This is a genomic window from Vitreimonas sp., from assembly GCF_035627415.1.
Lineage (GTDB): Bacteria > Pseudomonadota > Alphaproteobacteria > Caulobacterales > Aquidulcibacteraceae > Vitreimonas.
The window spans coordinates 1-43123 of sequence record NZ_DASPLU010000021.1 but is presented as its reverse complement, the minus strand read 5'-3'; the positions used below and the strand labels follow the sequence as shown (position 1 = coordinate 43123).

Annotated in this window: 46 protein-coding genes and 1 tRNA gene; 24 read left to right on the top strand and 23 right to left on the bottom strand. The window is 66.7% G+C overall.

Annotation, left to right across the window (positions count from 1 at the left end; all coding sequences use genetic code 11):
* Positions 1-166: 166 nt before the first annotated feature.
* The 5 genes from VEA80_RS12370 to VEA80_RS12350 all read right to left on the bottom strand — a co-directional run bounded on the left by VEA80_RS12370 (position 167) and on the right by VEA80_RS12350 (position 3670).
* On the bottom strand, positions 167-1765 hold the full coding sequence (locus VEA80_RS12370) for a fatty acid--CoA ligase (protein WP_325061059.1): 1599 nt from the start codon (positions 1763-1765) through the stop codon (positions 167-169).
* Positions 1766-1824: 59 nt separating this feature from the next.
* Positions 1825-2268, bottom strand: coding sequence for a DUF2214 family protein (locus VEA80_RS12365; RefSeq protein ID WP_325061058.1), 444 nt, complete (start codon positions 2266-2268; stop codon positions 1825-1827).
* A 41-nt stretch (positions 2269-2309) separates the two neighbouring features.
* The gene (locus VEA80_RS12360) at positions 2310-2594 is read right to left on the bottom strand and encodes a hypothetical protein (protein ID WP_325061057.1); all 285 of its coding nucleotides are present in this window, start codon (positions 2592-2594) and stop codon (positions 2310-2312) included.
* Between the two features lie 127 nt (positions 2595-2721).
* Positions 2722-3138 (bottom strand): RNA polymerase-binding protein DksA, encoded by a 417-nt coding sequence (dksA, locus tag VEA80_RS12355; RefSeq protein ID WP_325061056.1) that lies wholly within the window; start codon positions 3136-3138, stop codon positions 2722-2724.
* A gap of 115 nt (positions 3139-3253) precedes the next feature.
* Positions 3254-3670 (bottom strand): flagellar assembly protein FliX, encoded by a 417-nt coding sequence (locus VEA80_RS12350; RefSeq protein WP_325061055.1) that lies wholly within the window; start codon positions 3668-3670, stop codon positions 3254-3256.
* A gap of 152 nt (positions 3671-3822) precedes the next feature.
* Here VEA80_RS12350 and VEA80_RS12345 point away from each other — a divergent pair, with 152 nt between their 5' ends.
* From VEA80_RS12345 to VEA80_RS12330, 4 genes are all read left to right on the top strand, one after another.
* Positions 3823-4902, top strand: coding sequence for a flagellar basal body P-ring protein FlgI (locus VEA80_RS12345; protein WP_325061054.1), 1080 nt, complete (start codon positions 3823-3825; stop codon positions 4900-4902).
* Positions 4902-5261, top strand: coding sequence for a rod-binding protein (locus tag VEA80_RS12340; RefSeq protein WP_325061053.1), 360 nt, complete (start codon positions 4902-4904; stop codon positions 5259-5261). Before VEA80_RS12345 ends, VEA80_RS12340 begins: the two co-directional genes overlap by 1 nt.
* Positions 5245-5688: a flagellar basal-body protein FlbY gene (locus VEA80_RS12335; RefSeq protein ID WP_325061052.1), complete on the top strand. Its 444-nt coding sequence runs from the start codon at positions 5245-5247 to the stop codon at positions 5686-5688. The genes VEA80_RS12340 and VEA80_RS12335 overlap by 17 nt, the downstream gene beginning before the upstream one ends.
* A 111-nt stretch (positions 5689-5799) precedes the next feature.
* Positions 5800-7050: a hypothetical protein gene (locus VEA80_RS12330; RefSeq protein WP_325061051.1), complete on the top strand. Its 1251-nt coding sequence runs from the start codon at positions 5800-5802 to the stop codon at positions 7048-7050.
* Positions 7051-7169: 119 nt separating this feature from the next.
* On the opposite strand, the gene VEA80_RS12325 is transcribed toward VEA80_RS12330, so the two are convergent.
* From VEA80_RS12325 to flbT, 5 genes are all read right to left on the bottom strand, one after another.
* A complete protein-coding gene (locus VEA80_RS12325; RefSeq protein ID WP_325061050.1) occupies positions 7170-7889 on the bottom strand; it encodes a hypothetical protein in 720 nt (239 codons plus the stop codon).
* 131 nt (positions 7890-8020) lie between these two features.
* Positions 8021-8329 carry a hypothetical protein gene (locus tag VEA80_RS12320; RefSeq protein WP_325061049.1) on the bottom strand — a complete coding sequence of 103 codons (309 nt, stop codon included), beginning with the start codon at positions 8327-8329 and terminating at the stop codon, positions 8021-8023.
* 64 nt (positions 8330-8393) lie between these two features.
* The gene (locus VEA80_RS12315) at positions 8394-9641 is read right to left on the bottom strand and encodes a flagellin (protein WP_325061048.1); all 1248 of its coding nucleotides are present in this window, start codon (positions 9639-9641) and stop codon (positions 8394-8396) included.
* 188 nt (positions 9642-9829) lie between these two features.
* Positions 9830-10177, bottom strand: coding sequence for a flagellar biosynthesis regulator FlaF (gene flaF, locus VEA80_RS12310; RefSeq protein WP_325061047.1), 348 nt, complete (start codon positions 10175-10177; stop codon positions 9830-9832).
* The gene (gene flbT / locus VEA80_RS12305; RefSeq protein ID WP_325061046.1) at positions 10137-10568 is read right to left on the bottom strand and encodes a flagellar biosynthesis repressor FlbT; all 432 of its coding nucleotides are present in this window, start codon (positions 10566-10568) and stop codon (positions 10137-10139) included. The genes flaF and flbT overlap by 41 nt, the downstream gene beginning before the upstream one ends.
* A 120-nt stretch (positions 10569-10688) precedes the next feature.
* Between flbT and VEA80_RS12300 the strand changes: the two genes are divergently transcribed.
* The 6 genes from VEA80_RS12300 (at position 10689) to VEA80_RS12275 (ending at position 14904) form a co-directional block, all read left to right on the top strand.
* Complete coding sequence (locus VEA80_RS12300; protein WP_325061045.1) at positions 10689-11543, top strand: MoxR family ATPase; 855 nt, start codon at positions 10689-10691, stop codon at positions 11541-11543.
* Positions 11540-11746, top strand: coding sequence for a hypothetical protein (locus VEA80_RS12295; RefSeq protein ID WP_325061044.1), 207 nt, complete (start codon positions 11540-11542; stop codon positions 11744-11746). The genes VEA80_RS12300 and VEA80_RS12295 overlap by 4 nt, the downstream gene beginning before the upstream one ends.
* Positions 11746-11877, top strand: a complete 132-nt coding sequence (locus tag VEA80_RS12290; protein ID WP_325061043.1) for a hypothetical protein — start codon at positions 11746-11748, stop codon at positions 11875-11877. Before VEA80_RS12295 ends, VEA80_RS12290 begins: the two co-directional genes overlap by 1 nt.
* 63 nt (positions 11878-11940) lie before the next feature.
* Positions 11941-12453, top strand: coding sequence for a hypothetical protein (locus VEA80_RS12285; protein ID WP_325061042.1), 513 nt, complete (start codon positions 11941-11943; stop codon positions 12451-12453).
* 95 nt (positions 12454-12548) lie between these two features.
* On the top strand, positions 12549-13664 hold the full coding sequence (locus VEA80_RS12280; protein ID WP_325061041.1) for a hypothetical protein: 1116 nt from the start codon (positions 12549-12551) through the stop codon (positions 13662-13664).
* 64 nt (positions 13665-13728) lie between these two features.
* Positions 13729-14904, top strand: coding sequence for a VWA domain-containing protein (locus VEA80_RS12275; protein WP_325061040.1), 1176 nt, complete (start codon positions 13729-13731; stop codon positions 14902-14904).
* Positions 14905-15100: 196 nt separating this feature from the next.
* Here VEA80_RS12275 and VEA80_RS12270 read toward each other — a convergent pair whose 3' ends face one another.
* Positions 15101-15517, bottom strand: a complete 417-nt coding sequence (locus VEA80_RS12270) for a type II toxin-antitoxin system VapC family toxin (RefSeq protein WP_325061039.1) — start codon at positions 15515-15517, stop codon at positions 15101-15103.
* Positions 15514-15741: an AbrB/MazE/SpoVT family DNA-binding domain-containing protein gene (locus VEA80_RS12265; protein WP_325061038.1), complete on the bottom strand. Its 228-nt coding sequence runs from the start codon at positions 15739-15741 to the stop codon at positions 15514-15516. Before VEA80_RS12265 ends, VEA80_RS12270 begins: the two co-directional genes overlap by 4 nt.
* Positions 15742-16576: 835 nt before the next feature.
* Between VEA80_RS12265 and VEA80_RS12260 the strand changes: the two genes are divergently transcribed.
* Positions 16577-17665: a S1C family serine protease gene (locus VEA80_RS12260; RefSeq protein ID WP_325061037.1), complete on the top strand. Its 1089-nt coding sequence runs from the start codon at positions 16577-16579 to the stop codon at positions 17663-17665.
* Positions 17666-17735: 70 nt separating this feature from the next.
* On the top strand, positions 17736-18743 hold the full coding sequence (locus VEA80_RS12255; RefSeq protein ID WP_325061036.1) for a serine hydrolase domain-containing protein: 1008 nt from the start codon (positions 17736-17738) through the stop codon (positions 18741-18743).
* On the opposite strand, the gene VEA80_RS12250 is transcribed toward VEA80_RS12255, so the two are convergent.
* Entirely contained in the window at positions 18740-19060 is a 321-nt protein-coding gene (locus tag VEA80_RS12250) for a hypothetical protein (protein WP_325061035.1), read from the bottom strand. The genes VEA80_RS12255 and VEA80_RS12250 overlap by 4 nt on opposite strands.
* A 280-nt stretch (positions 19061-19340) precedes the next feature.
* Between VEA80_RS12250 and VEA80_RS12245 the strand changes: the two genes are divergently transcribed.
* The gene (locus VEA80_RS12245) at positions 19341-20108 is read left to right on the top strand and encodes a hypothetical protein (protein ID WP_325061034.1); all 768 of its coding nucleotides are present in this window, start codon (positions 19341-19343) and stop codon (positions 20106-20108) included.
* Here VEA80_RS12245 and VEA80_RS12240 read toward each other — a convergent pair.
* On the bottom strand, positions 20105-20563 hold the full coding sequence (locus tag VEA80_RS12240; RefSeq protein WP_325061033.1) for an NUDIX domain-containing protein: 459 nt from the start codon (positions 20561-20563) through the stop codon (positions 20105-20107). The genes VEA80_RS12245 and VEA80_RS12240 overlap by 4 nt on opposite strands.
* Before the next feature lie 76 nt (positions 20564-20639).
* Here VEA80_RS12240 and VEA80_RS12235 point away from each other — a divergent pair, with 76 nt between their 5' ends.
* The gene (locus tag VEA80_RS12235; RefSeq protein ID WP_325061032.1) at positions 20640-21401 is read left to right on the top strand and encodes an SDR family oxidoreductase; all 762 of its coding nucleotides are present in this window, start codon (positions 20640-20642) and stop codon (positions 21399-21401) included.
* Between the two features lie 34 nt (positions 21402-21435).
* On the top strand, positions 21436-21765 hold the full coding sequence (locus tag VEA80_RS12230) for a DUF4282 domain-containing protein (RefSeq protein ID WP_325061031.1): 330 nt from the start codon (positions 21436-21438) through the stop codon (positions 21763-21765).
* A gap of 24 nt (positions 21766-21789) precedes the next feature.
* On the opposite strand, the gene VEA80_RS12225 is transcribed toward VEA80_RS12230, so the two are convergent.
* The 3 genes from VEA80_RS12225 to VEA80_RS12215 are packed head-to-tail and all read right to left on the bottom strand — an operon-like array spanning position 21790 to position 23258.
* The gene (locus VEA80_RS12225) at positions 21790-22188 is read right to left on the bottom strand and encodes a thioesterase family protein (protein WP_325061030.1); all 399 of its coding nucleotides are present in this window, start codon (positions 22186-22188) and stop codon (positions 21790-21792) included.
* 23 nt (positions 22189-22211) lie between these two features.
* Positions 22212-22523 (bottom strand): Hpt domain-containing protein, encoded by a 312-nt coding sequence (locus VEA80_RS12220; RefSeq protein ID WP_325061029.1) that lies wholly within the window; start codon positions 22521-22523, stop codon positions 22212-22214.
* Between the two features lie 36 nt (positions 22524-22559).
* Entirely contained in the window at positions 22560-23258 is a 699-nt protein-coding gene (locus VEA80_RS12215; protein ID WP_325061028.1) for an NnrU family protein, read from the bottom strand.
* An 83-nt stretch (positions 23259-23341) separates the two neighbouring features.
* On the opposite strand from VEA80_RS12215, the gene VEA80_RS12210 reads away from it, so the two are divergent.
* The 5 genes from VEA80_RS12210 (at position 23342) to VEA80_RS12190 (ending at position 27732) form a co-directional block, all read left to right on the top strand.
* Positions 23342-23417 (top strand) — tRNA-Lys (locus VEA80_RS12210).
* A 264-nt stretch (positions 23418-23681) separates the two neighbouring features.
* Positions 23682-24368, top strand: a complete 687-nt coding sequence (locus VEA80_RS12205) for an alternative oxidase (protein WP_325061027.1) — start codon at positions 23682-23684, stop codon at positions 24366-24368.
* A 117-nt stretch (positions 24369-24485) separates the two neighbouring features.
* Entirely contained in the window at positions 24486-26087 is a 1602-nt protein-coding gene (locus VEA80_RS12200) for an alpha/beta fold hydrolase (RefSeq protein ID WP_325061026.1), read from the top strand.
* Between the two features lie 138 nt (positions 26088-26225).
* On the top strand, positions 26226-26795 hold the full coding sequence (locus tag VEA80_RS12195; protein WP_325061025.1) for an OsmC family protein: 570 nt from the start codon (positions 26226-26228) through the stop codon (positions 26793-26795).
* A 25-nt stretch (positions 26796-26820) separates the two neighbouring features.
* The gene (locus VEA80_RS12190; protein ID WP_325061024.1) at positions 26821-27732 is read left to right on the top strand and encodes a hypothetical protein; all 912 of its coding nucleotides are present in this window, start codon (positions 26821-26823) and stop codon (positions 27730-27732) included.
* Between the two features lie 70 nt (positions 27733-27802).
* On the opposite strand, the gene VEA80_RS12185 is transcribed toward VEA80_RS12190, so the two are convergent.
* Entirely contained in the window at positions 27803-31024 is a 3222-nt protein-coding gene (locus VEA80_RS12185) for an autotransporter outer membrane beta-barrel domain-containing protein (protein ID WP_325061023.1), read from the bottom strand.
* Between the two features lie 292 nt (positions 31025-31316).
* Positions 31317-33617, bottom strand: a complete 2301-nt coding sequence (locus tag VEA80_RS12180) for a putative bifunctional diguanylate cyclase/phosphodiesterase (RefSeq protein WP_325061022.1) — start codon at positions 33615-33617, stop codon at positions 31317-31319.
* A 299-nt stretch (positions 33618-33916) separates the two neighbouring features.
* On the opposite strand from VEA80_RS12180, the gene VEA80_RS12175 reads away from it, so the two are divergent.
* Positions 33917-34666 (top strand): hypothetical protein, encoded by a 750-nt coding sequence (locus tag VEA80_RS12175; RefSeq protein WP_325061021.1) that lies wholly within the window; start codon positions 33917-33919, stop codon positions 34664-34666.
* On the opposite strand, the gene VEA80_RS12170 is transcribed toward VEA80_RS12175, so the two are convergent.
* The 3 genes from VEA80_RS12170 to VEA80_RS12160 form a co-directional block, all read right to left on the bottom strand.
* Entirely contained in the window at positions 34648-36495 is a 1848-nt protein-coding gene (locus VEA80_RS12170; protein WP_325061020.1) for a putative bifunctional diguanylate cyclase/phosphodiesterase, read from the bottom strand. The two genes, VEA80_RS12175 and VEA80_RS12170, sit on opposite strands and share 19 nt — an antisense overlap.
* 110 nt (positions 36496-36605) lie before the next feature.
* Positions 36606-36986 (bottom strand): response regulator, encoded by a 381-nt coding sequence (locus VEA80_RS12165; RefSeq protein ID WP_325061019.1) that lies wholly within the window; start codon positions 36984-36986, stop codon positions 36606-36608.
* 9 nt (positions 36987-36995) lie between these two features.
* The gene (locus tag VEA80_RS12160; protein ID WP_325061018.1) at positions 36996-39713 is read right to left on the bottom strand and encodes a PAS domain-containing hybrid sensor histidine kinase/response regulator; all 2718 of its coding nucleotides are present in this window, start codon (positions 39711-39713) and stop codon (positions 36996-36998) included.
* A 102-nt stretch (positions 39714-39815) separates the two neighbouring features.
* Here VEA80_RS12160 and VEA80_RS12155 point away from each other — a divergent pair, with 102 nt between their 5' ends.
* The gene (locus tag VEA80_RS12155) at positions 39816-40418 is read left to right on the top strand and encodes a helix-turn-helix domain-containing protein (RefSeq protein WP_325061017.1); all 603 of its coding nucleotides are present in this window, start codon (positions 39816-39818) and stop codon (positions 40416-40418) included.
* Between the two features lies 1 nt (position 40419).
* Here VEA80_RS12155 and VEA80_RS12150 read toward each other — a convergent pair whose 3' ends face one another.
* On the bottom strand, positions 40420-40737 hold the full coding sequence (locus VEA80_RS12150; protein WP_325061016.1) for a hypothetical protein: 318 nt from the start codon (positions 40735-40737) through the stop codon (positions 40420-40422).
* Between the two features lie 192 nt (positions 40738-40929).
* Here VEA80_RS12150 and VEA80_RS12145 point away from each other — a divergent pair, with 192 nt between their 5' ends.
* Both VEA80_RS12145 and VEA80_RS12140 read left to right on the top strand, forming a co-directional pair.
* Entirely contained in the window at positions 40930-41067 is a 138-nt protein-coding gene (locus tag VEA80_RS12145; RefSeq protein WP_325061015.1) for a hypothetical protein, read from the top strand.
* A gap of 122 nt (positions 41068-41189) precedes the next feature.
* Positions 41190-42887: a hypothetical protein gene (locus VEA80_RS12140; protein WP_325061014.1), complete on the top strand. Its 1698-nt coding sequence runs from the start codon at positions 41190-41192 to the stop codon at positions 42885-42887.
* Positions 42888-43123: the final 236 nt, after the last annotated feature.

Below are 43123 nucleotides of genomic sequence, written 5' to 3'. Positions count from 1 at the left end.
GCATCCACATATTCATCCAGGCTGGCGGGCAGGAGAGAAAGCTGAGAGCGTTGTTCGCCTTCGACAAATCGGCTCATGCGGCGTCTCCGTGACGACCATTAGAGCATGAACTGATTTGCCGTTTTCACACAGCCTCGGGATGAACCAGCAGCCGCTCCCCCTCCCCCTAATTCACCCTCCGCTCCCGCCCCGCCCAATACGGCTCCCTCAATTCCCGCCGCAATATCTTCCCTGACGCATTGCGCGGCAGCGGGCGGTCGAGGAAGTCCACGCTCTTCGGCGCTTTATAATGCGCGATGCGGGAGCGGGCGAAGGCGATGATGTCGGCGGCGTCGGGCGTTGTGTCGGGGCGCGGCACGACGATCGCTTTCACCGCTTCGCCCCATTTCTCGTCCGGCACGCCGATGACGGCGACTTCGGCGACGTGCGGATGGCCGTGGATCGCGTTCTCGACCTCGGCCGGATAGATGTTCTCGGCGCCCGAGATGATCATGTCCTTGATGCGGTCCTGGATGTAGAGATAGCCGTCTTCGTCGAGATAGCCGGCGTCGCCGGTGCGCAGCCAGCCTTCGGCGTCGACGGCGGCGTTGGTGGCGTCGGGCTTTTTCCAATAGCCTTTCATGTTGGCTTGGCTGCGCGTCGCCACTTCGCCGATCTCGTTCGGGCCGAGGCGCTTGCCCTGCGCGTCGAGGATGGCGATCTCGACGCCGGGCATCGGCAGGCCGGCCGAGCGCATGCGCGCGTTGCCCTTGGGGTCATGATCCTGCGGCGGCAGATAGACGATGGTGCCGGTGGTTTCGGTCATGCCGTATTGCTGCACGAACTCGCAGCCGAACACCTCCATGCACTCGCGCAGGAGATCGAGCGGCATGGGCGAGGCGCCATAGAGGATGTGGCTGAGGCTCGAATAATCGATCTCTCTCGCGCGCGGGGTGCGGATGACGAATTGCAGCGCCGCCGGCACCATGAACATCTTGGCGATGCGCTCGCGTGGAATGTAGTCGAGGATTTCGAACGGGTTGAACTCGCGCGCGACGACGTTCTTGACGCCGTTGATGAGGCCGACGAGGCCCCAGCCGGTGCCGCCGATATGGGCGGCCGGCATGGCGACCAGATTGACCTCGCCCTCTTTCCACTCGTTCCAGCCCATCGCCGCTTCGGAGAGCTTGCGGCGCGAGCGCATCAGATTGGCGCTGGTGAGCATCACGCCTTTGGGGCGGCCGGTGGTGCCGGAGGTGTAGAGCAGGAGCGCGGTGTCTTCCGGCGCCACGGCGACGCGCGGATCGTCGGCCGCGTGCGCATCGCGCCAGGCTTCGTACGCCGGCCCCTCCCCGGGCGGCTCCATGGCGATGAGCGGCGGCTTCGTCTGCGTCGTTTCGAGCGCGGCGTGCGCGCAGTCCATGCATTCGGGGCCGACGAACAGCATCCGCGCTTGCGCGTCGTCGATGATGTAGGCGGCCTCCGCCGGCGCGAGGCGCCAGCCGATCGGGGCCATGATCGCGCCGGCCTTCATCGCGCCGAGCGCCAGTTCGAAATAGTGATCGCTGTTCTTGCCGAGATAGGCGATCGCCTCGCCGGGGCGGACGCCGGCGGCGATCAGCGCGTTGGCGACCTGGTTGGTGTGGCGGTCGAGTTCGGCGTAGCTGGTGAGGCGGCCTTCAAAGCTCAGCGCCGTTTGCGCGCCGCGCGTGCGGGCGTGATGGCGCGGGACGTCGCCCAAAGTCGGCATCAGATCGAATTCTTCCGGCTTCAGCGAGGCCGCCATGCCCATCCTCCCGTCTGGTTTTTTCGGGAGCTTAGCCCAGGATCGGCGAATGCGAAGCGTCAGCTGGCGATCGCGCGCGCCATCAGCGCCGCGAACAGCGGCACCAGCGCGAGCAGATCGAGTTCGATCATGACGAGGCGGCGCACCTTGTTGGCGTCGGCCGCGGCGATCTCCGCCGCGCCGCTTCGCACCCAGCGCGTGAACGCGCGCGTCGGCGCGATCGAGATGAGGCCGATGACGAGGATCGTCGCCATCTTCGCCCAGAAGAAAGGCTGGCCCATGTAGTAGGCCGCGCCCTTCGCGCCCCAGAGCACGCGGGCGATGCCGGCGAGGATCACGCCGACGGCGGAGAGGCCGTAGAACAGGTCGATCCGCAGCAACAGGCGCGCGACGCGCCCGTCCACCGGCAGGCGCAGCACGAACGCTTCGGCGATGAGCGTCCCGGCCAGGATCAGGGCGAAGACGAAGTGCAGATACGAAAGGGCTGCATCGTGCAAAAGCATCGATGCAGCCTAAACGTCATGGCGGTATCGGCAAGCCGGTCCTAGCCGCCGCGCGGTCGGCTGTTCACGCCGGTTCCGCGCGCGGTGCGCGCCGCGTCGCGTTCCATCTGCTCCCATTGCGCGCGCGTCATGCACAGGCGTTCGCGCCGCGAGCGCAGGCGGCTCTCGGTGCGCTGGACGACACGGCAGATTTCCTCCGCGCCGTCATTGCTCGGTTCGGCGTTCGCTTCCTCGCCGTCGCTGAGCGGCTCGGAGGTGGTTTCGGTGGCGCTCGGCGTCGGCGTGAGCGGCGGCGCCGTCTGCGCAAGCGCCGGAACGGCGGCCATCAAGGCAGCCGCAAACACAAAAGCCGCAACACGCATCCTGTACTCCCCTGAACCACTAAGAACTGTGATCTTAGCCAGCCGCGATGAACGGTAAAGACCATTACGCAACGGCTCGCCGCATTTTCAGCTAGTCGTCCCGGTGCACGCGCTCGCGGCGCTCGTGGCGCTCTTGCGCCTCCAGGGAGAGGGTCGCGATCGGGCGGGCTTCCAGACGTGACAGCGAGATCGGCTCGCCCGTCTCTTCGCAATAGCCGTAGGAGCCGTCCTCGATGCGGCGGAGCGCGGCGTCGATCTTGGCGATGAGCTTGCGCTGGCGGTCGCGGGTGCGCAGTTCGAGGGCGCGGTCGGTTTCGCTGGTGGCGCGGTCGGCGAGGTCCGGTTCGGCCACCGTGTCCTGCTGCAGCGATGCGATCGTGGAGCGCGATTCCTCCAGGATCTCTTCTTTCCAGGTCAGCAGCTTTTGGCGGAAATATTCCTGCTGCCGCGGGTTCATGAACGGCTCGTCTTCGCTGGGGCGATATTCCTTCGTCACAGTCGAGGCCATGGTCCTACTCCCTGCGCCCAGCAAGGCGCCGCCTTATAGCGTTGCTCCCATGGGCCGTCCATTGAGCAAGGACGGCGCCAATCTTTCTCTATTTTCCGAAGGTTGCGCTGCAGCATCAGGCCCGCCCAAGCAGCCGATCGAGCTTGGCCGCCTCGACCGCCACGCGGATGTCGATCTCCCGCAGGACTTCATCCAGATCCGCCTCTCCGGTCGCTTCTGCGCCGCGCTGGACCTGATCCAGTTCGGCCCGCAGCGAGCTTGGCGCGTGCCCTAGAACCAAGGCGCGTTCAAGCCTTTCCAGCACATCCAAAGCTGCGCGGCCGCGGCTGGTTTGGCGGCGGCGCCGTTGGCCCGGCGGCTCCTCGGATTGCAGCGCGAGAATGGCGTCGAGCGGGGTGACCGCCGCGACACCGGTTGCAGCCGTGCTTTTGGCCGGGCCATCGACGCTCGGCGCGAAGCCGGGCGCCGCCGCCGCGCCTGCCTTCCTCGGCCCGCCGGCCGCGCCGACTCCTCTGCTGTTTTCGATCTTCATGGCCGCGGAGACTGTGCTGCTGCTGTTTCCGAGCTGTTAACGCATCGGCCATTTGAACGGCTCGTTAACCGAACTGGCCGCCTATCGCTCACATGCGATTTGCCACCCGCGCGGCGCGTTCGGCGCTGCTAGCCGTTGCTTCGGTGGCGGCCATGACCGCCCCCTTCGCCGCGCCGTCCGCCTGGGCCGGGCCGCGGATCAAGGACGTGGCCGATTTCGAGGGCGTTCGGGAGAACCAGCTTGTCGGCTACGGCCTCGTCGTCGGCCTCGCCGGCACCGGCGACTCGCTTCGCAACTCGCCGTTCACCCGCCAGAGCTTGGCGGCGATGCTGGAGCGGCTCGGCGTCAACGCCGCCACCGGCAATCTCAACACCCGCAACGTCGCCGCGGTGATGGTAACGGCGAACCTGCCGCCGTTCGCCTCCCAGGGCTCGCGCATCGACGTCACCGTCTCCGCGCTCGGCGACGCCCGCTCGCTCGCGGGCGGGCAGCTGCTGGTGACGCCGCTGATGGGCGCGGACCAGCAGGTCTATGCCGTGGCTCAAGGGCCGCTGGCGATCGGCGGCTTTTCGGCCTCCGGCCAATCCGGCTCCTCGGTGACGCGCGGCGTGCCGACGGCGGGCCGCATCGCCTCCGGCGCGCTCGTCGAACGCGAGATCAACTTCGACATCGCCGCCCAGGACGAACTGCGCCTGGCGCTGCGCAATCCGGACTTCACCACCGCACACCGCATCGCCGCGGCGATCAACGGCGCGGTCGGCGCCGAAGCCGCGCGCGCTTCGAACCCGGGCACCGTCGTGCTGCGCCGGCCGGCCGAATACGCCGGCGACATGGTTTCGCTGGTCGGCCGGATCGAGAACCTCGAAGTGGAGGTCGACACGCCGGCGCGGATCGTCATCGACGAGAGTTCCGGGATCGTCGTCATGGGCGAGAACGTGAAGGTCTCCACCGTCGCGATCGCCCAAGGCAATCTCACCATCTCGATCCAGGAAGATCCGTTCGTCAGCCAGCCGGCGCCGTTCTCGCGCAACGGCGAAACGGTCGTCGTCCCCTCCACCGGCGTCGAGGTGGAGGAAGAAGAAGGCGGGCTCGTCGTGGTCCCGGGCGGCGTGCCGCTTCGGCAATTGGTGAACGGCCTTAACGCGCTCGGCGTCACGCCGCGCGACATGATCTCGATCCTTCAGGCGCTGAAGGCCGCCGGCGCCATCCAAGCCGAAATCGAAGTGATGTGATGCCAGATCACGCGAACATTCGTCAGATCGGACTCCCCGGCGCGCCGCTGCCGCTGTCGACTGCGCCGCGCAATCCGCCCCAGCCGACTGTTCCCGACGAAATCCGCCGCGCCGCGGAGGAGTTCGAAGCTGTGTTCCTCTCGGAGATGCTCGCGCCGATGTTCGACGGTATCGACGCTGACGGCCTGGGCGGCGGCGGCATGGGCGAACAGATTTTCCGGCCGATGCTGGTCGAGCGCTACGCCGAAGCGATCGCCCGGGCCGGCGGCGTCGGCATCGCCGACGCGGTGATGCGCGAGATGCTGCGGATGCAGGGCGAGGCTCCGGCGCTGGAGGCGGCCGATGGCGCTGGTGGCTGACGATGGGCGCGATCGCGCCGAGCAGCTCCTGCTGCTCACCGAGCGCCTGACGGCGCTCATCGCGGAAGAGACACGGCGGATCGAGGCGCGTCTGCCGCCGCTCGAGGGCGCAGAGGCCGAGGAGAAGAACCGGCTGGCCAACGCTTACCGCTTGGAACTCGCGCGGATCAAACAAGAGCCTTCATTGATCAGCTCCGCGCCGGCCGACATGCTGAACGCGCTGCGCCAGCGCACCGTTAAACTGCACGAGGCGCTCGCCCGTCACGAGACGGAGCTGGGCGCCATCAAGCTGATCACCGAAGGCTTGGTGCATGCGATGGCCGATGAAGTCGCTCGACAGCGCAGCGCAGGGGGCGCTTACGGCGCGCGCGGCGCAATCGAGGCGCCGGTGGGCCCGATCCCGACGGTTCTCGACCGCAGCGCTTAACCATCGCCGCGAAAAAACCCTGATGCGGGGACGACTTCGCCTTTCCTGTAATTCATCTTGCTCCTGTGGCCTTGGCGCCGTTCTTGTAGCGCCGCGGCCATTGGGCGAGGCATGAAGCACACGCGAGTTTCCAGCGCTTGGCGCCCGGTCCGGGCCCAGGGAAGATTAAAACGCGGCCTGTTTGGCGCGCTCACCGCGCTTGCCTTCAATGTTTGCTTGGTGCTGCTGCCGCTCGCCGGCGCCGCCGCGTTGCTCGTCATCGGCCGCGACCAGCTCTACGCGTACGAATATTCCCAGGAAGGCGCACGTGCGGTCGCGCTGCGCGTAGCGCGCCTCAACGGCGAGCTGATTCAAGTCGACTTCGACAGGCAGAACCAGTGGGACGGTCTTGTCGACATGGAATTGCGCGCGAACGACATCGACGCCGCGCGCGGCTTCCTGTTGTCCGGCGCCGGCATCCTGCCCAAGCGCGCCGCCAGCGTGCTCAGCCAGGAAGACGCCACCGACGCGGAATTGGAGGTCGCCGCGCTCGAGCTGCTGACCCCCGGCACGCGCGAGCGCTACATGGCCGCCGGCCCTCTCCTGTCGCAGCAGGAAGCCGAAGCCGCTGCGCCGGCGCCCTCCGTAAGCTCGGAGCAGGACTTCGAACTGATGGCGCGCGCGGTCTTGGCCGAGCCCGAGAACGACACGCTGCAATTCATATTGAGTGGTTTCAGCCTGGGGCTCGGCGGCGACCTCTCACCCAACATGGCCGAGGGCGCACTTGTTTTGCTGGAGGCCAGCCGCCGCGACGACTACCCGCCGACGCTGGCCGCGGAACTCAGCGCTCTCTTCAACGAAGCGGTGTCGATTCAGACCTTCAGAGCGAACGCGCGCGAACGCGCGGAAGGCGCCGCCGCGGGCAGCTTCGCCAACGCCGCGCCCGCGTTCCGGGATGCGGTCTCGCATGAACGCGCCGCCGAAGCGCGCGCCTTGCTCGATCAGCTGGGCGTGATCAGCGCCGCGACCTCGCGTGCAGGCGCCGCCGCGCTGGTGACGCACGCCATTACCTTGCGCGACATGCCGCGCCTCACCTTGCTGGCGCAGGCGGCGGGAGACCGGGCGGTGGCGGCGGCCAAGCGCCTGCCGCGCGATGGCCGCCTCGTGGAGGCGGCGCGCGGCGAACTGACGATGACGCAAGATCTGATCGCGATCCTGGTCATCGCCGCGATCGCGCTGTTCGGGCTGATCGCGATCGTGCTGATCAAAGCCGGACAGGCTGCGCTCGGCGCCTGGCGCCGGCTGCGCGACGATCAGGACGATTACGAGTACCCCGGCGGCGAACTGGTCGAGATCAGCACGAGCAATTGGCGGCCGTTGTGAGCGGAGCGAGAAATCAGAAGCCAGAAAGCAGAGATCAGAATCCGGTCGCTGAGATAAGCGGCCGCACGTCGCCTGGCTCTTCCGACTTCTGACTTCTGACTTCTGACTTCTGGCTCCGCCTAAGCCCTAAACAGCGCCAGCACCGCTTGCGGCTCGACATTGGCGATGGCGCCGCCGCCGGACGCCTCGAGGCCCTGCCGGACCTGGAGTGCGAGCAGGCGCGCGCCGTCCGCGTCGAGATCGTGACGGATCGAACCGCCCTGCACGGCGCCGAGGAAGCCTTGATGCGCTTCCAGCGCGCGGGCGCTGTCGAGCAGCCGGTTCATCGCGTCCTGCAGCTTTTCGAGCGATCGCTGCGCAGCCTCGGGGAGAGTCGGATCGGCGACGCTCGCATCGGCGCCGAGCGCAACGCCCTCGCCGGGACGCAGATCGACGCCGGCGACCTCGACCGGCGCGGCGCCGGGCTCGGCCTGCACGCTGACGCTTTCGCCCGCGGCCACGCGCGCGCCGCCGGCGATTGCAGCCTCGATCCGCTGGGCAAAGCCGCCGAGCAGCGCTGAGAGTTCGGCTTGCGCCGCCTCGCCGCCGGTGCGCCAGAGCTCTTGCGCCTTAACCAGCACCGCCTGCGCATCCTGACCGAGCGCCAGCGCCGTGTGCACCTGCGAGAGCGCCTCGCGCACACTGTCGCGCGCCGATGCGAGCGAGGCGCTGCTGAGGTCGACGCGATCGCCGCTCGGCGCGGCGTCGTCGCGTCGTTGCTGGGCGTGCGGCTTGGCGAAACGGGTGTCGGCGCCCAGCGTGCTTACGCCCGCTGCGCCCGGATGAATGCTCGTAACCATGCCAGCCGCTCCTTCGGATCGCGCGCCAAGCGAGGCGCGCGCGGTTCTTCGCCGCGGCAGCGAAATGACATCCGAATCGTTAATGAAGCGTTAACGCTAACACTTCCGAAACAAATATTTTCAGACTCTGTTTACTTTTGCGGGCCGTTCAGCGCGCGAAGATAAGCCATCACGGCGCGCGAATACGCCAGCTGTGACTCGCTTGGATACCTGCGCAGAGTCTCTTCGGTGTTGGAGTCCGTCAAGATGGCGACGAAGCGTTGCGACTCGGCATCGAGTTGAACGTGCACGTCGTCCGGCAGCACCCTGCCCTGCGACGCGGCGATGTGTTCGGCAAAACGCCGTTCGGCCGCTGTCGCGGCCGGTCCTTTTTCCGCATCGAGTTGCGGCGCTCGTATTTGCAACTCGGGCGGAGGGGCCGTTGGAGCGATACGATCCATGGCTCATTCCCTGCCCGGGAGATCGGTGGGGAGCCCCGAAGCTCCCCACCTTTCCCATTTCCGCTTAGCGGAAGAACGACAGCACGATCGACGGCGCGGAGTTCGCAATCGACAGAGCTTGCGCGCCCAGCTGCTGCTTGACTTGCAGAGCTTGCAGGCGAGCCGATTCCTTGGCGAGGTCGGCGTCGACGAGGTTGCCGATACCGGCTTCGATCGAGTCCGTCAGCTTGCCCAAGAAGGACTTCTGCACGTCCAATGCCTTCGCCTGAGCGCCGAGCGTGGCCATGTCCTTGTTCAGGTTGGTCAGCGCGGTGTCGATGGCGTCGGAAGCGGTCGCAGCGCCCGAAGCCGTCGAGATGTCGAGCGACGAGGTGAAGCCCGCAAGCGCTTGGCCGGCGGTGCCGAGACGGAAGTCGAAGCCCGAAACGGTCAACTCGTTGCTGCCCGCGCCAGGCGCGGCCACGACGTCGAACGACTTGCCGGTGGCGCCATCGGTATCGTCGAAGAAGCCGTCGTCGTCGACGCCGGCGCCGGCGCCGTCTTCATAGGTGACGGTGAAGTCTTCCGAAGAGTGATACGTGATCGCGCCCGTGGTGTCGTCGTAGGTCGCGGTCACGCGGCCGCCGGAAGCGGTGCCGACCTTGTCGACGAATTGCTGGATCGTGTCGGTGGCGTCGACGTCGACCGTGAAGGTGGTCGTTTCGTTGCCGTTGGTGATCGTGAACGCCAGTTCGTCGTTCGCGCCGACCGTCAGCGCGCCGTTGGCCGTTTCGATCGTGGCCGTCGACGAGTAGAGCGTGGCGAACGCGCTGTTCACGAGTTCGTACGAGCCCGAGGTGCCGCCGATGTCCGACGTCAGAACGCTGAACGCCGAAGAGCCGCCGGTCAGGTTGGTGCCGTTGACGAGGTTCGAGCCGTTGAACGTCGCGGCGTTGGCGATCTGGTCGACCTGGTCGCGCAGGGCGTCGAAGTCGGCTTGCAGAGCGTCGCGCTGGTCTTGGCTCAAGTCGTTCGCTTGCGCGGCGACCGCCTTGTCCTTCAGCTGCTTCAGGATGTCGCCGATCGCTTCACCGGCCGACAGGCCGACGTCGATCACCGACGTCGCACGGTCGATGCCGTCCGCAACCGCGCCGAGCGAAGCAACGCGGGCGCGCTGGCCTTCGGCGATGGCGAACACGGCGCCGTTGTCCTTCGCGCTCGACACCTTCAGGCCGGTGTTGATGCGCTGTTGAACTTCGGAGAGTTCGCTGGTCGTGCGGTTGAGGGATTGGAGCGCGACGAGCGCGCCATAGTTCGTGTTGACGCTGGTCATTTATGTCGGTCCTTCTGGACTTGAGTGGACCGGCCGTTTCTGGCCGGCTGGACATTTCTGTCCGCAGACGCCTCGGCGCTCCGCCCTTCTGGAGGAGACACTTTCCGCGTTGAGGGAATTTGTAAGGACCGGAGGTTAACAAGAGGTCGACGCCGGAACGATCCGGGGCGGCAATTACTGCCTAGCGCTTAACGCGCGGCGAGGCCTTCCATCATGGTGCGGTTGACGTCGATCAGCGGCTCGACATCGGCGCCGTCGCGCAGCACTTCGCTCGAATAGCGCGAGACCCAGAGCGCCAGCGAGATGATCTGCCCGCGCAGCGCCATCGGCAGCTGGTTCTCCGGCGCGGCGCAATCGGCCGACAGCATATTCCAGAGCCGGCGGTTGAGATCGATCGCCGCGACCTTCTCGGCGATGGTCGGCGCGCCTTCCTTCAGCCGCACCAGCCCCGCCGTCGCCTGGCCGAAGGCGCGATACTCCAGTTCGCGCGGCTGCTCAGCCTGCGTGGCCGCGCGCTGGTACGCTTTGATCGACATGCCCCAGCCCCAAGCGCTCGGCCTCATAGGAAATGAGTTTCCGGCAGCGCATCAACGCCCGGTAATATTCACCGCCCATTACTTCTTTGGAAACGCCGATGCATTCGGCCAGCACCGCCGGATCGCGCACCGCGCCCATGAACTCGGCCAGCCGCGCCGCGAACTCGGCATAGGCTTTGTCGCGGCCCTGATCGTCGAGATACATCAGCATGATCGGGAAGTAGATCCGCTTGGCCGGCGTGTCGGCCTCGTCGGGCTGCATGATGTCCTTCTCGCGCAGCACCGAGGCCTTGTTCTGCAGCACCAAGGCGGCGCGGCGGTCGCCGTTCTGCACCACGGCGCCGTTGACGACGAACTTCTCGCCCGGACGCAACGACAATTTGAGCGGCATTCGGCCCTCCTCCCGGTTCTGGGAGTCCATCGACGTTAACCTCTGCAGCGCTGCGGTTAACGAGATGTTGCGAAGGGCGCCGGGCGCGCCTTATTGCTGAACCGAAACTCAGGAGCGGAAATGCGGTTCGAAGGCACCAAGGACTATGTCGCTACGGAAGACCTGAAGGTCGCCGTCAACGCCGCGATCACGCTCGAGCGCCCGCTGCTGGTCAAAGGCGAGCCCGGCACCGGCAAGACCATGCTGGCGATCGAGGTGGCCAAGAGCTTAGGGGCGCCTTTGATCGAGTGGCACATCAAGTCGACCACCAAGGCCGTGCAAGGCCTCTACGAGTACGACGCGGTGATGCGCCTGCGCGACTCCCAACTCGGCGATGCGCGCGCCACCGACATCGGCAATTACATCAAGCACGGCAAACTCTGGGAAGCGTTCGAGAGCGAGCAGCGCCCCATCCTGCTGATCGACGAGATCGACAAGGCCGACATCGAATTCCCGAACGATCTGCTGCAAGAACTCGATCGCATGGAATTCTACGTCTACGAGCTCGACCGCACCATCAAAGCCAAGCAGCGGCCGATCATCCTGATCACCTCGAACAACGAGAAGGAACTGCCCGACGCGTTCCTGCGCCGCTGCTTCTTCCACTACATCCGCTTCCCCGACGAAGAGACCATGCGCGCCATCGTCGATGCGCACTATCCGGGCGTGAAGGCGCGCCTCGTCAACGAAGCGCTGAAGATCTTCTACGACATGCGCAAAGTGCCGGGCCTGAAGAAAAAGCCGAGCACCAGCGAACTGCTCGATTGGCTGAAGCTGCTGCTCACCGACGATGTCGACCCCGAAACGCTGAAGAGCCGCGATCCGTCGAAGCTGATCCCGCCGATGCACGGCGCGCTATTGAAGAACGAAGCCGACGTCATGCTGTTCGAACGCCTCGCCTTCCTGGCGCGGCGGGAGCAGCGGGGCGGACAATGATCACGGAGAAGGATCGCCGCCATGCCGAGCTCTCTGCAGGATTCTTTTCGCAACTCGCGGTGGCGCTGGTCGCCGGCGCGTTCCTGCAGATGTTTCTGCCGGAGCTCGGGTCGCCTGCTGGCGTCGCCGCGATGCTGATGACTGGCCTCTTTGTCTATGGCGTCTCCCACGTTATCGTGGACTTGGCCTTTAGGACGCCCTGATGAACATCGACCCCGTCATCGGCCTGTGCCTGGGCATTGCCGTTTTCGCCGTGGTGAACGCCTGGTGGGTTCTCCGCCCGTTCGAGCGCGCGCGGCGTGCGCGCAAGAACGCCGGCCACGCAGCCGAATAGCGCACCAAGCCGGAACACAGACCATCGCCTGCGGTTGAAGCTCCGACAGCCGGAGTTCATCCCATGCCCTCCACCACTCCACGCCAAGGCAAGCCCGAGCGCCGCGGCAAAAGGCCGGTCGATCTCGGCGACATGGACGACATCCCCGCCCCGTCGCAGCAAAGCCAGCACGGCGGCGCCGGCGGCGGTCGTGAAGCCGCACGACGCACCTCGCCGCGCATGCCCAAGGCCCAAGGCGCCAAAGCGCACACCAAGTCCCACACCGGCGAGATGCTCGACAAGGGCGTCGGCAAGGCGCGGGCGAAGCAGGCCAAACAGCGCGCCGCCGGCCGCATCAGCCGCGGCGAACTGGAGGAGCGCGAACTGCCGCGCAAGCAGCCGACCCGCCAAGGCGCCAAGAAACAGGCCCGCGCCGCCAAGGCCGACGGCAAGGCGAACGGCGCCGCCGCCAAGAAAGCGCCGGCCAAACGCGCCGCCGCCGCCGCGGAAGCGGCGCCGACGCAAAAGCAGGTGTTGCGCGACAAACCCGCCCGCGCCCGCAAGCTGCGCGACGAAGGCGTCACCGGCTCGGAATAAAGCGCCCGCCGCCGCTCTCAAGCTTCGGTGAGGGGCGCCCTTGCGCGTAGACAGCCCACCTCCCCCGTGCGCAGATGACGCCACGGAGGGTGGGCATGCGTGCGATCGCGAGTGCAGCGCTATTTGCTGCGGTGTTGGGCTGGTCTCTCGGCGCGCAGGCGCAAGAGGTGTCCGACGGCGGCGCCGAGGTGTGGGATTTGTCCACGCCCAATGCGCCACGGCATTGGTTTACGGGCCTCAGCTGCTGGGACAGCGCGGGCGAGGCTCGATTGCAGCGGCGTGTCGCCTTCGCCGCCTCGGGCATCGACGTCGGCTGCGCTTATGAGGGACAAGACCTGTCTGTGACGGTCTATGCCACGTTCCGTCCCGGCGACGGCCCTATCGCACCCATGATTGCTCAGACGCGCGCCCAAATGGCCGGCCGCTACGACGGCGCAGCTGTCGTCAGCGACGCGCAGCGCACCATCACCACTTCCGCCGGCGACATCGCAGTCGATGAATATGTGCTCTCGATCAACGGGCGCGACACGGCGCAGAACCGCGACATGCGCGGCGCAACCGGCGCCTGGCACGCCGACGCCGGCGGCTGGACGCTGAAGGTTCGCATCAGCGGCTACGGCCGCGCCGATCCTCAAGCGCTGCGTTTGCTCGCTCACGCCCTGCTCGGCCGAGCCTACAATGAGATGCAGACGGCGCGCGCTTGCGCGAGCGCCGGGCGCAACGCCGCGCCCAACCTCAATATCACCGACGAAGAAGGCGTTCAGGTGCAGGTCGGCGCGGGCCTGTTCGGCGTCTCGCTTGCCGAGGCGATTCCCGCCGATCCGGCAGCAGCGCGAAGGGCCGGCTTCGTTTGCCTCGGCGACGTCGTTGTCACGCGCGATAACCGCATCGCCTTGTCAGTGATGCCGCTTCAGCCGGCGCAACATGATCTAGAGGCCGCAACCGGACTGACCATACTCGCCGTCGGCGAAGTGCATGGCGGCGAAGCCGCGCCCATGGTCGCCATCGTCGATATGAGCATGAACCCGTTCCTGGTCGAAGGCATGCGCGCGGACCGCGGCCATTTCGTCTTCGGCCGCAACGGCGACGAGACGGCGTTCTACGGCGCGCTGGACCACGGCGCGCCGCGGCAAACGGCAGCCCAACTTGCCGCCTACGCCGCCGCGGGCGGCGCGGCGCTGATCACGGTTGGGCGCCGGGCGGCGGATTGAGAGACGAAACGCTGACGTCCGGGCAGTTGCCCTGGATGGGCCGAGAAGCCTAGTTTGCGCTGGAATGTTCCAACGCTTCTTCACCGAACTGCGCGCTGCGCGCGTGCCTGTCAGCCTGAAAGAATACCTCGTGCTGGTGGAGGCGCTGGAGAAAGACGCCATCCCGCCGAGCGTCGAGGACTTCTACTATCTCTCCCGCGCCGCTCTGGTGAAAGACGAGCGCCATCTCGACAAGTTCGACCGCGTGTTCGGCCACGTCTTCAAGGGTCTGGAGAACACCGGCGAAGCCGTCAACGCCGCCATCCCGGAAGATTGGCTCAAAGCGCTGACGCAGAAATTTCTCACCGACGAAGAGAAGGCGCAGATCGAAGCGCTCGGCGGCTGGGACAAATTGATGGAGACGCTGAAAGAGCGGCTCGAGGAACAGAAGAAGCGCCACGAAGGCGGCAATAAATGGATCGGCACGGGCGGCACGTCGCCGTTCGGCAATAGCGGCTACAATCCCGAAGGCGTGCGCATCGGCGGCGAAGGCGGCCAGCGGCGTGCGGTCAAAGTGTGGGACAAGCGCGAATACAAGAACCTCGACGACAGCGTCGAACTCGGCGTGCGCAACATCAAAGTCGCGCTACGCCGCCTGCGCAAATTCGCCCGCACCGGCGCGCCCGATGAACTCGATCTCGACGGCACGATCTCGAAATCAGCCAAGGAAGGCTATCTCGACATCGTGCTCCGCCCGGAGCGGCGCAACGCGGTGAAAGTGCTGTTGCTGCTCGATATCGGCGGCTCGATGGATTCACACATCAAGCTCTGCGAAGAGCTGTTCTCCGCCGCGCGCACCGAGTTCAAAAGCCTCGAATTCTTCTACTTCCACAACTGCCTCTATGAGAGCGTCTGGAAGGACAATCGCCGCCGCCACGACGAGAAGACCGCGACCTGGGACGTGCTGCACAAATTCCCGAGCGACTATCGCGTCGTCTTCGTCGGCGACGCCACCATGAGTCCCTACGAGATCACCTATCCCGGCGGCTCGGTCGAACACTGGAACGAAGAAGCCGGCGCCGTCTGGCTGCAGCGCGTCGCCGATGTGTACGAGCGCCTGGTCTGGCTCAACCCCACGCCCAAAGCGCACTGGGACCACACGCCCTCGATTCAACTCGTCCGCGAAATCGTCGGCCCCAACCGCATGTTCCCCCTCACCATCGAAGGCCTCGACGGCGCCATGCGCGAGCTGAGCCGCTAGAGCATATTGCAGTTAGTTTGAATCGAAGGCGATGCTTCTTCACCCATTCCCGGGGCGACGCGAAGCGTCGAGCCCGGGACCCATAAACACGACGGTTTCAGTGTAAACTCCTGAATTTGTGTTTATGGGCCCAGGACTGCTCGCTTCGCGAGCCTCCGGGGATGGGTGAGTTCTTGCGTCAAACAGACCGCAAAATCTAGGCGCTGCCCTTGGGTGTGATGAGTTCGAGCTTCGGAAAATAGGTGCGATAGCGCCCATCATCGCGCGTCAACAGCGGCAGCCCCGCCACCGATGCGTGCGCGCCGATGAAGAAGTCGGGCAGCACGCCGCTGCGCGCGCCGCCCGCTGCGCGGTAGCGCTGATAGGCTTTGGCCGCCAAGAACAAGGCCTCGCGCGGTGTCGCGGTGTGCGTGAAATCGCCATCCGCCACGAACGAGTTCAAGGCCTCGATCGTCGTGAAACGCACTGACAGTTCGGCGTAGACGACATCGTTGATCAGCAACGGGCCGCGCAATGCCGCGTTTTCCAATTGGTGGACCGACCAGTCCGCCCAGACCGGATCGTCCGTTGCGAGATCGAGCAAGACGTTTGTGTCTACAAGGACACCGCTCATTCGCCGCGGGTCAGCGCCAGGATCTGGTCCGTGCTCAGGCCTTTTCCCGCGCGTCCGCGCAGCGCGGCGAAACGGCTCCGCCCTGGTTTGCCACGCTGCTTGCTGATCACGACTCGTCCTTCAGGCGTCAACTCGAACTTCACTTCGTCGCCCGGCTTCACGCCGAGCCGATCTCTGACCGGCTTCGGGATCGTCACCTGGCCTTTTACAGTCACACTGCTCATCCAGAAGTAATACCTTATCTCCAAGGGTATTACAATACTGTACTTGGCTCGGCTCCTAGGTCGTGCGCGTGACGGAACCCGGCAGCGTCTCGGAGAGGAGGATAGGCGCCTACCCTATCCATGAAATTTCCGGCGCAAGCCGTTGAATTCCAACGCGCCGATCAAAATCAATCCGACCGCGCCAAAGCTGGCGTATAATGCGCTTGCTCTGGCACGGGAGGATTTCGAAGTGCACCGAACCTTTGGAATGTCAGGGCGTCGACCGGCGCGGCAGGCGTCGCTTCGATGGAAGACGGAGAAGAACGTGCGAACGATCAACTCCAACTCCATCATTGAGGAAGTACGCGGGAAACGAATGCTCGGCAGAGGTTCGTTCCTGGCGGCGAAGCGAACGGCGCCTGCATTGCCTTCGGGGCATGAAACCGAAGGGTCCAGAGTCACTTCGGAAGACTCTGACGCGTTGAACCGGCTCGTGGTCATAAGGAGCCAAGGCCCCTGCGTGCGATAACCATGCAGGTGAGCCAAAAACTCCTGGCTCGCCAATCCGGGAATAACGGCCGAATACGGGGCGCGTGTAACGCGCAAGTCCTGCAAAGCGTGCGAGCGCGGCGCAGGAAAGACTAAACCAGTAGGCGCTTTCCACGCGCCCCGCCTCCCATCTCGGTGTTCGGGAATGGGTAACGGAAATCGGGAAAACAGCGGCTCTGAGATGATGCGCGCTGTCCGCATCCGCGCATCCGGATTCCCGAGCCCCGAAAACCGAGTCCCAGTCCCGAGCATCCACCTTGAGTTCGCGCCCAGAGGCGCCAAGTTCGAAACGGTAAGGAGACGGCGAATGGTCAGGAGCGTTGTGAAAAACGGCGGAGCGCCCGTCCTCCTCGGCCTGCTGCTTGCGCTCGCCGCCTGCGATCAGGGCGTCGTGGACACGCGCGGCGCCGATCCGCGCGTTGTGCAGGCGCGCGGCACGCTGGCCGACAGCGAGCAAGCGACCATCGCCATCTTCCAATCCGCCTCGCCCTCGGTGGTGCTGGTCATCAGCCGGACGCCTGCGGGCTTCCAACAGGAGCAGATCGGCGCCGGCACCGGCTTCATCTGGGACGAGGAAGGCCACGTCGTCACCAACAACCACGTCGTCCAGGCCGACCAAATCCTCGTGCGCCTGCCCGGCGGCGAGGACGTGCCGGCGACCGTCATCGGCCGGGCGCCGCAATACGACATCGCCGTGCTGCGCCTGTCGCGCCCGCCCGAAGCGCCGCCGCTGCCGATCGGCACGTCGAGCGATCTGCAAGTCGGTCAGGCGACATTCGCGATCGGCAATCCGTTCGGCTTCGACCGCACCATCACCTCCGGCATCGTCAGCGCGCTCGGCCGCCAGCTGCCGACGCAGGAAGGCCGCGAGATCGCCGACGTGATCCAGACCGACGCCGCCATCAACCCCGGCAATTCCGGCGGCCCGCTGCTCGACAGCGCCGGCCGCGTCATCGGCGTGACGACGGCGATTTATTCGCCGTCGGGCGCCTATGCCGGGCTCGGCTTTGCCGTCCCGATCGACACCGTCGCGCGCGTCGTGCCGCAATTGATCACGAACGGCCGCGCGCCGGTCGCCGGCATCGGCATCCTCGCCGCCGACCAGTCGATCTCGGCCCGGCTTGGCGTCGAAGGCGTGCTGGTGTGGCAAGTGGGGCCCGGCACGCCGGCGGCGCGCGCCGGTCTGCGCAGCACCAACCCCCAGCGCGGCGTCATGGGCGATGTGATCGTCGCCGCCGAGGGCGCGCCGGTGCGGCGCCTGGCCGATCTCACCAGCGCGCTCGACCGGGTCGGCGTCGGCGGCACCGTCAACCTGACCATCCTGCGCGGCAGTCAGCGCGTGCAGGTGCCCGTCGCGGTCGAGGACATCGGCGCCGGCGAGTCCGGCGGCAAGTGAGCCCAGACCGCAACAGCGCTGACGCCTTGTCGGTTCAGGCCTGTTCCCCGACAATGCGTCGGGGAGTCGGATGGATCGCCGCGCCTTTCTTGCAGCCGCTGCCGCCTGCAGCGCCGTCAGCGCCTCGACGGCGCAGCTCGCGCGCGCGCAAGCGCCGCGCCGCTTCGGCGACGCCATCGGCTACAGCGCCCAGCGCAACGGCGCCTCGTTCATGGTCGTGCGTCACGGCGTCGTCCTCGCCGAGGACTATCCAGGCGGCCATGCCGACGCGCGCTACCCGATCGGCCACGGCACGCGCGCTTTCGTCACCCTGCTGGCGGCGTCTTTGGCCGAGGACCGCCTGCTCGATCTCGACGAACCGGTCGCGGCCACGCTCGGCGACTGGGGCGCTCATCCGGTCAAAAGCACGATCTCGGTGCGCATGCTGCTCAGCGGCGCGAGCGGCGTCGCCTTCGGCCGCGCGCGCGACCGTTCGCTCGCCGCCGCAATCGCGCTCGAGCCCAGCGACCAACCCGGCCGGCGCTTCCACGACGACCCGGCTTCGTATGTGCTGTTCACCGAGATCGCCCGGCGCAAGCTCGAAGCGCGCGGCCGCGAACCGGATCCGGCGCGATGGCTGACGACGCGGACATTGCTCCCGATCGGCTGCGTGCCGATCGGCTGGGCGCGCGGCAACGACGGCGCGCCGCGGTTCGACGATGGCGCCGCGGTATCGGCGCGCGGCTGGGCCGCCGCGGGCGAGCTGATCCGCCGCGAAGGCGTCTGGCGCGCCCAGCAACTGGCCGACGAGGAGGTGATCCGCGAAGCGCTGCGCGGCTCTTTTGCCGAGCCGCGCGCGGGCTTCGGCCTATGGCTCGCAGCGCCGGGCCGCGGCCGGGACGATCCGACGGAGAGCGATTTATGGCGCGGCCGCTCGCCGGCGCCGGCGACGCTGGCGATGGCGGCCGGCCAGGGCGGACAGCGGCTCTATATCTCGCCCACGGAGGGGCTGGTGATCGTGCGCTTGGCGCGCAGCATGAGCGCGTCGAACCAATGGTCCGACGCGCAATTCCTGTCGCTGGTGTACCGCGACCTTTAGTGGCTTTCGCGGATCAGCAGGCCGCCGATCAGGCCGAGCACAGCGCCGCCGATACCGCCGGTGATGGCGTTGGCGATGTGTCCCGACATCACCGCGTCGTCCGGCATCAGGTTGGCCCAGTTGCTGGTGAGATTGGTCACGGCGGCGATGTTCGCGCCGTCCGGCGATGCGACATAGCCGAGCGCGACGCCGCCGATCGCGCCAATGATGGTGCGCCCGGCGATGCCGCCGCCCCCGCGCGTGATCGCGCCCAAAATGTTGCCCGCCACAGCGCCGCCCACTGCTTGGACGATGTAGGCCAGGATAGTCGGATCCATGGTCGTTCCCCTCCCTCCGGCGCGGTGGCCGCTCTCGGGATCCGCGCAGTGGCCGCCAGAATAGGAGGTCCGCAGAAATTCACAACTAAGATTGCGCCTAGGTAATATTGCCTGCGGAATAAGCGCTCTCGGACACGCGGCCGAAGCGATCTCCACAAGGCGTTGATCGCGCGCCACGCGAGCGACTCGCGGAACACTTATCAACAATCTCTTGTTGCGCCGCCGCGTGCAGAGTTTGCGCGCTGTGTTAGACCAAGGCTCAGTTTCGCGACGGCCCCCAATGATCGGCATCCACATCGTTTGCTCGTATGACGGCGTGCCGCTGGCGGAGACGCTTATGCGTCTCCTGGAAGCGGAAGAGCACGCCGTGCGCCTGAGCTACGGACGCGGCTCCGCGAACGATCTCGACGCGGCGAAAGCGTCGAAACACGCCGTGCTGCTGATCTGGTCCGCGGACGCGCCGGGCCAGCACTACATGAAAGAATGGGCGCGGCAGATTCCTGAGCATCGCCTGGTCGAGATCGCCAGCGCCGCCGGTTGGCCGAAGAGCGAACGCAAGGCGCCGGTGATCGATTTCACGGCATGGCGCGGCACCCGCGGCGCGCGCGCATGGAATGCGCTGACGGAGCGCCTGCGCCAGATGCAGCGCGCGATCGAGCCGCAACGTTCGCCGCCGAAGCGCGCGGCGCTTGCGCTCGGACTCGCCAGCTTGGCGGCGGTGAGCGGCGCCATTATGGTGCGGGTCAATCAGGGCGCGCCGACGATCGCCGCGCCGGACGGCCTCGAGCCGCAAAGCATCGCCCTCATCGAAGATCCGAGCGTCGGCGTCGGCGGACCGCTGAGCGCGATCGAGCCGGCTTCGGCCGACGAACTCACGCTCGTGCGGCTGTCGCCCAATCCGCACGTCGCGCTGCTCGACGCCGGCCCGCCGCCCGATCTGATGGAATTGCCCGCCTACGAGCCGCCCGCAATCCGCGACCCAACGCTGGTCGAACGCATCGGCGAGTTCAATCCGCTGCGGCGCGACGGCGAAGCCGAGGAGAACTAAGCGCCGCGCCGTGCCCGCAGCCAGTGCATGATCGCCCACGCATGCGCTTCGTGGCGCACCTTCGTCAGCGCCTCCTGCGCCGACATCCACACCAGCGCGTGATCGGGCTCCGAAGGCGCGCTGTCGTCGGCGGAGAGTTCGACTTCGTAGAACGTCGACAGCGAATTGCGCGGTTCGCCCTTGTTGATCCAGTACTGGCCGGCGCGGCCGAGCACGCGCGTCGGCCACACGGTGAGACCCGTTTCTTCCAGGAACTCGCGCATCAGGGCCGCGGCTTCGTCTTCGTCCGCTTCGATGCCGCCGCCGGGCAGATCGTACTCGTACGGCGCCTTGCGGCCGATCTGGACGATGGCGAGGTTCGCCTCTCCCCGCGCGCAGACGCCATAGGCGGTCATGCGTTCGAGATAGGTGAGGCCGGACTGCGTCTGTCCGAATTGCAGCGCGAAGCGGGTCATTGCCGGCGATATAGCGCGGCGGCCGCGGCAAGGCGACGTTGAAACGGCGGGAACGCCGTGGCCTGATGCGCGCCTCATGGACGCCGACCGCCTGAACCCTGTCATCCTCATCACCGCCGCAAGCTCGGGCTTCGGTCACGGCTACGCCCGGACGCTGGCCAGCTATGCGCAAGGCGGGTTGATCCTGATCGACTACGACGAGGCGACGCTCGAAGCATCCGCGGACGAGCTTGGCGCCCGCGGGTCCGTCCCCGAGCGCGTCTCCACGCTGGCCTTCGATGTCGGCGACGAGGAGCGCTGGTCGCAAGCGGAGCGCTTCATCCGCAGCCAGTACGGCCGGCTCGATTGGGCGCTCCTGAACGCGAGCGCGGCGCCGGCGAGCGAACTCGTGGAATGGGGCCGGCCGCGGCATCTGGAGAGCGTGTTCTACTCGTTGCGCGCGACGATGCGGCTGATGCACGACAATTCCGCCGGCGGGTCGATCATCGTCTCTGCGCCGGCGTCCGAACTGAAGGCGCCGGCCGGATCGAACGCCAGTTTGATGCATCTCGTCGACGCCGCGGCCAAGGAAGGCGCGCACGACAACATCCGCGTCAACGCCCTGCTTACCGGCGGCGGCGGGGATACGCCGGGCTGGCCGGAGCTGCCCTGGTTTCGCGACCTCGTCCGCGAATGCGGCGAGCATCGCGCCGCGCTGGAGCGGATCGCACAGCTGCCGCAACCGGTCGCCCGTTACGCCAGCGCCGACGACATCCGCCGCCTCATTATGATGCTGCTGTCGGACGACACGCACGCAACCGGCGCGGCGCTGGTCGTGGACGGGGGCTACACGCTGTGATCCGATCTGGCCGACGATTCGCGAGGAGGCGCCGATGATGTCGATAGTGCAAAGCCTGCTCAGTTTCGATCGTCTGCTCGGGCCGTCGCTGGTGAAGATCGTCTATTTCGTCGGCGCCGCGATCATCGTGATGATGGGCGTCGGCACGCTGCTGACGGCGGTGTTCACGCTCGCCGGCGGCAATATCGGCGGCGGCTTCGTGCAATTGCTCGCCGCGCCGGCTGTGGCCGCCGTAGCGTTTGTCTATTGGCGCTTCATCTGCGAACTCTTCATGCTCGCCTTCCTCGCCTACGAGCGGCTCGGCGAAATCCGCACCCTGCTCGGCGGCGCCAGCGCGCCGGATCCGAACCATCCGCAATTTTAGGGAATTGAGAGTGGGGCTTGGGCTTCACACAAACCGCTCCACCAGGTCCGGCGGCACGCGTCGAATGCGCCGCGTCTGCGCATCGAGCAGGCACCAGTTCGACTTGATCTGCGCGGAGGGCTTCTCGGCGCCCGCCTTGTAGATTTCGACGAAGCGCGCCCAGGCCGGACCGCGCGCCTGATCGTCGACCCAGGTGCGCACTTCGACCTCGTCGCCCAGCTTCAGCGCGGCCCGATAGTCGACCTCGTGGCGCATCACCACCCAGACGTACGTCGCGATCATCTCCGGGCTGGCGCGTGCGCGCCAATGGGCGATCGCGATCTCCTGCGCGTAGCGGAGATAGACGATGTTGTTGACGTGGCCGAGCTCGTCGATGTCGGCGGCGTCGACGGGAAAGCGCTGGATGAAGACTTCGGCGGCCATCGCCGCCAGCCTAGCGCAAAAGCTCAGGCCGCCTCAGCGGCGAATTGCTCCAGCGCGCGGAGCGCCTCCTCGAGCGCCTCGCGCACGCGCTCCAGTGCGGCGGCGGCTTCGGCGTCCGGCGCGCGTTCGGCGATCTCGCAGGCTTCCGCGAGCGCATGCAAGCCGATGCCGCGGGCCGAGCCCTTCATGGTGTGGACGGCGTCACGCCAACCCTGCCCCATGGCGAAGGCCGCGCTCCAGGCTTCGACTTGGCCGCGGAAGAGCCCGAGCACTTCGAGCTGCAGCGCCCGGTCGCCGCCGGTCATCATGTCGAAATGGGCGCGGTCGAGGATCATACCGGCCTTTGTCGCGCAGGCGGACTTAAGGCGCGGTTAGAACGCCGCCACGCCGATGGCCGGCTCGTGACCGAGCGCCAGCAGCACTGCCGCTGCGATCCCTGCGAGGCCGCGCCAGCCGATCTCGCCCAGCGCCAGCCGGTTGCGGCCCTGGGTGATGGCCATGAACGGCACATTCGAGGTCGCCTCCTCGAACGCCGACCAGCCGGCGGCGTCGCGGGCGCGCGCCTTCCGGTCGATCGAGCGGGCGCCGAAGATGACCATCAGCCCCAGCACCCCGAACAGCATCACCGCCGAGCGCTCGCCATTGACCAGCAGATGCCCGGCCGCCCATAGCGCGACGCCCCACAGGAACGGATGCCGCGTGATCCGCAGCACTCCATGCGCCGGCTCGGCCCGCTTGAGGCTGCGCGTCTCGAAACCGGCATAGGTCGGCCCCGGCGTCAGCACGCCGGCAATGGCGAGGCTTACGCCAAGGAACGTCAGCACGTAGGCCGGCCAACGCAGCCATGACGGCGGCGCCCATAGCGCTTCGTTCAGCGGATCGAACGGATCGGCCCGCATCGCCGCATACCCCTGGATCAGCCAGACCAGCAGCGCCAGGGAGACCAGCGCAAACAGCGCCCGGTACGGCCCCTCGCCGATCCGCCGCACCAGCTGTCCCCGCAGCCCCGTCGCCGACACCCCGACATGGATCAGCACAAAAAGCGCCAGCGCCCACGCAAACCCGCTCATCCGGCCTCCCGCTCTTCCGCGCCTACCTAGCGCACTGGACGCGCGCCCCCAATGCCCTTATCTCCGGGCGTCCGTAAGGAATCGGGTGATTAGCTCAGTTGGTAGAGCAGCTGACTCTTAATCAGCGGGTCACAGGTTCGAATCCTGTATCACCCACCATCCTACGCTCGCGGAGCGCGCGTAGGATGCCCTCCGAAGCCTTGGCGTAGGAGGCCGGCGTGCGCCACTCGCGAGCTTCGGATGGCCTACGCCTCGTGAAGCTTTAGGTCCCGCATAACGAGTCAGATTGGCCTGACATGGGTCAATCCAGAAGATTCATCTCGGCGCCAGCCCGCTTGATCTGCATCAAGAACCGGGCCGCGCATTTCCTCATGATGCTCTCATCCGGCGAGAACGCCGCCGGCATCAGCGAAGGAAAGACCAATGGCTACCGCTCCCCTTGTCGATCTCGGCGTCCATCACGAAGCGCACGGCCTCTCCGACCGCTTCGCGCTCGGCTTCACCAAGCTGTTGCGCTTCTGCGCCGACACTTTCTTCGCCAAGCGCTACGGCCATCGCGCCATCGTGCTGGAAACCGTCGCCGCGGTGCCGGGCATGGTCGGCGCCACCATCACGCACCTGAAATGCCTCAGGCGCATGTGCGACGACAACGGCTGGATCCGCACGCTGATGGAGGAAGCCGAGAACGAGCGCATGCACTTGATGACGTTCATCGAAGTGGCCAACCCCACCTTGTTCGAACGCTTCGTCGTGCTCGCGGCGCAGTGGGTGTTCTATATCGGCTTCTTCGTCCTCTATCTCGTCAGCGCCAAGACGGCGCACCGCGTCGTCGGCTATTTCGAGGAAGAGGCGGTGATCAGCTACACGCACTATCTGCAGGAGATCGACGAAGGCCGCTCGCCCAACGTGCCGGCGCCCGAGATCGCCAAGCGATATTGGAATCTGCCGGACGACGCCACGCTGCGCGATGTGGTGCTGGCGGTCCGCGCCGACGAAGCGCACCACCGCGATGTGAACCACGCGTTCGCCAACGAGTTTGCGGGCGCGTCGGTCGACGCCGCCAAGATCGCGCCCTATCCGGAGCATACGGACGTCCGCGCCGCGGCGTGACTTCATCCCACGCTTTGCTTGGTGGCCGCTCGATAGCGGCCGCCAAGTTCGTTTTCGCCATCGCTTCGCGACCGTGGTCACTATCCAGCCCCACTCGCGCGCTGATAAATGGCGGCCATGGGCACTGGGCTCGAAATACGCCTCCTCGGTGAGCTGGAGGTGCGCCGCGACGGCGCGCCCGTCCCGTTGCCGCAATCGAAGAAAACGCGCGCCCTGCTCGCCTATCTCGCCGTCCAGCGCGCGCCGCAGCGGCGCGATGCTCTGTGCGAGCTGCTGTGGGAGCTGCCCGACGATCCGCGCGCGGCGCTGCGCTGGTCGCTCTCAAAGCTCCGGCCGCTGCTCAACGACGATGCGCGCGAGCGCCTGGAGGCCGACCGCGAGCGCGTCAGCTTCACCGCGCACGGCGCGGACGTCGATCTCGCCCGACTGCGCGCGGCCTGCGCCGACGGGGTCGAGCGCCTCGGCGTCGCCGAGTTGCGCGCACTGGAGGCGCTCTGCCGCGGCCCGTTCATCGCCGGCCTGGATTTGCCGGCGCAGCCGTCGTTCGAAACATGGCGCCTCGGTCAGCAGGAGCAGGCGCGGCGGCTCCATCTCTGCGTGCTCGATGCGCTAGCGGCGAAGCTTGCCGATGCGCCGGGCGAGCTGGCTCAGCTCATGCGCAAGCGGATCGAACTCGATCCTGGCGACGAAGCCTCGCATGCGCGGCTCGTCTCCGCGCTCGCGCAATCGGGCGCGCTCGCCGAAGCGGAGCAGCAGGTGGAGGCCAGCGCGCGCATGCTCGCGGCGCTCGGACCGCACGACGCGGCGGCGCTGCGGGCCGCGCTCCGCCAACCGCGCAAGAGCGAAACACCGGCGCCGAAGCCGTTCGAACTCGACGCGCCGCTCCGGCAAGAGGTGCGCTTCTGCACGGCTCGCGACGGCGTACGCATCGCCTACGCCACAGTGGGGTCGGGGCCGCCGCTGGTGAAGTGCGCGAACTGGCTGAACCATCTCGAATTCGATTGGGACAGCCCGATCTGGCGCTATCCCTTCCGCGCGCTCGCCAAGGATTACACCTTCGTGCGCTACGATGCGCGCGGCAACGGTCTCTCCGACTGGGACGTGAGCGACTGGTCGCTCGACGCGCTCGTGGCAGATCTCGAAGCGGTCGTCGACGCCGCCGGGCTCGAGCGCTTCCCGCTGCTCGGCATAAGCCAAGGCTGCGCCGTTTCCATCGAATACGCCGTGCGTCATCCGGAACGGGTCACCAAGCTCATTCTCTACGGCGGCTATGCGCGCGGCTGGAAGTTGCACGACGACAAGGAACGCGTGACGCAGAACGAAGCGCACGTGCTGCTGACGCGCACCGGCTGGGGCCGTGACAACCCGGCCTATCGCCAGCTCTTCACCTCCTTCTTCATTCCCGGCGCCACCCAGGAACAGATGGATTGGTTCAACGAACTCCAGCGCATCACCACCTCGCCTGAAAACGCAGCTACGCTGCTCGACGCGCTCGGCACGATCGATGTCCGGGACAGGCTCGCTCACGTGCGGACGCCGACGCTCGTCATTCACGCCCGCAAGGACGCGCGGGTGACGCTGCCGAACGGGCGCGAGCTCGCCACCGGCATTCCAGGCGCGCGGTTCGTCATCCTGGAGAGCCAGAACCACGTCCTGCTGGAGCAGGAGCCGGCAATGGCGCGGTTTCTGCAGGAACTCCGCGCCTTCCTGGCCGAATAGCGGCGCGTTTCAACGCGCGTTCAAACGCTGCTGCTGCGCTTTCCACGCCCGCGCCCACGTCGGCTGCGACAGGCAGGCGTCATGTCTTGTCCGCACCGTCCGTCTCCTCCTCGAGCGGCGTCAGACAGGAACAGAACCATGACCACTGCCCTCGCCGCGCCGGCGCCGACGATCGTCAACGGCGTCAACGTCAGCGCCTTGTTCGAGACGATCGAGGCGGTCAAGGCCAACGCCGAGATCGCCAAGTTCAACTTCCGCGCCAAGAACAGCTGGATGGGCGGCGACCGCAACCGCTCGACCATCAAGGAGTTCACCGGCGCCCTCGCCGAGCAGCGCACCGGCGTGCAAGCGTTCATCGCCGACAATGGCGAACCGGACGTGCTGCTCGGAGAAGACAACGCGCCCAATCCGGTCGAATGGCTGCTACACGCGCTGATCGGCTGCATGACGACGACCACCGCCTACCATGCCGCCGCGCGCAACATCGTCATCGAGGCGATCGACAGCGAACTTGATGGCGACCTCGATTTGCGCGGCTTCCTCGGCCTGAGCGAGGAGGTGCGCAAGGGCTATCAGGCGATCCGCGTGCGCATGCGGGTGAAGACCAAGGCCATGCCCGAGACGATCAAGGCGCTGACGCAGATGTCGCCCGTGCTCGATGTCGTCTCGAAATCCGTGCCGGTGACGGTTTCGGTCGAGACGTACTGACACGCTGCCCTTCAGGAGACCTCCCATGACGTACCAATATTCCTTCAAGGACTGCCTGCAGCGCGCCGAGCGCATCACCTGGCGCGTCGAAGATCTGATCGGCGGGGACAAGGCGCTCGATTTCGCCCGCCCGTTCCTGCCGGAAACGTTCGCCCGCACCGAGCCGCTGACGTTCCTGAGCGCCGAAGAAAAGCTCACGCTCAACCACATCCGCGGCCACACTTACCTGGCCATGTTCGGCCTGGTGGAAGAATTCATCCTGCCCTTCGTGCTCGATCACGCGCGTTCGGTGATCAACGGCGACGACTACCAGGCGCGCGCATTTCTCGAATTCGCCGCCGAGGAAGCCAAGCACATCCATCTCTTCCGTCGTTTCCGCGAGGATTTCCTCTCCGGCTTCGGCACGCGCTGCGACGTGATCGGCCCGCCGGAGGCGATCGGCGCTCATGTGATGGCGCAGCCACCGCTTTCGGTCGCGCTGCTCACGCTGCAGATCGAGTGGATGAGCCAGTCGCACTATCTCGGCAGCGTCAAGGACGACGCAGCGCTCGACCCCCAGTTTAAGAGCCTGCTCTTGCACCACTGGATGGAGGAGCATCAGCACGCGCAACTCGATGCGCTGATGACCCTTTCGATCGCCGAGCAGCTGTCGGCCGCCGAGATAAAGGCGGGCATCGACGGGTACGTCGGACTGGGCGGCTTCTTCGACGCAGGATTGAAGCAGCAGACGGCGTTCGACCTCGACGCGCTGCAACGCGCAACCGGGCGCACGTTCAGCGAAAGTGAGCGCGAGCTGTTCTTGACTCAGCAGCTGCAAGCCAATCGCTGGACCTATCTCGGCTCCGGCATGACGCACCCGCGCTTCTTAGAGACAGTCGGCCAGCTCGATCCGGCGAAGCGGCGGGAGATCGAGGCGCTGGCGCCGACGTTCTGCTGACGCGGGCTCCTGACAAACAAAAACGCGGCGCACCGTCCGGCGCGCCGCGTTTCGTTTGTCTTGGCCCCGCTCAGAAGCGGAAGCGCAGCGCGGCGTTGATGCTGTGGCGTTCGATCTGATCGCCGAACTCGCCTTCGTAGCCGATCGACACCGTGGAGTAGCCGTTGGTGGCGTCGATGCCGATGCCGACCAGCGGGCCGCCGTCGCCCAAGCCCTCATCCTGCAGCGTGAATGAGCTGCCGCCCGACACGAAACGGAATGTGCGCTCGGCTTCATCGTCCAGCATGTTGGCGCGATAACCGGCGTAGAGACGCGGAGCGATGTAGCCGCCGCCGCGCAGATTGCGGCGGGCGCTGAATTCGACGCCCACATCGCCCCAGAGCCGCTGCGAGGTGCTGCTGTCGGCGTCGAGATCGAACGCCGCGCCGCCGCCTTCTTCGGTGTAGCCCTGCTCGTTGAGGTAGACGTAGGTGAGCGCCGCTTGCGGCGTGATCACCATCCAGTCAGAGAGCGCCAGCGGCACCGAGGCGCGCGCGGCGCCGTGGCCTTCATACGCCCACCATTCCGCTTCCGAGAGCGCCTCGAACGCCGAGCCGATCTGGATGAAGCGACGCGAGCGCATCTGGCCGAAGCCGGCGCCGACGACGAAGTCGAGATCGACTGGCCCCATCGCCGTGCCGAGATAGGCGTTGCCTTGGCCGAACCAGGACGAGATCTCCCCTTCCGGACGCGCCGGCTCCTCCGCCTCGGACGCAAGGAAGGAGGCCGAGAGGCCGAACAGCGCGCCGTTGTCGAGGGGGCCGTCGATGCCTGCGGCGAGGCCGAAGCCGTTGCCCCGGAATTCCTGGCCGCCGAGCGTGCCGGGGTCGCGGCTGAGGCCGTAGCCGATCTCCTGCACCCACACCGACACTTCGTCGAGCCCGGCGAGGCGCGTGTGCGCCATGCGGTTGGTCGTGGCGCTCTGCGCCTGCTGGATCGCCGTTGCGGCCAGCTCGGTCGAAGCCGAAGCGTAGCTCGGCATCAGGGTGGCGTAGGCGTCGAAGAAGGACTGCTCGCTGCTGAGGGCCGCGAAAGCTGCCGCAGCATCATCGTTCAGGCGCAGCGCGACGATGATCGGATCGAACGCCGCCGTCTGGTTGGCGTCGAGACCGAGCTCGGTCGTCGTCTTCATGAGATAGCTGGCTTCGAGCGAATTCGGATCGCCGCCGACGACGCCGATCTCGAGGTCGTAGAGGAATGGCGCGCCGACGCCGTCAACCGCCCCGATCACATTGGCTGCGCCAACGAGCCCGCCATCGGCGGTCAGGAAGGTATGTGTGCCCGAAACCGGGAGCCCGGCCGGCACCAACGGAATCACCTCTGCGCCGGCCGCGAACGTCACTGTTCCGGAGGCGTGCAGGAAGCTCGATTCCCCTGGCACGTCCGACAGCATCACGCCCAGCACCGAGTCGGCGCTGAAATTGGCGCTCGTCAGATTGGTCGTACCGCCGAGATGGTTCAGGACGCCATCCTGCACGTCGATCGTGAGCAGACCGTCGCTGTCGTCCATGCGGCCAGCGAACAGCGCCTCATTGTCGATGACCATGGCGTCGGCGCCGACACCGAACGCGATGTCGCCGAGAATTTCGCCGGCAAGCAGATTCACGTCGTCGTTGCCCGACCCGAGCAGGATGTCGCCCTGGATCACCGTCGGCGGACGGAAGGTCGCGTCGTCGTCGGTCGTGTCTTCGTCGTTGAATGGCACGTCGGCGGTTTGGTTGAGCGTGACGTCGATGTTCGATGCCGACACGTCGATCGCAACCGCTGAGCCGGTGATCGGCGGCGGCGGAACGCCGTCCTCGAGGTCGGAGTCGGTGGCGAAGATCTCCGCGACGATGCGGCCGGAATTGTTGATCGTCGCCAACGTATTCGAGCTGTCGATAATGGCGACAGCGTCGCCGGTCTCGCCCAGCAAGGTCGAACGAACCGAGCCCGTATTGGTGAACTCCGGCACACTGGCGCCCGCATCGATGACGACTGCGGCGGCCGTTTGCGCAAGATCGGAGCTGACGAATGAGGTGATCGTCTTGCGCGACAGCAGCTCCGACACGCTCGCGTCGGCGCCGATGTACACGGCGGTCGAGTCCGCGTTCGTGGCGGCCGCCTGCACCGTGCCATCGATGGCGACGCCGTCGGCGATCGTGACAGTCGAACCGCCTACGCCTTCGATCCGCATCGCGTTCGCGTCGACGCCGTCAAAGACGCCGGCCGCCGATAGCGAGCCCTGCACGTGCACGCCGTAGCCGGTCGACGTCGCGCCGATATTGACGTTCGCACCGTCTGCCTCGATGTGCAGCGCCGGCGCCGAACCGTAGACCGCGATAACGGCTGTCGCATCGTCGTCGGCGTCGCTTTGCGCCTCTGTGACGCCATCGTCGTCGTCGTCGGTATCGTCCTCGACCCCGATACCTTCGATGGTGATGCCGCCGGCCACGTCCGCGTGCACGGCAATCGCCGCGCCGCTGAGCAGCAGGTCGTCCGCGTCCAAGTCGCTGACGTCTGCAGGTCGAGCGATGCTATGGAAGCCGCTAACCGTCCACGTGCCGCGCACGTTCAGTTCGCCGCCGATCACGTCGTTGACGACAAGGCCCTGGGCGTTCTCGCCGCGCGCCAGGAGGCTGCTGCGGACTGTGACGTCCCCGGTCACGCCTTCGTTGATGGCGATCGCGGTCGAGTTGTCGCCCGTGACGCTGATATTGCCCGACAGCGTGAGATCGCCGTCGAGGAGCGAATTGAGCGTTAACGCGCTCGATGAATTGCCTTCGACCGTAATGTTGCCGCTGCTGGTGATGTCGCCTGCGAACGTTCCGCCGGCGTCGAGGAAGATGCCGTGGCGGTTGGTCCCTGTGGCGTAGGCGCCGTCGAGGTCGCCGTCGTCATCGGCGTCCGCGAGCGTGTAGGTTTCGATCAGCGAGATGTTGCCGGTATTGGTGACGTTGCCGGTATTGCCCGGCGTCAGCCGGATGCCCGTGGTGTTGGAGGCGTCCGTCGAATTCAGCGCGCCCGCCACGCTGACGTCGTTGCTAGTATTGACCGTGATCGCCGTTTGCCCGGCGGCGACCGTGATCGAGCCCCCCGAGGCAACGGTGATGTCGCCGGCTTCCACAGGCGCAGCCGTCGGGTTGGGATCGGATGTCGTCAGCGGCGTGGTGGTCGCGCTCGAAATCGTGACGTCTTCCGCGTTGGCGCCGGTCGCCGCGACACCCGCGAGCACCACCGCCAAACCCGCGAGCTGAACCTTGTTGATGCGCATGCCGGCTCCGTCCCCTTCACCTTAGGCGGGATGGAGAGCGCTCTCATGCGCCAGGCCCTCCAGCATCCGGCTTCCGCCGGCGCTCGGAGCGGCCCCATACCTCACCCGCACTCGCCCCCGCTGACGGGCGGCGCTTTGGGCTGGCATGCCGACTTTGCCGAATTTTGTCCAGTGCGGGGCGCATGACCGAAAGCGGCCGCGCGCGTCATTAATACGACAGTGCGTGCGGGATCGGACGCCGCCCCTGTGAGGCGAACACCGTTGCTGCGGCGCACCGACCCTTGCGGCGGCCTCAGCCGCCGCGTTGCGTGCGCAGATCCGTCACCTCGGCCGTCCGCTGCGGCTCGGCCGCCTCCGCCAGGCTCGCGATCAGTTCGTCGACCTTGTCGGCCGGCACGGCCTGCGAGAAGAAGAAGCCCTGCAGTTCGGTCACGCCGACCAGACGCATGACCGAGGCTTCGGTCTCGCTCTCGACCCCCTCGGCGACGATGTCCATCCCGAGCCCCCGCCCGAGCGTCACCACCGACTGGATGATGGTCATCGCCCGCTTGCGCTCGTGAATGCCGGTGACGAAGGCGCGGTCGATCTTGATCTTGTCGAAGCGGAAGTCGCAGAGATAACGCAGCGACGAATAGCCGGTGCCGAAATCGTCGAGCGCGATCTTGAAGCCGAGCTTGCGCACGGTTTCGAGGATGTGGCGGTTGCGGTCAGTCGACTCCATCATGACGCCTTCGGTGACCTCGAGGATCACGCGGCTCGGATCGACTGTGTATTTCCTGAGCAAGGATTCCAGCAGCTCGACCAAGTCGACGTGGCGGAACTGGACCGGCGACAAGTTGATGGCGACGTCCAGCGTCGGCCAGCGCCGCGCCTCCTGGAAAGCGCGCTCCAACACAAACGCGCCCAGCGCGGGCATCAGCCCCGCCTCTTCCGCGATCGGCACGAACACGGCGGGCGAGATGTCGCCCTTGGTCGGGTGCTTCCAGCGCAGCAGCGCTTCTAGGCCGGTCACTCTGCCGTGAGCGCAGGAGACCACCGGTTGATAGTGCAGGTTGAGCTGCCCCGAAACGAGCGCCGCGTGCAGTTCGAGTTCGACCTCGCGGCGCTGCTCGACTTCGGCCGCCATCTCACTGCTGAACATCATGGCGCGATCACGGCCCTGATTCTTACCCTGGTAGAGCGCGATGTCGGCATGGCGCATCAATTCCTGCGGCGAGGCGCCGTGATCCGGCGCCTGGGCAAGCCCGATCGAGGCGGTCATGCGCACGTGCTGGCCGTGGACGTCGAAGCTCTCCTCGAACGCGGCGCGCAGGCAATCCGCCAGCTCCGCCGCAGCTTCGGGGTTGTTCGAGGCGCGCAGCACGGCGAACTCGTCGCCGCCGAAGCGGGCCAAGAAATCTTGCGGCGTGATGTGCGTCTGCAGCCGGCGGGCCACCGCCATGATGAGCGCGTCGCCGGCGGCGTGCCCCATGGTGTCGTTGACGTCCTTGAAGCGGTCGACATCGATGTACGCGACGACGACACGGCCGTTGTTGCGCGCCTGGATCAGGCCATCGAGCGCTTCCTGCAGGCGTTGGACAAAGTTGTGCCGGTTCGGCAGGCCCGAGAGCGCGTCATGCAGCGCTTGATGGCGCGACTCCACTTCGCGGTCCGCAAGCTCGCTGGAGGCGCGCTTCAGTCTGCCGATCATCAGCCACGTGAGCAGCCCCGCCCCGATGACCCCCAGCGCCACCATCGGCAGAACGAACATAAGCAGCGTCTGGCCTGGCTGTTTGGGCGTCCAGGTCAGATAGCCGACCGGCGCCCCGTCATCCGCCACAAACGCCTCCGACAGCACCGATCCCGACGGATTCGGCGCGGCCGAAAGCGCGAGGTCGGAGATCAGCAATGAGCTGCCGACTTGGGCCATGAAGCCCTGGTCGACACGCACGATGCTGAGCAGCAAGTGCGGTTCGCCATCGAGCAAATTCGCATCGAGGTTGGGCACGATCGAGATCGCCGCCACGACGGCAGGCTCCCCATCCACACTCATGATGTGGCCGGCCCATCGGCCGAAGCTCGCGCCTAGCAGCGCGTCGTAATTGCTCTGGCTCTCGGCGAAGGCTCGGTCGCGCGGGCGCAGATGGCCGTCAGCGCCGCGACGCGCTTCGGCGACGATCTGGTCCAGTACATCGGCGCGCGCGGCGTAGGCCGCCGTGGGATTGGCCCGTTCGCCGCCTACATTGGCGTAAACAGGCCGGTTCTGGCCGTCGACGATCACGATCTCGTCGTGGCCGTAGGTCTCGAAAAAATAGATGCCGACATTGGTTTCGAGCCATTCGGTGGCGACTGGGCGCGCCTGGGCGTTCACCACCGCGTCATCCCACCAGGCGATCGCCTTCTGCTGGTCGAGCACCGAGCTGACGCTGCGGTCGAGCGCGTTTTCCACCAACTGCCGTTCGCGTACCACTGCCGTGCGGTTCGCCGACCAGCCCGCGTACGCAACGATAACCAGCAGCAGCACGCCAAACATGAGCAGCGCAGCGCCGATCATGGCCGTGAGCCGCCTGAGATCGCTCTTGTAATGATCCGCTTTGGTAATGCCGGTGATCATAGTTAACGAGCCACGAATACTAGTTGGTTATCGCAATCTCCTGAAACCTGACACGCGCAGTACAAAAATACTGTTACGTAAATCGCGATTATATTCTAAATCGCGCGCATAAATACTCTGGAAACCGAGACGCGCCTGCGCCTCTCAAGGCCCCAAAAGCATTGTTAATATTGGTAAATAGAACTTAGCGCTTGTGTTCTGGAACTTTACCCTTTATTAGGGAACCTGCGCCTGGGGAAGCATTGCTGGGTCATCGCGGGGACGGGCGCAAATATTGATTAACCACAGCTGGGTGGACCATGTCGCGGTTCGTCGTGAAGACGCGTGCCGATAATCCGGAGCTGCGCAAAGCGGCGATGGCGATTGAACAGGCGGCGTGGAGCGCCCTGGGCTTTCTCAATTTCACCCGCGCGCACTTCGCGTTCTATCAGCAGCTTCTCGACGAGCACGCCGATTGCCAGCTTTGCCTCGTCGACGAGGCGACGGGTTACCCGGTGGCGGTCGGCAACTGCGTCCCGCTCGCTTGCGACTTCGACGATCTTCCGCCGGAAGGTTGGGATTGGATCGTCGAGAGCGCGGCGAATAACAACGGCAAGCGCCGCAACGCGCTTGGCGCGCTGGCGATCTCGGTGCCCAACATTCATCGCGGCAAGGGCGTCGCCCGCCGCATGATCGAGGAATTTCGCAACCTCGCCGAGCGCAAGGGCCTCGACGGAGTGATTGCGCCGGTGCGCCCTTCCGAAAAGCACCGCCATCCGTTCATCTCGATCGACGAATATATCGGCTGGGCGGACGACAAGGGCCGGCTGTTCGATCCCTGGCTGCGCAGCCATTCCGCGGCCGGCGGCAAGCTGATCAAACCGGCCGCGCGCTCGATGGTGGTCGAGGAGCCCGTCGGCTTCTGGGAAATGTGGACTGGGCGTTCGTTCGAGCAGAGCGGTGATTATGCGGTCGATGGCGGCCTAGTTCCCGTCTCCGTCGATCTCGAGCGCGGCGTCGGCCGCTATGTCGAGCCGAACGTCTGGTTCGCTTATCGCGCCGCAGCCTGAAGCCGCGCCGCCGCGGCCATCGCCGGCGTCATGTATTCAGGCATGATCGCAGCCGCGCCGTAGAGGAAGCCTTGGGCGAACTCGCAGCCCATGGCGCGCAGCGCCTCGGCGGTGGCTTCGTCTTCCACGCCTTCGGCCGTGACTTTAAGGCCGAGCGCCTTGCCCAGCCCCACGAGCGCGCCGACGATGGTCGCGTTTTCGCGGTCGGTAAGAATCCGCGCAACGAACGATTGGTCGATCTTCAGTTTGTCGATCGGCAGTTCGCGCAGCAGGAACAGCGATGAATAGCCGGTGCCGAAATCGTCGAGCGCGATTTGCACACCCTGGTTCTTAAGCGACAGCAGCGCCGACTTGGCGCGCGCGACATCGCCGATCATCGCGCTTTCGGTCACTTCGATTTCGAGCCTTTGCGCCGGGAAGCCGGTTTCGCGCAGCGTTCGCAGCACCTTCTCCGGGAACCATTGGTCGCGCACCTGGCTCGGCGAGATGTTCACGGCCAGCACGAATTCCCCCGGCGCGTCGAGCGCCTTGCGGCACGCTTGCGCCAGCAGCGCCCAGAACATCGCGTCGACGAGACCCGCGTCCTCGGCGACTGGAATGAACGACACCGGCGAGATCATGCCGCGGTCGCGGTGCGGCCAGCGCGCCAGCACTTCGAAGCCGGCGAGTTCGCCGGTGTCGAGCCGCACCACGGGCTGAAAATACGGAACGATGTCGCCGTTCGGGATGGCCGTGCGCAGTTCGGTTTCGAGCGCGGCTTTCGATTTGAGTTCTTCGTCGATCGAGGAGTCGAAGAATTTGAACGCGCCCCGCTCCTCTTTCGCGCGCAGCATCGCCGCGTCGCCGCGCTGCAGCAGGTCCGCCGCATCGCGCCCGTCCTCGGGGCAGAGCGCGACGCCGATCGAGGCGCCGACCGTCAGCTTCAAGCCGTTGACCAGGATTGGCGCCGCAAGCTCATGCAGGATGCGGCGCGAGGCGGAGGCGACGCCGTCACGCCCGCCGGGATCTTCGAGCAGGATGGCGAATTCGTCGCCGCCGAGGCGCGCGGCGAAGCTATCGTCGCGGATGCAGCCCTTGAGGCGCGTCGCGATTACTTGCAGCAGCTGGTCGCCGATGGCGTGGCCGTGCACGTCGTTGATCGGCTTGAACCGGTCGAGGTCGATGAACATCAGCGCGAACGCGCTGGCCTCTTCGCCGACTAAGGAGAGGCGCCGTTCGAGTTCCTCCAGGAAGTGGCGGCGATTGGCGAGCCCGGTCAGCGGATCGTGCCGCGCCAGCGTCTGCGCCCGCGCTTCGGCGGCTTCGCGTTCGCTGATCTCGGCCGAGAGCGTTTCGTTGGTCTTGATCAGATCTTGCGTGCGTTCCTGGACGGTGCGTTCGAGATTGTCGCGGATGGCGTCGAGTTCGAGCACGGCTTGGCGGCGGTCGAGCTGCGCCTTCACGCGGGCCGTCAGCACCCGCAGGTCGATGGGCTTGGTGATGTAGTCGTTGGCGCCGCCTTCGAGCGCTTTCGAGACGATATCGCCGTCATCGAGCGCGGTGACCACGATGACGGGGACGTGCTCGGCGTCGAAACGCGCGCGGATACCGGCAAGCGCGTCGGCGCCGGAGCGTTCCGGCATCATCCAATCGAGCAGAACGAGTTCGATCTTGTCGGCTTCGATCGCGTCTTCGATGCCGACGGCGCTTTCGCGCAGCACCACGTCATAGCCGCGCCGCTCCAGGCGCCGGCCCAGCATGTCGCGGTTCTGCGCCTGGTCGTCGACCAGCAGAATACGGCCGAGACGCGCCGATGCGGACGCGCCGTCTTCGCCTTGCGCCGAGGACATTTGCTCCCCTGGCCTCTAAACCCCATACCAGCCATCGAATTTACGATGGGGTGGTTGAGGGGGCGCTAATTCCGGAAGCGCAAAGGAGATTTATTCGTAGCTAACGCGCGCTAACCTTGCCGCGCGTTGACCGCGCCGGTGTACTTCTCGATCAGCGCGACGAGGCCCGCGAAGTCGACAGGCTTGGTCGCGAAGTCGTCGCAGCCCGCTTCCATGCATTCGCGCCGCGCGCTTTCCATTGCGTGCGCGGTCAAGGCCACGATCTTGACCTTGTTCACGTCCGGCGTCTGGCGCAGCACCTTCGTCGCTTCGATGCCGGACATGACGGGCATCGAGATGTCCATCAGGATCAGGTCGGGCGAGCATTGCTTCGCTTTTTCGACGGCTTCGGCGCCGTTCTCGGCGACGTGCACCTCATAGCCGCGCCGTTCGAGCCGGCGTGTCAGCATCTCTCGGTTATCAGGATGGTCTTCGGCAATCAGGATTCGCATGGGCGCCTCTTAAGCAGTCTTCGTCAGGGGGAGAATTGCCGGCGCAGCCGGCGTGGTCGTCTCGGAAACACGTGCGAACCGCAGCGCCGCGGCCGCGAGCACGTCGCGATCGGCGGGCTTCACCAACAGGTCGCGGGCGCCGAGCGACAGCGCGCGCTGGCGGTCGTCGTCGACGGAATGGACGATGATCGGTGTGCCGGCCGTTTCGCATGAGGCCGCCAAACCTTCGATGACGTCCCAGCCGGTGATGTCGGGCAAATTGATGTCGAGCACGATGAGACTCGGCTTCAGCGCCATCGCCAAGCGCAACCCCTCCGCGCCGCTCGAGGCGCCGCGTACGTCGAAGCCGAGACGCGCCAGCGAGCGGGACGCGAGATCGCGGGCGCTCTCCTCGTCATCGATGATGAGCACGATCCGTTCGCCGCCTTCGCCCTCTAGCGCGTCGCTGTCGAAACGCGCCGGCGCCACTGGCGCGGGAAGATGCGCGGGGAAGCGGAGCGTGAACGTCGAGCCCTCGCCCGGCGCGCTGGCGACCGCCACGTCGCCGCCCAGGAGCTGCATCGTCTTGCGGGTGATGGCGAGACCGAGTCCTGTGCCGCCGTAACGTTGCGCGGTGGTCGCGTCAGCCTGCACGAACGCGTTGAACAGGCGCTGCACCTGCTCCGACGTCATGCCGATGCCGCTGTCGCGGACGGCGATCTCGATCCAATCGCCGCCGGCGGCCCGATCGCGCTTGGCGCGAATGGTGATGTCGCCGTTCTGCGTGAATTTCGCGGCATTGGCCAACAGATTGAGGAGGCATTGGTTCAGCTTGAACGAGTCGGTGGAGGCGATGCCGAGCCCGTCAGCGAAATCCAGCACGAGGGCGTTGCCGTTCTTCTCCACGCTCGGCCGCACGATAGCGGCAGCTTCGCCGATCAGCTTGCCGACGTCGAACTCGGAGGCGGCCACGTCCATCCGTCCCGCTTCGATTTTGGAAAGATCGAGAATGTCATTGATGAGATGCAGCAGCTGACGCGCGGCGGTGAGCACGCGTTCGATGTCGGCGACATCGCCGGAGCGGCCGTCGTCCTCCGCCTCCTCCTTGAGGATCTCGGAATAACCGATGATGGCGTTGAGCGGCGTCCGAAGTTCATGGCTCATCGACGCCAGGAACTGCGACTTGGATACGCTCGCGGATTCCGCCGCCTCGCGCGCAGCCCGCAGCGAGGCCATCGTCTCGGTCAGCATCGCATCGCGCACGTCCATCTCGGCGATGATGCGATCGAGACGCTCATGCATTTCGACAAGGTTCACCGCCCCCTCGTCGATCGCTTCGACCGCGCCGACGTCCTCGCCATAGAGTGCGCGCTTGCCCTTCAGCGCTTCTTCGGCGCGCTGCATTGCGGCGATAAAGTCCGCCTCGCGGCGCTTGCGGTCGGTGATGTCTTTCGACAGCATGACGAGCTTGCGCACGACGCCGCTGCGTCCCAACACGCGTACGGCGAAGCACTGCGCCCAGCCGACGCTGCCGTCGCGCTTAATGACGCGGTGTTCGATGCTGCCGACGGCGCCCGCCGCGACATCGTGGAAGTACTGCGCCATCCACGCGTAATCGTCCTTGTGGACGAACGGCACCTGATTTTGATCGAACTGCTCGAACGTGAAGGTTTCGCCGTAGACCGTCGTCGGATCGCCGTGCCAGGAAATCGAGCGCGATTTGTAATCCACCTCCCACACGACGCCGCGGCCCGCCTCCAGCGCGATCTTCAGACGCCGTTCGTTCGACGCCGCGGACGCGCGCGCTTGCACCAGAGAGGTGATCTCGCGTCCATGTGCGAGGACGCCGCAGATCTCGCCGTCATCATTGCGCCAGGGCAGCGCCTGCCACGAGAAGTAGCGCACGCCATCGGCCATGTGCCCCTCGTCTTCGTCGTAGCGCACATGTTCGCCCGTCAGTGCGCGCGCGAAGCCGTCGCGCCAGCGTTCGGGCGACCAGGGGATGACATCTTCGAGCCGGCGGCCCTCCGCGCCGTCGACTCCAAGGCCGAGGCTCATGTTCTTGCTCATCGCCACCACGCGCCCCTCGGTGTCGACGAGGACAGCGGCGAGCGCGTCATGTTCGAAGATCAGCTTCGCCAGCGTTTGCTGCGCGCTGACGTTGCGCGCGCTTTCGCGCAGTGCGCGTTCGGCGTCGGCCGCGCTCACCCGCGCTTGCGTTACGTAGGCCATCAACGCGCCGCCGCCGACCGCGGCGATGATCGCCAGATCCCAGTCCGGCTGGGCCGTCATCGAGGCGATGGCGAGCGGCGCGAGCACGAGTGAGAGCGCCGGCGGCGCAGCGCCGGCCAAGGCGATCGGCAACGCGCCAGAGCCGCCGGGGCTGAAGTGCCTGACAACGCCCGCGACCCACAACACCATCGCCGCCGCCGCGCCGGCCGCTTGACCGTCGAGCCAGAGAGAAGCCGGCAGCACGGCGTAAAATGTCGAGCTTGCGAACGCCCAGAGCGTCAGTCCGGCCAGCGTGGGCCCTTGGATCTTTGCATCGGCGGCGTCGAGACGGCGGTAGAGTTCGGTGTCGAAAATCAGCAGCAGCGACATGATCGCCGCCCAGCCGACCGCGCCCGGCCCCTCCATGATCGCCGCGGCGAGGCCGCCGGTAAGAATGACGAGGGCGATCGAGGCGGGCATCTCGCGCCGTCGCGTCTCGGCCGCGCTTGCGAGCGCCGTTGGCGGCGTGGTGGACATGAACGAGCGGTCTCCGCCGGTCAGAATTCCGGCCGACGCTGCCACCAGGGCGTGAAGATAGACTAAACCATAGAGGGAAGGCCTATGCTTGGCGGCGATTCCATGCCCCGGCGCGCCGACCCCGCCCTGCCCGAACGCCGCCGCGGCCAGATCCTGGACGCGGCGCGCGCCTGTTTTCGGGAGCGGGGCTTCCGCCAGACCACAATCGAGGAAATCTGCGCCGAGGCGCGGATCAGCCCGGGCGCGCTCTATCGTTACTACAATTCTAAAGCCGACATCGTCGCGGCCATTGCGCTCGAGGCCCGGGCCGACGCCGAAGCGGCGCTGGAGCGCCTCGGCGGCGAGGCCAGCCTGATCGATGGGCTCACCGACTTGGCGCGGGCGTTCTTCGAGGCGTTCGACCGCGCCGGCGATGGGGCGTTGTTGTCGGACATTTGGGCCGAGGCTGCCCGTGACTGCTCGCTCGCCGCCGCGCTCGGGGCCAGGGACAGGGTGGCGGTCGGCCGCATCTCCGGCGCGATCGAGCGGGCGCAAGCTGTCGGCTTGGCCTACCCGGCCCTCGAACCGGAGGACGCGGCGCGGACGCTGATGGCGGCGCTGGACGGCTTCGCGCTGCGGCGGGCGCTCTGGCGCGACGCCGGCGCAGGCGAAGCGGCGCGGCGGTTCCGGGCGCTCGCGCTGCAAATTCTCAAGCCAAAACGGTAGTTTAGAGCGCGCGGTGGACGGCGATGATGGCCACGTTGACGAGGAAGCAGGCGACCGAAATCGCGAACAGCCAGGGGAAACCGTGCGTATGAGCGCCGCGCCGGGCCAGCGCCTCCAGCGCGCCGCCGGCGACCACCAGCAGCGCCGAAACCACGAGAATCCAGACCTCGTGGGTATGAAGGAACGCGTGCAGCGGCTCGACGATCCCCGCCAGCGCGGCGATTCCGGAGGTGGCGCCAGATATGGCGGCCGCCAGCATGGCCAGCGCCGGCAAGCCGCAGCACAACGCGTGCAGCCCGACGACGGCGGCATGGGCCAAGTGGGCGCGCTTTCCGGCCTGGGCGCTGTTATGTTGTAACATCGCGCGGTATGTAGCCCAACGGCCGGCGGCGTCAAGCAGTGCGGCGATCGTAACACTCGCTTCGCTATTCGGCGCTTATTAACGCCATCGACGCTTGTCGGCCGAAGCGGATGGGCGCACATACCGTTCGCTGCATCGAGGATGAGGGCAATGCTGTCCGTTCTGGTCGCGATCCGTGATTTCCTGTTGGCGATGGCCCTCGCTTGGGTCGGCATCACCTTGGAGCAGCGCGTCGACACGGCCGACCGCTGCGCGACCGAGGCTTGCGAAGCGTCGCGCGATCGCTGAAACCTCGTCCATCTAGGCGCCAATGATGCGGCGCGCTCTTGAAATGGCCGCACTTCTTTCGTTTCCGTTAAGCGATTAACGCGCGTCAGCTGCGCGCGCTTCAAACTTGGCGGGACGCATTGATGACGAAGACGACGCCTGACACCGGCCGCGCGCGTGAGCCTGGCGCGCTGGCGGGCAAGCTGGCGATTGGCGTGGCGGTGTTCTGGGTGGCGGGCGCCCTCGCCGCCGCCTTCGCGCTGCTCGGCGCCGACGGGATCAGCGTGCTCGCGCCAGTCGAGATGGCCGCGCTCGCCGCCGCCGTGCTGTTGCCGGCGGTGATGGCGTTCTTCTCCGGCCTTGCCGCGCGCGACAGCGCCCGGGCCCGAGCCGAAGCCCGCCGCCTGGCCGATGCGGCCGACCGCCTGCTCAATCCGGAGCGCAGCGCCGAAGACGCCGCACGCCAACTCGCGGTCACAGTGCGCGGCGAGATCAACACGCTCGACAAGGCGCTCGAACAGACGCTGTCGCGGCTGCAGGACGTCGAAGGCCAGATCGCGCGCCAAGCGCAGGCCGTCGACGCGATGGCCCACCAAGCCAAGGCCGGCGCAAGCCAGATGATCACCGGCATGGAGCGCGAGCGCGAAGAGCTGCTGCGCATCTCGCAGGAGCTGACCAGCCAGGCTCAGACGATCGGCAACTCGATCGGCAAGCATACGCACTCGATCTCGGAAGCGGCCAAGCTCGCCGAAGCCGAGGTGCGCGCCGCCGACCAGGCGCTCGATCATCGCCTCACCTCGTTCGGCGCGGCGGCCGCGCTCATCAGCGACCGCACGCACGGCCTCTCTAGCGCAGCCCAAGCCAGCGCCGACTCTGCGCTCCGCCTGGAGCAGGCGCTCTCGAACGCGCTCGACGTGCTGGCGAAGGCCACCAATCTCACCGACGCCGCGCGTCAATCGGCCGAAGCGGCGACGCTCGCGGCCAATTCCACCGCCGGCGCCGTGCGCGAGACCACGCATCGCGCCATCGACGACGCCAAGCGCGCCGCCGACCTGATCCGCGGCGAAGCCGTGAACGTCGAACGCGAGGCGGCGATCGCGCTGGAGCGGTTGCGCGATGCGGCGGAAGCGGCGCGCTCGGCGGCGATCGGCACACGCAGCGCCGTCGAAGACAGCACACCCGAGCCGCGCGTCCGCACGCGCCCGCCGCGCGAGGAAACGTACGACAATTCCTGGCGCGACGAGCATGATCCGCTCGACCAGCCGGCGCCGTCGCGGCAGCGCCGCCCGGCCGCACGCGAGGCGTACGAGGAGCGCGAGCGCCCGCCGGCGCGCAATGTGCGCGCGAACGAGCGCCTCGACCGCAACGCAGCCAACGACTGGACCTGGCGCGAGCTGCTCTCCTCTGTCGAGGACGAAGGCGGCGGCCGTGCGCCGGCGTCTGCACCCGCGCCGCGCCGCGAGGCGGAGGATCCGGTCGCGCATCTGCGCCGCCGCATCGTCGAGCCGCGCCCGGCCGCGCCGTCGCTGCCGATCGTGGAGACGATCGAACATGCGGGGCTCAAGCTCGACACCGTGTTTTCGCCCTCGGGGCTCGAGCGCATCGCCCAGCGGGCGCGTTCGGGCACGCAGGCGCGCCGCCGTGCGGTGTACGAGGCCGCGCCGGAAGCGTCGCGCCAGCTCGCCGAGCATTTCGCGCATGATCCGGTGGCCAATCAGGAAGCGATGCAGTTTCTGCGCAACGAAGGCGCGCGCATCGCCGAGCTGATCGCCCGCGGCCGCGCCTCGATGAACGCGGAGGCGACGCGCGCGTTCTTGCTGATCGATGCGGCGGCGGGGTGATCGCCCGCGCTTCGGCAACTAACTGACTGTCCCCCTCCCTGCGGGCTTCGCCCGCTGTCCCTCCCCCGCTTCGCGGGGCGAGTGAAAGCGATAGGCGTGCGTCATCGTTCGCTCCGAACAAGTGGAGAGCGGGGGACGCGGGTTTGCGCGTCAGAAGAAATGCGCCGTTGGTTCGGCGCTTATGACGCGGAAGCCCGCGTCCCCGCGAGAGTTCTGACATCGGCGCCGTCGCCAGG

What these genes read in the sequence shown, in the direction of transcription:
- VEA80_RS12370 (WP_325061059.1), bottom strand. Translation starts at nt 1,765, where the DNA reads ATGGCGGCCTCGCTGAAGCCGGAAGAATTCGATCTGATGCCGACTTTG.
- VEA80_RS12365 (WP_325061058.1), bottom strand. Translation starts at nt 2,268, where the DNA reads ATGCTTTTGCACGATGCAGCCCTTTCGTATCTGCACTTCGTCTTCGCC.
- VEA80_RS12360 (WP_325061057.1), bottom strand. Translation starts at nt 2,594, where the DNA reads ATGGCCGCCGTTCCGGCGCTTGCGCAGACGGCGCCGCCGCTCACGCCG.
- dksA (WP_325061056.1), bottom strand. Translation starts at nt 3,138, where the DNA reads ATGGCCTCGACTGTGACGAAGGAATATCGCCCCAGCGAAGACGAGCCG.
- VEA80_RS12350 (WP_325061055.1), bottom strand. Translation starts at nt 3,670, where the DNA reads ATGAAGATCGAAAACAGCAGAGGAGTCGGCGCGGCCGGCGGGCCGAGG.
- VEA80_RS12345 (WP_325061054.1), top strand. Translation starts at nt 3,823, where the DNA reads ATGACCGCCCCCTTCGCCGCGCCGTCCGCCTGGGCCGGGCCGCGGATC.
- VEA80_RS12340 (WP_325061053.1), top strand. Translation starts at nt 4,902, where the DNA reads ATGCCAGATCACGCGAACATTCGTCAGATCGGACTCCCCGGCGCGCCG.
- VEA80_RS12335 (WP_325061052.1), top strand. Translation starts at nt 5,245, where the DNA reads ATGGCGCTGGTGGCTGACGATGGGCGCGATCGCGCCGAGCAGCTCCTG.
- VEA80_RS12330 (WP_325061051.1), top strand. Translation starts at nt 5,800, where the DNA reads ATGAAGCACACGCGAGTTTCCAGCGCTTGGCGCCCGGTCCGGGCCCAG.
- VEA80_RS12325 (WP_325061050.1), bottom strand. Translation starts at nt 7,889, where the DNA reads ATGGTTACGAGCATTCATCCGGGCGCAGCGGGCGTAAGCACGCTGGGC.
- VEA80_RS12320 (WP_325061049.1), bottom strand. Translation starts at nt 8,329, where the DNA reads ATGGATCGTATCGCTCCAACGGCCCCTCCGCCCGAGTTGCAAATACGA.
- VEA80_RS12315 (WP_325061048.1), bottom strand. Translation starts at nt 9,641, where the DNA reads ATGACCAGCGTCAACACGAACTATGGCGCGCTCGTCGCGCTCCAATCC.
- flaF (WP_325061047.1), bottom strand. Translation starts at nt 10,177, where the DNA reads ATGTCGATCAAAGCGTACCAGCGCGCGGCCACGCAGGCTGAGCAGCCG.
- flbT (WP_325061046.1), bottom strand. Translation starts at nt 10,568, where the DNA reads ATGCCGCTCAAATTGTCGTTGCGTCCGGGCGAGAAGTTCGTCGTCAAC.
- VEA80_RS12300 (WP_325061045.1), top strand. Translation starts at nt 10,689, where the DNA reads ATGCGGTTCGAAGGCACCAAGGACTATGTCGCTACGGAAGACCTGAAG.
- VEA80_RS12295 (WP_325061044.1), top strand. Translation starts at nt 11,540, where the DNA reads ATGATCACGGAGAAGGATCGCCGCCATGCCGAGCTCTCTGCAGGATTC.
- VEA80_RS12290 (WP_325061043.1), top strand. Translation starts at nt 11,746, where the DNA reads ATGAACATCGACCCCGTCATCGGCCTGTGCCTGGGCATTGCCGTTTTC.
- VEA80_RS12285 (WP_325061042.1), top strand. Translation starts at nt 11,941, where the DNA reads ATGCCCTCCACCACTCCACGCCAAGGCAAGCCCGAGCGCCGCGGCAAA.
- VEA80_RS12280 (WP_325061041.1), top strand. Translation starts at nt 12,549, where the DNA reads ATGCGTGCGATCGCGAGTGCAGCGCTATTTGCTGCGGTGTTGGGCTGG.
- VEA80_RS12275 (WP_325061040.1), top strand. Translation starts at nt 13,729, where the DNA reads ATGTTCCAACGCTTCTTCACCGAACTGCGCGCTGCGCGCGTGCCTGTC.
- VEA80_RS12270 (WP_325061039.1), bottom strand. Translation starts at nt 15,517, where the DNA reads ATGAGCGGTGTCCTTGTAGACACAAACGTCTTGCTCGATCTCGCAACG.
- VEA80_RS12265 (WP_325061038.1), bottom strand. Translation starts at nt 15,741, where the DNA reads ATGAGCAGTGTGACTGTAAAAGGCCAGGTGACGATCCCGAAGCCGGTC.
- VEA80_RS12260 (WP_325061037.1), top strand. Translation starts at nt 16,577, where the DNA reads ATGGTCAGGAGCGTTGTGAAAAACGGCGGAGCGCCCGTCCTCCTCGGC.
- VEA80_RS12255 (WP_325061036.1), top strand. Translation starts at nt 17,736, where the DNA reads ATGGATCGCCGCGCCTTTCTTGCAGCCGCTGCCGCCTGCAGCGCCGTC.
- VEA80_RS12250 (WP_325061035.1), bottom strand. Translation starts at nt 19,060, where the DNA reads ATGGATCCGACTATCCTGGCCTACATCGTCCAAGCAGTGGGCGGCGCT.
- VEA80_RS12245 (WP_325061034.1), top strand. Translation starts at nt 19,341, where the DNA reads ATGATCGGCATCCACATCGTTTGCTCGTATGACGGCGTGCCGCTGGCG.
- VEA80_RS12240 (WP_325061033.1), bottom strand. Translation starts at nt 20,563, where the DNA reads ATGACCCGCTTCGCGCTGCAATTCGGACAGACGCAGTCCGGCCTCACC.
- VEA80_RS12235 (WP_325061032.1), top strand. Translation starts at nt 20,640, where the DNA reads ATGGACGCCGACCGCCTGAACCCTGTCATCCTCATCACCGCCGCAAGC.
- VEA80_RS12230 (WP_325061031.1), top strand. Translation starts at nt 21,436, where the DNA reads ATGATGTCGATAGTGCAAAGCCTGCTCAGTTTCGATCGTCTGCTCGGG.
- VEA80_RS12225 (WP_325061030.1), bottom strand. Translation starts at nt 22,188, where the DNA reads ATGGCCGCCGAAGTCTTCATCCAGCGCTTTCCCGTCGACGCCGCCGAC.
- VEA80_RS12220 (WP_325061029.1), bottom strand. Translation starts at nt 22,523, where the DNA reads ATGATCCTCGACCGCGCCCATTTCGACATGATGACCGGCGGCGACCGG.
- VEA80_RS12215 (WP_325061028.1), bottom strand. Translation starts at nt 23,258, where the DNA reads ATGAGCGGGTTTGCGTGGGCGCTGGCGCTTTTTGTGCTGATCCATGTC.
- VEA80_RS12205 (WP_325061027.1), top strand. Translation starts at nt 23,682, where the DNA reads ATGGCTACCGCTCCCCTTGTCGATCTCGGCGTCCATCACGAAGCGCAC.
- VEA80_RS12200 (WP_325061026.1), top strand. Translation starts at nt 24,486, where the DNA reads ATGGGCACTGGGCTCGAAATACGCCTCCTCGGTGAGCTGGAGGTGCGC.
- VEA80_RS12195 (WP_325061025.1), top strand. Translation starts at nt 26,226, where the DNA reads ATGACCACTGCCCTCGCCGCGCCGGCGCCGACGATCGTCAACGGCGTC.
- VEA80_RS12190 (WP_325061024.1), top strand. Translation starts at nt 26,821, where the DNA reads ATGACGTACCAATATTCCTTCAAGGACTGCCTGCAGCGCGCCGAGCGC.
- VEA80_RS12185 (WP_325061023.1), bottom strand. Translation starts at nt 31,024, where the DNA reads ATGCGCATCAACAAGGTTCAGCTCGCGGGTTTGGCGGTGGTGCTCGCG.
- VEA80_RS12180 (WP_325061022.1), bottom strand. Translation starts at nt 33,617, where the DNA reads ATGATCACCGGCATTACCAAAGCGGATCATTACAAGAGCGATCTCAGG.
- VEA80_RS12175 (WP_325061021.1), top strand. Translation starts at nt 33,917, where the DNA reads ATGTCGCGGTTCGTCGTGAAGACGCGTGCCGATAATCCGGAGCTGCGC.
- VEA80_RS12170 (WP_325061020.1), bottom strand. Translation starts at nt 36,495, where the DNA reads ATGTCCTCGGCGCAAGGCGAAGACGGCGCGTCCGCATCGGCGCGTCTC.
- VEA80_RS12165 (WP_325061019.1), bottom strand. Translation starts at nt 36,986, where the DNA reads ATGCGAATCCTGATTGCCGAAGACCATCCTGATAACCGAGAGATGCTG.
- VEA80_RS12160 (WP_325061018.1), bottom strand. Translation starts at nt 39,713, where the DNA reads ATGTCCACCACGCCGCCAACGGCGCTCGCAAGCGCGGCCGAGACGCGA.
- VEA80_RS12155 (WP_325061017.1), top strand. Translation starts at nt 39,816, where the DNA reads ATGCCCCGGCGCGCCGACCCCGCCCTGCCCGAACGCCGCCGCGGCCAG.
- VEA80_RS12145 (WP_325061015.1), top strand. Translation starts at nt 40,930, where the DNA reads ATGCTGTCCGTTCTGGTCGCGATCCGTGATTTCCTGTTGGCGATGGCC.
- VEA80_RS12140 (WP_325061014.1), top strand. Translation starts at nt 41,190, where the DNA reads ATGACGAAGACGACGCCTGACACCGGCCGCGCGCGTGAGCCTGGCGCG.